The 56,805-nt window shown below is 66.8% G+C and carries 52 protein-coding genes and 1 riboswitch (2 of these 53 running past the window's edge); of the genes, 34 read left to right on the top strand and 18 right to left on the bottom strand.

The genetic code is table 11. From position 1 onward, the window contains the following. Both ACNO8X_RS27525 and ACNO8X_RS27520 read right to left on the bottom strand, forming a co-directional pair. Positions 1-1,070, bottom strand: partial view of a citrate synthase 2 gene (locus tag ACNO8X_RS27525; RefSeq protein WP_418003575.1) — the 5' portion only. 73 nt of this gene lie to the left of the window's left edge; the window shows 1,070 of its 1,143 coding nt (coding positions 1-1,070); it begins with the start codon at positions 1,068-1,070; the stop codon falls past the left edge of the window. A 55-nt stretch (positions 1,071-1,125) separates the two neighbouring features. Next, positions 1,126-1,749 carry a maleylpyruvate isomerase N-terminal domain-containing protein gene (locus ACNO8X_RS27520; RefSeq protein ID WP_418003574.1) on the bottom strand — a complete coding sequence of 208 codons (624 nt, stop codon included), beginning with the start codon at positions 1,747-1,749 and terminating at the stop codon, positions 1,126-1,128. A 40-nt stretch (positions 1,750-1,789) separates the two neighbouring features. On the opposite strand from ACNO8X_RS27520, the gene pdxH reads away from it, so the two are divergent. The 7 genes from pdxH (at position 1,790) to ACNO8X_RS27485 (ending at position 8,740) form a co-directional block, all read left to right on the top strand. Then, entirely contained in the window at positions 1,790-2,464 is a 675-nt protein-coding gene (pdxH, locus tag ACNO8X_RS27515; RefSeq protein ID WP_418003573.1) for a pyridoxamine 5'-phosphate oxidase, read from the top strand. After that, positions 2,461-3,732, top strand: coding sequence for an MFS transporter (locus ACNO8X_RS27510; RefSeq protein WP_418006057.1), 1,272 nt, complete (start codon positions 2,461-2,463; stop codon positions 3,730-3,732). Before pdxH ends, ACNO8X_RS27510 begins: the two co-directional genes overlap by 4 nt. 105 nt (positions 3,733-3,837) lie before the next feature. After that, a complete protein-coding gene (locus ACNO8X_RS27505) occupies positions 3,838-5,133 on the top strand; it encodes a citrate synthase (protein WP_043390565.1) in 1,296 nt (431 codons plus the stop codon). Between the two features lie 212 nt (positions 5,134-5,345). Next, positions 5,346-6,800, top strand: coding sequence for an MFS transporter (locus tag ACNO8X_RS27500; RefSeq protein ID WP_418003572.1), 1,455 nt, complete (start codon positions 5,346-5,348; stop codon positions 6,798-6,800). After that, positions 6,772-7,209, top strand: a complete 438-nt coding sequence (locus tag ACNO8X_RS27495; RefSeq protein ID WP_418003571.1) for a MarR family winged helix-turn-helix transcriptional regulator — start codon at positions 6,772-6,774, stop codon at positions 7,207-7,209. The genes ACNO8X_RS27500 and ACNO8X_RS27495 overlap by 29 nt, the downstream gene beginning before the upstream one ends. A 50-nt stretch (positions 7,210-7,259) precedes the next feature. Next, a complete protein-coding gene (locus ACNO8X_RS27490) occupies positions 7,260-7,625 on the top strand; it encodes an FKBP-type peptidyl-prolyl cis-trans isomerase (RefSeq protein ID WP_043390939.1) in 366 nt (121 codons plus the stop codon). A gap of 116 nt (positions 7,626-7,741) precedes the next feature. After that, positions 7,742-8,740, top strand: a complete 999-nt coding sequence (locus ACNO8X_RS27485; RefSeq protein WP_418003570.1) for an OmpA family protein — start codon at positions 7,742-7,744, stop codon at positions 8,738-8,740. Positions 8,741-8,775: 35 nt separating this feature from the next. Here ACNO8X_RS27485 and ACNO8X_RS27480 read toward each other — a convergent pair whose 3' ends face one another. Together ACNO8X_RS27480 and ACNO8X_RS27475 are read right to left on the bottom strand one after the other, a co-directional pair. Continuing rightward, entirely contained in the window at positions 8,776-10,212 is a 1,437-nt protein-coding gene (locus ACNO8X_RS27480; protein ID WP_418003569.1) for a carotenoid oxygenase family protein, read from the bottom strand. Positions 10,213-10,279: 67 nt separating this feature from the next. Beyond that, positions 10,280-11,239, bottom strand: a complete 960-nt coding sequence (locus ACNO8X_RS27475) for an oxygenase MpaB family protein (protein WP_418003568.1) — start codon at positions 11,237-11,239, stop codon at positions 10,280-10,282. A gap of 167 nt (positions 11,240-11,406) precedes the next feature. On the opposite strand from ACNO8X_RS27475, the gene ACNO8X_RS27470 reads away from it, so the two are divergent. Beyond that, entirely contained in the window at positions 11,407-12,090 is a 684-nt protein-coding gene (locus ACNO8X_RS27470) for a TetR/AcrR family transcriptional regulator (RefSeq protein WP_418003567.1), read from the top strand. Positions 12,091-12,104: 14 nt separating this feature from the next. Here the strand turns inward: ACNO8X_RS27470 and ACNO8X_RS27465 are convergent, their stop codons facing one another. Continuing rightward, complete coding sequence (locus ACNO8X_RS27465; RefSeq protein ID WP_418003566.1) at positions 12,105-13,445, bottom strand: sensor histidine kinase; 1,341 nt, start codon at positions 13,443-13,445, stop codon at positions 12,105-12,107. A 68-nt stretch (positions 13,446-13,513) separates the two neighbouring features. Continuing rightward, positions 13,514-14,224 (bottom strand): response regulator transcription factor, encoded by a 711-nt coding sequence (locus ACNO8X_RS27460; RefSeq protein WP_166651373.1) that lies wholly within the window; start codon positions 14,222-14,224, stop codon positions 13,514-13,516. Positions 14,225-14,297: 73 nt separating this feature from the next. On the opposite strand from ACNO8X_RS27460, the gene ACNO8X_RS27455 reads away from it, so the two are divergent. From ACNO8X_RS27455 to ACNO8X_RS27435, 5 genes are all read left to right on the top strand, one after another. Beyond that, positions 14,298-15,287: a phospholipase D-like domain-containing protein gene (locus tag ACNO8X_RS27455; protein ID WP_418003565.1), complete on the top strand. Its 990-nt coding sequence runs from the start codon at positions 14,298-14,300 to the stop codon at positions 15,285-15,287. Continuing rightward, positions 15,280-15,852, top strand: a complete 573-nt coding sequence (locus ACNO8X_RS27450; RefSeq protein ID WP_418003564.1) for a chromate transporter — start codon at positions 15,280-15,282, stop codon at positions 15,850-15,852. The genes ACNO8X_RS27455 and ACNO8X_RS27450 overlap by 8 nt, the downstream gene beginning before the upstream one ends. Next, a complete protein-coding gene (locus tag ACNO8X_RS27445) occupies positions 15,849-16,409 on the top strand; it encodes a chromate transporter (protein WP_418003563.1) in 561 nt (186 codons plus the stop codon). The genes ACNO8X_RS27450 and ACNO8X_RS27445 overlap by 4 nt, the downstream gene beginning before the upstream one ends. 94 nt (positions 16,410-16,503) lie before the next feature. Continuing rightward, the gene (locus tag ACNO8X_RS27440; RefSeq protein ID WP_418006056.1) at positions 16,504-18,390 is read left to right on the top strand and encodes an ABC transporter ATP-binding protein; all 1,887 of its coding nucleotides are present in this window, start codon (positions 16,504-16,506) and stop codon (positions 18,388-18,390) included. Continuing rightward, the gene (locus ACNO8X_RS27435; protein WP_418003562.1) at positions 18,387-20,204 is read left to right on the top strand and encodes an ABC transporter ATP-binding protein; all 1,818 of its coding nucleotides are present in this window, start codon (positions 18,387-18,389) and stop codon (positions 20,202-20,204) included. Before ACNO8X_RS27440 ends, ACNO8X_RS27435 begins: the two co-directional genes overlap by 4 nt. A gap of 4 nt (positions 20,205-20,208) precedes the next feature. Here the strand turns inward: ACNO8X_RS27435 and ACNO8X_RS27430 are convergent, their stop codons facing one another. Beyond that, the gene (locus ACNO8X_RS27430; RefSeq protein ID WP_418003561.1) at positions 20,209-21,048 is read right to left on the bottom strand and encodes a LuxR C-terminal-related transcriptional regulator; all 840 of its coding nucleotides are present in this window, start codon (positions 21,046-21,048) and stop codon (positions 20,209-20,211) included. Between the two features lie 58 nt (positions 21,049-21,106). On the opposite strand from ACNO8X_RS27430, the gene ACNO8X_RS27425 reads away from it, so the two are divergent. The 5 genes from ACNO8X_RS27425 to ACNO8X_RS27405 all read left to right on the top strand — a co-directional run bounded on the left by ACNO8X_RS27425 (position 21,107) and on the right by ACNO8X_RS27405 (position 28,126). Continuing rightward, the gene (locus tag ACNO8X_RS27425) at positions 21,107-22,825 is read left to right on the top strand and encodes an AMP-binding protein (RefSeq protein WP_418003560.1); all 1,719 of its coding nucleotides are present in this window, start codon (positions 21,107-21,109) and stop codon (positions 22,823-22,825) included. After that, positions 22,825-24,447 carry an AMP-binding protein gene (locus ACNO8X_RS27420; RefSeq protein WP_418003559.1) on the top strand — a complete coding sequence of 541 codons (1,623 nt, stop codon included), beginning with the start codon at positions 22,825-22,827 and terminating at the stop codon, positions 24,445-24,447. The genes ACNO8X_RS27425 and ACNO8X_RS27420 overlap by 1 nt, the downstream gene beginning before the upstream one ends. Positions 24,448-24,773: 326 nt before the next feature. Continuing rightward, positions 24,774-24,944: riboswitch (M-box (ykoK) riboswitch) on the top strand. A 303-nt stretch (positions 24,945-25,247) separates the two neighbouring features. Continuing rightward, a complete protein-coding gene (locus ACNO8X_RS27415) occupies positions 25,248-25,400 on the top strand; it encodes a hypothetical protein (protein ID WP_418006075.1) in 153 nt (50 codons plus the stop codon). An 81-nt stretch (positions 25,401-25,481) separates the two neighbouring features. Next, on the top strand, positions 25,482-27,242 hold the full coding sequence (locus tag ACNO8X_RS27410) for an NRAMP family divalent metal transporter (RefSeq protein WP_418003558.1): 1,761 nt from the start codon (positions 25,482-25,484) through the stop codon (positions 27,240-27,242). Positions 27,243-27,379: 137 nt separating this feature from the next. Continuing rightward, positions 27,380-28,126 (top strand): SDR family oxidoreductase, encoded by a 747-nt coding sequence (locus tag ACNO8X_RS27405; RefSeq protein ID WP_418003557.1) that lies wholly within the window; start codon positions 27,380-27,382, stop codon positions 28,124-28,126. Between the two features lie 6 nt (positions 28,127-28,132). Here ACNO8X_RS27405 and ACNO8X_RS27400 read toward each other — a convergent pair whose 3' ends face one another. Continuing rightward, positions 28,133-28,885, bottom strand: a complete 753-nt coding sequence (locus ACNO8X_RS27400; protein WP_418003556.1) for an IclR family transcriptional regulator — start codon at positions 28,883-28,885, stop codon at positions 28,133-28,135. After that, positions 28,882-30,339: an APC family permease gene (locus tag ACNO8X_RS27395; RefSeq protein WP_418003555.1), complete on the bottom strand. Its 1,458-nt coding sequence runs from the start codon at positions 30,337-30,339 to the stop codon at positions 28,882-28,884. The genes ACNO8X_RS27400 and ACNO8X_RS27395 overlap by 4 nt, the downstream gene beginning before the upstream one ends. Before the next feature lie 254 nt (positions 30,340-30,593). On the opposite strand from ACNO8X_RS27395, the gene ACNO8X_RS27390 reads away from it, so the two are divergent. From ACNO8X_RS27390 to ACNO8X_RS27380, 3 genes are all read left to right on the top strand, one after another. Beyond that, positions 30,594-32,093, top strand: a complete 1,500-nt coding sequence (locus tag ACNO8X_RS27390; protein WP_418003554.1) for an aldehyde dehydrogenase family protein — start codon at positions 30,594-30,596, stop codon at positions 32,091-32,093. Between the two features lie 108 nt (positions 32,094-32,201). Continuing rightward, complete coding sequence (locus ACNO8X_RS27385; protein WP_418003553.1) at positions 32,202-33,668, top strand: APC family permease; 1,467 nt, start codon at positions 32,202-32,204, stop codon at positions 33,666-33,668. After that, complete coding sequence (locus tag ACNO8X_RS27380) at positions 33,665-35,614, top strand: primary-amine oxidase (protein WP_418003552.1); 1,950 nt, start codon at positions 33,665-33,667, stop codon at positions 35,612-35,614. Before ACNO8X_RS27385 ends, ACNO8X_RS27380 begins: the two co-directional genes overlap by 4 nt. 69 nt (positions 35,615-35,683) lie before the next feature. On the opposite strand, the gene ACNO8X_RS27375 is transcribed toward ACNO8X_RS27380, so the two are convergent. Then, the gene (locus ACNO8X_RS27375) at positions 35,684-36,823 is read right to left on the bottom strand and encodes an FAD-dependent monooxygenase (RefSeq protein WP_418003551.1); all 1,140 of its coding nucleotides are present in this window, start codon (positions 36,821-36,823) and stop codon (positions 35,684-35,686) included. Positions 36,824-36,919: 96 nt separating this feature from the next. On the opposite strand from ACNO8X_RS27375, the gene ACNO8X_RS27370 reads away from it, so the two are divergent. Next, the gene (locus ACNO8X_RS27370) at positions 36,920-37,462 is read left to right on the top strand and encodes a TetR family transcriptional regulator (protein ID WP_418003550.1); all 543 of its coding nucleotides are present in this window, start codon (positions 36,920-36,922) and stop codon (positions 37,460-37,462) included. Here the strand turns inward: ACNO8X_RS27370 and ACNO8X_RS27365 are convergent, their stop codons facing one another. Both ACNO8X_RS27365 and ACNO8X_RS27360 read right to left on the bottom strand, forming a co-directional pair. Next, on the bottom strand, positions 37,463-38,959 hold the full coding sequence (locus tag ACNO8X_RS27365; RefSeq protein WP_418003549.1) for a carboxyl transferase domain-containing protein: 1,497 nt from the start codon (positions 38,957-38,959) through the stop codon (positions 37,463-37,465). 17 nt (positions 38,960-38,976) lie between these two features. Further along, entirely contained in the window at positions 38,977-39,783 is an 807-nt protein-coding gene (locus ACNO8X_RS27360) for a DUF6498-containing protein (protein WP_418003548.1), read from the bottom strand. An 89-nt stretch (positions 39,784-39,872) separates the two neighbouring features. On the opposite strand from ACNO8X_RS27360, the gene ACNO8X_RS27355 reads away from it, so the two are divergent. From ACNO8X_RS27355 to ACNO8X_RS27325, 7 genes are all read left to right on the top strand, one after another. Then, entirely contained in the window at positions 39,873-40,607 is a 735-nt protein-coding gene (locus ACNO8X_RS27355) for an enoyl-CoA hydratase (protein WP_043390606.1), read from the top strand. After that, positions 40,607-41,722: an MBL fold metallo-hydrolase gene (locus ACNO8X_RS27350; protein WP_418003547.1), complete on the top strand. Its 1,116-nt coding sequence runs from the start codon at positions 40,607-40,609 to the stop codon at positions 41,720-41,722. Before ACNO8X_RS27355 ends, ACNO8X_RS27350 begins: the two co-directional genes overlap by 1 nt. A 73-nt stretch (positions 41,723-41,795) precedes the next feature. Next, the gene (locus tag ACNO8X_RS27345) at positions 41,796-44,210 is read left to right on the top strand and encodes an HAD-IC family P-type ATPase (protein ID WP_418003546.1); all 2,415 of its coding nucleotides are present in this window, start codon (positions 41,796-41,798) and stop codon (positions 44,208-44,210) included. 48 nt (positions 44,211-44,258) lie between these two features. Beyond that, positions 44,259-44,477: an antitoxin gene (locus ACNO8X_RS27340; protein WP_418003545.1), complete on the top strand. Its 219-nt coding sequence runs from the start codon at positions 44,259-44,261 to the stop codon at positions 44,475-44,477. Between the two features lie 2 nt (positions 44,478-44,479). Then, positions 44,480-44,917 (top strand): SRPBCC family protein, encoded by a 438-nt coding sequence (locus tag ACNO8X_RS27335; protein WP_418003544.1) that lies wholly within the window; start codon positions 44,480-44,482, stop codon positions 44,915-44,917. A 212-nt stretch (positions 44,918-45,129) separates the two neighbouring features. After that, positions 45,130-45,957 carry a hypothetical protein gene (locus ACNO8X_RS27330; RefSeq protein WP_418003543.1) on the top strand — a complete coding sequence of 276 codons (828 nt, stop codon included), beginning with the start codon at positions 45,130-45,132 and terminating at the stop codon, positions 45,955-45,957. A gap of 73 nt (positions 45,958-46,030) precedes the next feature. Next, a complete protein-coding gene (locus ACNO8X_RS27325; protein ID WP_418003542.1) occupies positions 46,031-46,801 on the top strand; it encodes a VOC family protein in 771 nt (256 codons plus the stop codon). 74 nt (positions 46,802-46,875) lie between these two features. Here the strand turns inward: ACNO8X_RS27325 and ACNO8X_RS27320 are convergent, their stop codons facing one another. From ACNO8X_RS27320 to ACNO8X_RS27310, 3 genes are read right to left on the bottom strand one after another with little or no spacing between them, the layout of a single operon-like run. Further along, complete coding sequence (locus ACNO8X_RS27320) at positions 46,876-47,766, bottom strand: winged helix-turn-helix transcriptional regulator (RefSeq protein ID WP_418003541.1); 891 nt, start codon at positions 47,764-47,766, stop codon at positions 46,876-46,878. Then, positions 47,766-49,262, bottom strand: coding sequence for a carotenoid oxygenase family protein (locus ACNO8X_RS27315; protein WP_418003540.1), 1,497 nt, complete (start codon positions 49,260-49,262; stop codon positions 47,766-47,768). Before ACNO8X_RS27315 ends, ACNO8X_RS27320 begins: the two co-directional genes overlap by 1 nt. After that, entirely contained in the window at positions 49,259-50,458 is a 1,200-nt protein-coding gene (locus ACNO8X_RS27310) for an acetyl-CoA acetyltransferase (RefSeq protein WP_418003539.1), read from the bottom strand. The genes ACNO8X_RS27315 and ACNO8X_RS27310 overlap by 4 nt, the downstream gene beginning before the upstream one ends. Positions 50,459-50,499: 41 nt before the next feature. On the opposite strand from ACNO8X_RS27310, the gene ACNO8X_RS27305 reads away from it, so the two are divergent. Continuing rightward, the gene (locus tag ACNO8X_RS27305; RefSeq protein ID WP_418003538.1) at positions 50,500-50,784 is read left to right on the top strand and encodes a hypothetical protein; all 285 of its coding nucleotides are present in this window, start codon (positions 50,500-50,502) and stop codon (positions 50,782-50,784) included. Here the strand turns inward: ACNO8X_RS27305 and ACNO8X_RS27300 are convergent. Both ACNO8X_RS27300 and ACNO8X_RS27295 read right to left on the bottom strand, forming a co-directional pair. Next, a complete protein-coding gene (locus ACNO8X_RS27300; protein ID WP_418003537.1) occupies positions 50,751-52,448 on the bottom strand; it encodes an NAD-binding protein in 1,698 nt (565 codons plus the stop codon). The genes ACNO8X_RS27305 and ACNO8X_RS27300 overlap by 34 nt on opposite strands. Positions 52,449-52,452: 4 nt before the next feature. Then, a complete protein-coding gene (locus tag ACNO8X_RS27295) occupies positions 52,453-52,899 on the bottom strand; it encodes a cupin domain-containing protein (RefSeq protein WP_418003536.1) in 447 nt (148 codons plus the stop codon). Positions 52,900-52,953: 54 nt separating this feature from the next. On the opposite strand from ACNO8X_RS27295, the gene ACNO8X_RS27290 reads away from it, so the two are divergent. The 3 genes from ACNO8X_RS27290 to ACNO8X_RS27280 all read left to right on the top strand — a co-directional run bounded on the left by ACNO8X_RS27290 (position 52,954) and on the right by ACNO8X_RS27280 (position 54,611). After that, positions 52,954-53,364 carry a hypothetical protein gene (locus tag ACNO8X_RS27290; RefSeq protein ID WP_418003535.1) on the top strand — a complete coding sequence of 137 codons (411 nt, stop codon included), beginning with the start codon at positions 52,954-52,956 and terminating at the stop codon, positions 53,362-53,364. Then, positions 53,361-53,951 carry a GNAT family N-acetyltransferase gene (locus tag ACNO8X_RS27285; protein WP_260933272.1) on the top strand — a complete coding sequence of 197 codons (591 nt, stop codon included), beginning with the start codon at positions 53,361-53,363 and terminating at the stop codon, positions 53,949-53,951. The genes ACNO8X_RS27290 and ACNO8X_RS27285 overlap by 4 nt, the downstream gene beginning before the upstream one ends. 147 nt (positions 53,952-54,098) lie before the next feature. Continuing rightward, on the top strand, positions 54,099-54,611 hold the full coding sequence (locus ACNO8X_RS27280) for a CHAP domain-containing protein (RefSeq protein ID WP_418003534.1): 513 nt from the start codon (positions 54,099-54,101) through the stop codon (positions 54,609-54,611). A gap of 4 nt (positions 54,612-54,615) precedes the next feature. Here the strand turns inward: ACNO8X_RS27280 and ACNO8X_RS27275 are convergent, their stop codons facing one another. Then, positions 54,616-55,668, bottom strand: coding sequence for a class I SAM-dependent methyltransferase (locus tag ACNO8X_RS27275; protein WP_418003533.1), 1,053 nt, complete (start codon positions 55,666-55,668; stop codon positions 54,616-54,618). Positions 55,669-55,844: 176 nt separating this feature from the next. Between ACNO8X_RS27275 and ACNO8X_RS27270 the strand changes: the two genes are divergently transcribed. Continuing rightward, positions 55,845-56,805, top strand: partial view of an SLC13 family permease gene (locus tag ACNO8X_RS27270; RefSeq protein ID WP_418003532.1) — the 5' portion only. It continues 878 nt past the right edge of the window; only the first 961 of its 1,839 coding nucleotides appear in the window; its start codon is at positions 55,845-55,847; the stop codon falls past the right edge of the window.

Below are 56,805 nucleotides of genomic sequence, written 5' to 3'. Positions count from 1 at the left end.
GCAGGCCGGACCAGCTTGCCGAGTCGCTTCTGTTCCAGGATGTGGGCGCACCACCCCGCAGTGCGGCCGCAGGTGAACATGGCGGGCATCATCGCGCTGGGCACCTGGGCGAAGTCCAGGATCACCGCGGCCCAGAACTCGACGTTGGTCTCGATGGCCCGGTCGGGGCGGCGCTCGCGCAGCTCGGCCAGGGCGGCCTGCTCGAGTGCGGCAGCCACTTCGTAGCGCGGGGCGTCCAGGCGCTTGGCGGTGGCGCGCAGCACGCGGGCGCGCGGGTCCTCGGCGCGGTACACGCGGTGCCCGAAGCCCATCAGTTTCTCTTTGCGGTCCAGGATGCCCTTGACCACGGCCCGGGCGTCGCCGGTGCGCTCGGTCTCCTCGATCATCGGCAGCACCCGGGCCGGGGCGCCGCCGTGCAGCGGGCCGCTCATGGCGCCGATGGCGCCGGACAGCGACGCGGGCACGTCGGCTCCGGTGGACGCGATGACGCGCGCGGTGAAGGTGGACGCGTTCATGCCGTGCTCGGCGGCGCTCACCCAGTAGGCGTCGATGGCCTCGATGTGCCGCGGGTCCGGCTCACCCTGCCAGCGGGTCATGAAACGTGCTGTCACAGTTGAGCATTCGTCGACGACGCGCTGCGGTACGGCGGGCTTGTAGATCCCGCGGGCCGACTGCGCGACGAACGACAGCGCGGTCACCGACGTCTGCGCCAACTGGTCGCGGGCGGTGTCGTCGTCGATGTCGAGCAGCGGCTGGAAACCCCACATCGGGGCCAGCGTCGGCAGCGCGGCCTGGACGTCGACGCGAACGTCGCCCGAGTGCACGTGCAGCGGGAAGGGTTCGGCGGCCGGCAGGCCTCGGCCGAACTCGCCGTCCACCAGCAGGGCCCAGACGTCACCGAAGGTGACACGGTGGCTCACCAGGTCTTCGATGTCGACGCCGCGGTAGCGCAGCGCGCCGCCGTCCTTGTCCGGTTCGGCGATCTCGGTCGTGAAAGCGACGACGCCTTCCAGCCCGGCGACGAAGTTCTCGGGGATCTGCGGCGTCGACACTGACGTGGTTCCGGTCATGCCGAAATTGTTCCACTAGTCGATGGGCGTGGGGCTACCGGCCGGTAACTAACGGTCAGACCACGGAGAAACCGGCAGGCAGAGCACCGCGTCCGGTGAGCGCCGTCAGTACCGCTGCGGCCTGGCCGGTCAGTGCGGAGATCTGCGCCGCCAGCACCGCGGCGGCCTCCAGTGCCTGCTCGGGCGGGGCGAAGTCGATTCCGGTGGCGCGCGCGATATCCAGGCTGTGCACCGTCAATTCGAATACCCGGGTCGGCAGGTAATTGCTCAGCCGGATGCCCAGACCGCCGATCACGGCGATCAGTGGGTCGCCGGCGCCGTCGAGATCGGTCAACACCTGGTGCAGTAGTTCGGTGACCTTGGCCGAGGGGTCCGCGCCCAGAACGCGCCCGGCCTCGCGGCCGCGCTCGATGATGTCGGGGCTGCCCGCGGCATAGCCGCGCAGCAGCGCGTAGTAGTAGTGCGCCGGCCCGGTTACATCCTCCCGCTCAGCCGGGATCCGCAGGTAGCTGCTGACGGTGATCAATGACCGTGAGGTGTGCCCGACCAACGACCTCAGATCCCAGTCGCCGAGTCCGGGGCCGTCCCAGGAAGTTGCCGGGATCAGTGCCACCAGGTCCGCGAAAGCTGTTGCCGCCGAGACGAACACCGAGTAGTCGGGTGGTGTGATGGACGCCATATCCGCATTGTGTCACCGCATGGGCGTAGCGTCGCCGTCCATGACATCCGATCATATGGAGCAGTCGGCTGATCGTCTGGCGCGCATGCGGGCCGAGTACGGCTCGGCGGAGAAGGACGGCAGCGTCGACCTCGACGTCGACTGGCTGGACCGGGGCTGGCTGGCATTGTTCCGCGACTGGATGGCCGACGCCGTGCAGGCCGGGGTTTCCGAGCCCAACGCCATGGTGCTCGGCACGGTCGATGGGCACGGGCATCCGGTCACCCGCTCGGTGCTGTGCAAATCGATCGAGGAGACGGGCATCTCCTTCTACACCAACTACGACTCCGACAAGGGTGATCAGCTGGCCGCCGTGCCCTACGCCTCGGCGACGTTCCCCTGGTACCTGCTGGGCCGTCAGATCCACATCCGCGGCGCGGTGACGAAGGTCGACGCCGAGCACACCGCCGAGTACTGGTCGAAGCGGCCGCGCGGTTCGCAGCTCGGGGCGTGGGCGTCGCACCAGTCAAAATCGATTGCCTCGCGCACGGCGCTGCTGGAACAGTTACGTGATGTGACCGAGCGATTCACTGACGTACCCGAGGTGCCGGTGCCGCCGAACTGGGGCGGCTACCTGATCGCCCCGGAAGTGATCGAGTTCTGGCAGGGCCGGGAGAACCGGGTGCACAACAGGATTCGCGTCACCGGCGACCGTATCGAACGGCTCCAGCCCTGAAAGGTCTGATCGCCGACACCACGCCGCTGCGCAACCCGGACTATCGCAGGCTCTGGGGCTCCAGCGTCGTCACCGTGATCGGGGCCAACCTGACAATCTTCGCGGTGCCGGTGCAGCTCTACGCGCTGACGCAGAACTCGGCATATGTCGGGCTGGCGGGTGTGTTCAGCGTGGTGCCGCTCATCGTGTTCGGCCTGTGGGGCGGAGCCTGGGCCGACGCGATGGATCGCCGGCGGCTGCTGATCATCGCGTCGTGCGGGTTGGCGGTGGCGTCGGTGCTGCTGTGGGTGCAGGCCGCCGCCGGGTTCAACAACGTCTGGCTGGTGCTGTGCCTGCTGTCGGTGCAGCAGGCGTTCTACGCGATCAATTCGCCGACCCGCTCGGCCGCCATTCCGCGGATGCTGCCCGCCGATCAGCTGCCCGCCGCCAACTCGCTGAACATGACGGTGTTCCAGGCCGGTGCGATCATCGGCCCGCTGCTGGCGGGTGTGATGCTGCGGTGGGTGGACCTGTCGACGTTGTACTTCATCGACGCGCTCACCACGATCGCGCCGATCTGGGCCACCTTCCGGCTGTCGCCGATGCCGCCCGATCATTCGGCCGACGACGACACCTCGCGCTGGGGCTTCGCGGCCGTGCTGGACGGCTTCCGCTACTTGTCGGGGAACCGCGTGGTGCTCATGTCGTTCGTCGTCGACCTCATCGCGATGATCCTCGGCATGCCGAGGGCGCTGTTCCCGCAGATGGCCCATGAGAACTTCGGCGGGCCGGTCGCAGGTGGGACGGCGATGGCCCTGCTGTCGGCGGCCATGGCGGTCGGCGCGGTGGCCGGCGGGGTGTTTTCCGGCTGGCTGCCGCGGGTACGCAGGCAGGGTTTGGCGGTCGTGGTGTCGATCGTGGTGTGGGGTGCGGCCATGGCCGGTTTCGGGCTGGCGGTCGGTCAGGCCACGGGCCGGCCTGACGGCTTCCTCTGGATCGCCCTGGTGCTCTTGGCCGTCGGCGGGGCCGCGGACATGGTCTCGGCGGTGTTCCGGAGCACGATCCTGCAAGAAGCGGCCTCTGACGAGCTGCGCGGCCGTTTGCAGGGTGTCTTCACCGTGGTGGTCGCGGGTGGCCCGCGGATCGCCGACGCGGTGCACGGTGCGGCGGCCGCGGTGGTGGGCACGACGGTGGCAGCGACGGGCGGCGGTGTCCTGGTGGTGGTCGGCGTCGTCGTATCGGTCCTGGTGGTACCCGCGTTCGTCCGGTATCGGGTGGTGCGCAGATGATGGTTGACAACGGGTATATGCGACCCCCACAAGGCACATAGTTCTCTTAACGACTACCGTCTAGTCCCGGACGTTTCTCCTGTCGACACCGCAAAAGGGGTTCTAGTGGCCGACACCTCCAGCACTGACGACGTCGCCAACCTTCGGTATCCCGGAGGCGAGGTCGACCTCAAGATCGTGCGCGCTACCGAGGGGTCTGACGGTATCGAGCTCGGCTCGCTGCTGGCCAAGACCGGTTACACCACCTACGACGGTGGTTTCGTCAATACCTCGGCGACCAAGAGCGCCATCACCTACATCGACGGTGACGCCGGCATCCTGCGCTACCGCGGGTACCCGATCGAGCAGCTCGCCGAGAAGTCGAACTTCATCGAGGTCAGCTACCTGCTGATCTACGGGGAGCTGCCGACGGCCTCCGAGCTCGAGTCGTTCACGAACAAGATTCAGCGGCACACCCTGCTGCACGAGGACCTCAAGCGGTTCTTCGACGGCTTCCCGCGTAACGCGCACCCGATGCCGGTGCTGTCGTCGGCGGCCAACGCGCTGAGTGCCTACTACCAGGACTCGCTCGACCCGAAGGATCCCGAGCAGGTCGAGCTGTCGACCATCCGGCTGCTGGCCAAGCTGCCGACCATCGCGGCCTACGCGTACAAGAAGTCGGTCGGTCAGCCGTTCCTGTACCCGGACAACTCGCTGAACCTGGTCGAGAACTTCCTGCGCATGACCTTCGGCCTGCCGGCCGAGCCGTACCAGGTCGACCCGGAGCTGGTCCGGGCCCTGGACATGCTGTTCATCCTGCACGCCGACCACGAGCAGAACTGTTCGACATCAACAGTCCGGTTGGTGGGTTCCTCTCAGGCCAACCTGTTCACCTCGATCTCCGGTGGCATCAACGCGCTGTGGGGCCCGCTGCACGGTGGCGCCAACCAGGCGGTGCTGGAGATGCTGGAGAAGATCCGTACCGAGCACGGCGACGTCCGCGACTTCGTCAAGAAGGTGAAGAACCGCGAGGACGGCGTGAAGCTCATGGGCTTCGGTCATCGGGTCTACAAGAACTACGACCCGCGGGCGCGCATCGTCAAGGAGCAGGCCGACAAGATCCTCGGCAAGCTCGGCGGCGACGACGAACTGCTGGACATCGCGAAGTCGCTGGAGGAGATCGCCCTCACTGACGACTTCTTCGTCGAGCGCAAGCTGTACCCGAACGTCGACTACTACACCGGCGTGATCTACCGGGCCATGGGCTTCCCGACCCGCATGTTCACCGTGCTGTTCGCGCTGGGCCGGCTGCCGGGCTGGATCGCGCACTGGCGCGAGATGAGTGCCGACCCGAGCACCAAGATCGGCCGCCCGCGCCAGATCTACACCGGCTACACCGAGCGGGACTACCCCGCCCACTAGAGCCTGACCACAGACACGGCCCCTCCCGCATCTCGCGCGAGGGGCCGTGTCTGTCTTCCCGCGAGCGTGCGGGTCTGTACGGCAACACGCCGCGTTCCGCGTGCACTGGGAGCCCGCTCACGCGCGTCGAGCGGCCCCAAACTGATCACTGTCGCCAATGTCACTCCGGGCCGATGTTGCCCAAAGGATAGTTGTAGTTTCACAATAGTTGTGTGAATACAACTATCGACGCGCTCGACGGCCGGCGCAAGACGATCATCCTGATCTCCTGCTGCCTCAGTCTGCTGATCGTGTCGATGGACTCCACCATCGTCAACGTCGCCATCCCCTCGATCCGCGCCGACCTCGGCGCGAGCGCCACCCAGATGCAGTGGGTCGTCGACGTCTACACGCTGGTGCTGGCCTCGCTGCTGATGCTCTCGGGCGCCACCGGTGACCGCTTCGGCCGCCGGCGGGTGTTCCAGATCGGTCTGACGGTCTTCGCGTTCGGTTCGCTGTTGTGCAGCCTGGCGCCGACCGCCGACGCGCTGATCGGTGCTCGCCTCGTTCAGGGCATCGGTGGCTCGATGCTCAACCCTGTTGCGCTGTCGATCATTTCGCAGGTCTTCACCGGCAAGGTCGAGCGGGCGCGGGCGCTCGGTTTCTGGGGCGCGGTCGTCGGTATCTCGATGGCGCTGGGCCCGACGGTCGGCGGCCTACTGATCCACGCCATCGGCTGGCGTTCGGTGTTCTGGATCAACCTGCCGATCTGTCTGGCCGCCATCGTGCTGACCGCGGTGTTCGTCCCGGAGAGCAAGTCGGGCACCATGCGCGACGTCGATCCGGTGGGCCAGGGGCTGGCGGTGCTGTTCCTGTTCTGCCTGGTCTTCACCCTCATCGAGGGGCCGGGTATGGGTTGGACCCAGCCCCGCACGCTGATCATCGCGGCGCTGGCGGCGGTCGCCCTCATCGCCTTCCTGCGCTACGAGCGGCGGCGCCACGACCCGTTCATCGATCTGCGCTTCTTCCGCAGCATCCCGTTCGCCGGGGCCACCGTCACCGCGGTGCTCGCCCTGACCGCATGGGGTGCGTTCCTGTTCATGATGTCGTTCTACCTGCAGAACGAGCGGCACTACTCGGCCATGCACACCGGCATCATCTACCTGCCCATCGCCATTGGTGCCCTGGTGTTTTCACCGTTGTCGGGACGGATCGTCGGGCGCTACGGCGCACGCCCGTCGCTGATGGCCGCGGGCGTCTTGATGGCCTCGGCAGCGTTGATGTTGACGACGTTGACCGCGACGACGCCCATGTGGCGAGTGGTCGTCATTTTCGCGGTGTACGGCATAGGGTTCGCGATGATGAATGCGCCAGTGACCAACGCCGCGGTGAGCGGCATGCCGGTAGATCGCGCCGGTGCCGCGGCGGCCGTGACCTCCACCAGCCGGCAGGTGGGCGTGAGTATCGGTGTGGCACTGTGCGGTTCGATCGCCGGCTCTGCACTGGCCGGTAGCGGCATCGACTTCGCCACGCAGGCCCGGCCGCTGTGGTGGATGTGCGTCGGGGTGGGTGTGGCGGTCACCGTGCTCGGCTTCATCTCGACCTCGCCGCGCGCATTGCGCTCCGCCGAGCGACTGGCGCCGCTGATCGAGGGTTCCCATGAGCCGGAGCCGGCCGGTGTCCACTGATCCGTTGGCCGACGAGGTCTGGCAGGCCATGGCCGCCGTCGTCTTCGAACACCGCGACGGCTGGAAGCGCACAGTGGTAGACCAGTCCGGCCTACCGTTCAGCCGTATCCGGGTACTGCGTCGGGTGGCGATCCGGCCCATGACCGCCAAGCAACTCGCCGAGGCCACCACTATGGACGCCCCGGCTGCCACCGTGGTGATCAACGATCTCGAAGACCGCGGACTGGTTGTGCGCCAACTAGATCCGGGCAATCGGCGGTGCAAACTGGTTTCGCTCACCGAGGCGGGACAGGCCATGATCGACCGGATCAATCAGGCAGATGACCCTGCGCCGCCCATCTTTGCGACGTTGGACGCCGACGAGCTGGCCACGCTCCGCGATCTGTTGAGCCGCCTGCGCCGCCACTAGGGGCGCGGTTCCCGTCCACCCGCGATGGGTGCCCGACTACGGTGGTGTCCGTGGCAAACACCAAACCTGAGATCGAATTCCCGGACGGCCCGGCACCTGATTCGCTGGTGATCGAGGACCTCATCGTCGGCGACGGTGCCGAGGCGGTGCCCGGCGGCAACGTCACGGTGCACTACGTCGGTGTCGAGTACGACACCGGTGACGAGTTTGACAGCTCGTGGAACCGCGGCGAGACCATCGAGTTCCCCCTGCGCGGCCTGATCCAGGGCTGGCAGGACGGCATCCCCGGGATGCGCGTGGGCGGCCGGCGCAAGCTGACCATCCCGCCCGCACAGGCCTACGGCCCCGCCGGTGGTGGCCACCGGCTGTCCGGCAAGACGCTGATCTTCGTCATCGACCTCGTCGGCGCCCGCTGACCTGATCGACTTTCTGTCGGGCTTAGGGCCCGGCGGTTGTGGCGTGTCATGGCGGCAACCTGCCGTCTCCGCAGCCGTCGGGCCCTAGGCTCGAACTTGTTTTTGAGGAGGGTTGCGTGCCGGACACTGCTGACGTCACCGAGCCGTCCGGCGCCGTCCGTCGGGTGGGGACTCGCCGCGGCGTGGTTGCGCTGGTGATCGTGGTGGCCGTCGTCGCGGCGGTCGGTTGGGCGGTATTCGGCACCTCAGATGAGCACCGGACCCCGAGTTCGATCGCAGCGTCCGCTGCGGCGCCGGCTCCGGCGCAGCCCGAGCTGACCTCGGCGCCCTTCGCCCTGACGCGCGACGGCAACACCATCACCCTGACGGGCAGCCTGGCCAGTACCCGGTCGAAGTCCGAACTGGCTGCTGCGGTGAAAGCGCAGTGGCTGAACGCGACCCTGAACGACAAGACGAATGTCGTGGACGGTGCCGGGACTCCGGACATGTCGGTCATCGGCACCGTGCTCTCCACCGCCGATCAGATCCCGGATTTCGGATTGTCCATCGACGGCGCCACCATCACGTTGATGGGGACGGCGCCCAACCTCGACGTCGCAGGCGAAGTGCAGAGCGCTGCGGCCCTCGCGTTCCCCGGCGCGAAGCTGGCCAACAACATTCAGATTCCCGCACCGGGCGGGCCGGTGGCGCCATCCGTGCAGGCACCCACGTCAGCACCCGCGCCTGCGCCCGCCCCGGCCCCGACCGGCGGCTCCTGCGCGAAGGTGCAGGCGGACATCACCGAGATGCTGCGCACTCCGATCAGCTTCGTCACCGGCGGGTCGCAGATGACGTCGGAGTCCCGCAAGGTGCTGCAGCAGGTCGCGGACAAGATCAAGGGTTGCCCCAACGGCGCGGTGACCGTGGTCGGCTACACCGACAACGAAGGCAGCGACGCCGTCAACCTCAAACTGAGCGACACCCGCGCCAAAGCCGTTGCCGCCGCGCTGGTTTCGAACGGCGTCCTGGCGTCGAAGATGACCGCCCGCGGCGCCGGCTCCGCCAACCCGATTGCCGACAACAGCACCGCGGAAGGCCGGGCGAAGAACCGCCGGGTCGAGATCACAGTCGGCTGAACGCGGTTCGCCGCACAGCTGTTCGTGGGGTCAACTCATGGCGGGGTGATGCGCTCGGTAAAGCTGCCGTGAAAGCCCGGGAAATGGTGGCCGGGCAGGATGGCGATTGCGTGTGCCGCATTTTCGATGGCGGCGGCGTCGATGATGTGCAACTCGGTGCGATGCTCGGCAGCGTTGTAAGCGACGACCAGGAGCCAGCCGTCGTCCTCGTCGGCGTTGCGGGTCTTGGGGACGAAGATCGGCTCACCGGGGAAGGTATTTGCCGAAAAGGTATGCAGGCGTTGGGTGTTGGCCCGTCGGTCGATTTTCACGATGGCCCCGCTGTCCTGCTCTGCTGAGGCCAGGTAGGTGTAGCGGTGCTCGCGACCGGTGCGGCGTTCGTCGTGGGTGGGAAATTCGGTTGCGGGACTGGGATAGTCGGTAACGGTCACCGTTCCGCCGGTGGAGATGCGAAGCCTTGCGGGCCAGCCGGCGACGGGAAGGGGCTCGGCGCGGAATCGCTTGGCTGCCTGGCTGAGGAACGCGAATGACTCGTGGCGCACCAGATCGAGGACGACATCGCCGTGGTCCTCGTAGGCATTGTCGACGTGCACGTAGACCAGCGGATCGCACTCGATGATGCGGGGTTTTCCGCCTGTGCGCGGAACGAGAATGACCTTCATTCCTTGCTGCGGGCGATAGTCCGCGCTGTCTCCGAGGGTTCCCTTGCCCAGGGCGGCCAGCGCCGCGGTTACCGGGTCGACGGTGATCGGAGCCAGCGCGAACACCAGAAATTGTGGAGTGATGGCGAAGTCGTGCTGGATGTAGATGTGCTCGAGCGGGATCGTGGCGAGTTGGCTCAGCCGGCCGGCTGGGTCTACCCGGAAGCATCGAAGGCACGCGACGGTGCGGCCCTCCAGCGACGGGGCGAAGTCGAGCCCGAAATTGAACAGTTCCCCGGTGGCCGGATCGATGCGTGGATGCGGTGAAAAGCGCGAGAATGACGGGAGTTTGCCGTCGAACGTGCACGGGCCGAGTGTCGACAAGTCGTCGAGGTCAATCTGCCAGGGTCGCCCAGCGTCGCTGAGTGCGAGAAGCCGGTCGGCGTGGACGACGGCGTGGGTGTTGGCGGCATCAGCCGGCCCGCGGCCGACATTGTCGTGCAATCGCCGAGCTTGCGTGTAGACACCGCGAATGCGAGCCCCGTGGCCGCGAAGCTCCTTGCGGCGCTTGGGAGTGTCTACGTACCGCGACCGGAAACGGACCTTCCCGTCGGTGATGGTGAACTTGACCATCAAACCGTCGCCGTCAAACGGGTGTGCTCCGTTGAACCCGCCCGATTCCCAGTCGGCTGGGCCATTCCGATAGAGCGTGCCCCTCAACTCTTGTGGCACCGACCCGGTGATCGGCAGCGTCACCTCATCGGGTTGCTCCCTGGCTGCGCGGTACATGCCCAGAAGGCCGATTGCCCCGTCGTTGCTGGTGATGGTCATGGTTGAACCTCCGAAAGCGTCTGTGTGTGGTCTGGCGGTGTCGGCGATGCGACACGTCCGTGGATGTCTAGATCGGGCACTTGGCTACGGATCGATGCTTGTCGTGCGCGGTGAAGTCGGTGAGTTCCCGCTTGCGCATGGCGTTGACGATGCGCTGATGTTTGCGCGCGTGGTAAGCCAATGGTGCGTAAGCGACTCGTTCGGGCAGGGTTTTCACGATTCCCCGATAGACCCGGAACGCGGCTTGGAGTTCGAGCTCCTCGGTGCGGCTCCACGAGACGTTGAGTATTTCCCGGATATTCGCCGGGAGAGTCCCGATGAGAGTCAGCCGCAGGACTTCCGCCGGGATTGAAGCAGCGGTTTGCGCCAGCCGTTTGGTGGCCGGTCGTAACGGTCGCGGTACCTGACGCGGAACTGTCAGCGGTGGATTCTTGCTGAGATTGTGCACGATGTTGTTCGCAACGTAGGTGTTCTCGAGGACCTCATCGACCATCTTGTCGAAGTAGGGCCAGAACTCGGTTCGGCTGGCGGGAATCTGGTTCTTGGGCACCTGTGTGATCCGGGCGATTCTCAGCATGTCCTGGTAGAGCTCGTCTTCCTCGGCCTCGGTGTACTTGCGCCCCAAAATGAGCGGCGCGCTCCACACCGCGGACGGGAATGCGGTGGCGATAACCCAGGCATAGGCGCCCGGATGCAGTGCGCTGATGTGTTGGCCCTCCGGGGATGTCATCTGCAGTGGCTGATGCATCGTGCGGAGCCAGTACCCGTGTTCGATGGCGGCTTTGCCGCCGAAAGTCCATTGCTGCACCGCATCGAATGATCGGATAGCGCGACCGAGGGGATCGGTGTCGTATACCGAGAACCTATCCACGACCGAGCCGATGACTGGATGCATCGCCTGCAGTAGAAACGCCGCGCCATTGACTGGTAGCCCTGCCCATTGGCCGAAGACGGTGCCCATGTGGCCCAACGGGTCGACCAGATCGGGGATCGGTTGCAGCCAGTGCTCGGCCCGTGCACCGGCCATGTCGGCGCCAGCGTCGGCAAATATTGGAACAGCTCCACTGCTACTTCCGAGTTCAGGTGTTTCGGTCGTAGTTTCCATCGCTGCCACTGTTAAAACTCCTCATTCTGTGGGCGTATCGCGGCGTGCACGCGATCGCTGGCAAATTCTGATGCAGTCCGGCACCAGAAATGGGGCTGCGGGTAGTGTGCACCTTGCCACCTTTCGAGTCAACAGACTGCGCGCCGACCTTGCCTCCATCGCCGACCGTCCGCCCGTACCGCGGGATCGCTGCGTCGCAGCGCCGTGCTGAGCGGTGTGCGGCGTTTTTGGCGGCCGCCTATGAGTTGTTGGTCGAGTCGGGCCCCAGCGCAGTGTCGAAACGCGCGGTGTGTGCGCGTGCGCAATTGAACGATCGGTATTTCTACGAGAGCTTCGCGAACAGTGACGCCTTGCTTCTCGAGCTCGTACATGACCGCACCGAGAGTGGCATCAGCCTGGTCACTGCTGCGATGAGCGCGGCCGGGCCGGATGTCTCCGACCAACTGCGCGTCGCTGCCCGGGCTGCCGTGGATTTCGCCGTGACGGACCGGCTCAACGGCCCGCTGCTGTTGGCCTCCTACTCACACGAAGTCCTGCAGCAGGCACGCCAATTGGCCATTCACCGTCTGGCCGTCGTGACTACCCGGATGGCCGCCATGGCCAAAGGACAGTCGGCCGACGATCCGTCCCATCCCGATCCGGCCCTGTACGTATTCGCCAGCGGTGCACTGGAACTCGTTGCAGGCTGGCTGCGAGGTGAGTTCCCTATTTCCAAAGAGCAACTTGCCGAGCACGTCGCCTCCGCTCTGGCCGCGGCGACGCGGTTGCCGTAGGGCGGCCGGGGAATCTAGTGATGCCCGGGCAGGCGCAGCAGCAGCCGCGTCCCGCCGAGGGGGCTGGTCTCCAATGTCGCGGTACCGCCGTGTAATTCGGCCTGCTGGGCGACCAGGGCCAGGCCCAGTCCCGAGCCTGAATGCGACGCGGTGGAGCCCCGGCTGAACCGCCCGAACACCTTGAGTCGTTCGTCTTCGGGGATACCGCAGCCGTCGTCGTCGATGGCGATCTCAACCCCGGCCCGCGAACTGACCGCCGACAGTTGAACTTTCGACGCGCCGCCGTGCTTCACCGCGTTGGCGATCGCGTTGTCCACCGAAAGCCGCAGTCCGGCAGGCAGTCCCACGATGATGATCGTCGGCGCCGGCACCAGCGACACCTCCAGATCGGGGTACACGCGCATGGCGTCGTGCGCTGCGCGGTCCAGCAGTTCGGTGATGTCCACGGGCACATGGTCATCGACGGTGGAGAGCTCGCCCTGCGCCAGCCGCTCCAGCGCCCACAATGTGGTCTCGATGCGCGACTGGGTACGGACCACGTCGCTCAGCACTTCTTTGCGCTGCTCGTCCGGCAGATCGAGCATGGTCAGGATTTCGACGTTGGTGCGCATGGCAGTGAGTGGGGTACGCAACTCGTGCGCGGACACCGCGGCGAAGTCGCGGGCTGACGCCAGCGCGGCCTTGGTCCGGCCTTTCTCCTCCCACACGCGATCCACCAAACCCTTGACCGCGTCGGCGATGTCGACGGCTTCGGTGGCGCCGCGGACGTCGATGTCGGGTGCCTCACCCTCAGGATCGATGTCGCGGGTCTGCTGGGCCAGGCGTTTGAGCGGACGCACCGCGAACGCGGCCAGCGCCCAGCCCGCCAGGGCCGCCGCGCCAATCGCGAACGCACACAAGGCGATTACCCGGCGGTGCAGGTTGTTGGTATCGACGATCGTCGCGTCGTACGTGGCCCCGACCGCAACCAGCATCGGGTCCGGCATGTGAATCTGAACCGTCCGCACCCGATAGCGGATGCCCTTGACGTCGGTGTCGGCGTAGCCGACGGGTAGCTCGGGCAGCACGACGTTCGAGTTCGAGCTGACCTGGCCGTTCCGGCGTGCGGTGATGACGACGTTCTCGTCGTGCGGCGGCCGCGGAATCTCGTCCAGCCCGCGCGGCAGGAACGGGATCGCGAAACCGGCTGCCTCGTCGAGCCGCCGGTCCAGACGCTCCTTGCGGTCGTTGGTGATGCCGATCCACACGATGGTGCCGACGATCCCGACCACGATGGCCGCGGCAATACCGGTGGCGAACGCGACGCGCGACTGCAGCGACGGGGTTCGGCGGAAGACCCGCGCCAGCACGTTCACGCCTCTACTGCCGTCTGTTCGTCGCGCGGGCGCTCATCAGCTCACTCGGTTCTTCGCGCAGGCGCTCATCACTGCTGCCTGAGTACGAACCCCACGCCGCGGACCGTGTGCAACAGTCGCGGCGCTCCGTTGGCCTCCAGCTTGCGGCGCAGGTAGCCGATGAACACGTCGACGACGTTGGTGTCGGCGGCGAAGTCGTATCCCCACACCAGCTCCAGCAGCTGGGCGCGGGACAGCACGGCGGTCTTGTGCTCGGCCAGCACGGCCAGCAGGTCGAACTCGCGCTTGGTCAGGTCGACGTCGGCGCCGTTGACGCGGGCCCGCCGGCCCGGGATGTCGACCTCGAGCGGCCCGACCGCGATGGTCTCGGACGAGAACGTCGCCGTCGCGCCCCGTCGGCGCAGCAGCGCCTTGACCCGTGCGACCAGCTCGGCCAGGACGAACGGCTTCACCAGGTAGTCGTCGGCGCCGGCTTCCAGCCCCGCGACCCGGTCGTCGACCGAGCTGCGGGCCGACAACACACAGACCGGTACGTCGTTGTCCATGGCGCGCAGTGCGGTGACGACGCTGACGCCGTCCAGCACCGGCATGTTGATGTCGAGAATGATGGCGTCCGGCCGGAATTCGGTGGCGCTGCGCAAGGCCTCGGCACCGTCGACCGCGGTCGACACCTCGAATCCGGACAGCCGCAGTCCACGCTCCAATGAGGCCAGCACGTCCGGGTCGTCGTCGACTACGAGCAGACGGGGCGAGGCGCTTCCGCTATCCATGCGCCTCATCTTGCCCGATGGCCACCTCTTATTGACGGAGGCACGTCTGGCAGCCCCTATTCGGTGCTAGCATCCGGCGCTTATGGGGCCTGAGTCGCCGCGCGTCATCGTCCAACCCGATGACGGTGTGCAGCCGGTGCGGGAGTTCATCGCATCGGCGCAGAAATCGCTGCTGATCAAACAATTCACGTTCACCGAGCCGTCGCTCGTGGCGGCGGTGATCGAGCGGCACCTGGCGGGGGTCACGGTGCGCGTCATGCTGAACCCGGCCCGCTCCGGTGGGGACCGCGCCAATGACGAGACGTTCGAACAGTTCTCGGACGCCGGAGTGAACGTGCAGTGGTCCAATCCGTCGTTCTACGTGACGCACGAGAAGTCGATCGTGGTCGACGAGACGGCCGCGCTGGTGGCCACCTTCAACTTGTGCGAGAAGTACTTCACGCTCACCCGCGACTACGGCTTCATCACCACCGATGCCGAGCATGTCGCGCAGATCGTCGAGGTGTTCGACGCCGACTGGTCCCACACCGATTGGGCGCCGTCGCAGTATCACGGGCTGTTGTGGAGCAACTCGAATTCGCGGTACCACATGGCGAAATTCATCGACACCGCCGAACAACACCTGCGCATCCAGCACCCCAAGTACGTCGACGCCGTCATCCTCGATCACATCGCGGCGGCGGTGGGCCGCGGCGTGAACGTCCATGTGCTGTGCGGCGGTAAACACGGCATCAGCGAGTGGGACATCCTCGACACCTTCGCGTCGCTGCGGACCCTGCGCCGGTTCGGCGCCAAGGTGCGCAAGCAGAAGAATCTGCGGGTGCACGCCAAGCTGGTCATCGTCGACGACCGCGAGGCCCTGGTGGGGTCGATGAACATCGACCGCAGCGCCTTCGACCTGCGCCGTGAACTGGGTGTCATGGTCCACGACCCGGATGCGGTCGGGCAGCTGACCCAGGTGTTCGACGCAGACTGGGAGACCTCGCACCACTACGAGCCGCCGGATCCGCTCGACGCCTCGCAGCATCACGAGGACGACTTCCCGCACGACCCCGAGTTGGTCCATGAGTGAGCAGATCGACTCGACAGCACAACGGGTTTCGTTGTTCGAGTTGGTCCTGACGTTCAACCACATCGCGTTGGCGTCGTTCGGTGGCGGCCTGTCGGCCTGGTCCCGTGAGGTGCTGGTCGTGGAGAAGGGCTGGCTCGGGGATGCCGAGTTCCTTTCGGCCACAACGATGTGCCGCATCCTGCCTGGTGCCAATCAGGTCAACATGGCGGTGTTCGCCGGTACCAAGATGCGCGGCTTCCCGGGTGCCGCGGCCGCGGTATTCGGCTTGTGCGCCATGCCTTTGGTCATCGTGCTGGCGCTGTCGTTCGCCTACTTCCGGTTCAAGGAGGTGCCCGCCGTCAAGGGTGTCCTGCACGGCGCGTCGGCGGCGGCGGTGGCCCTGACCTTGACGATGGTGCTCAAGACCGGTCAGAAGTGCCTGACGGGCGTCGTGCCGGTCCTGCTGTTCGCCGGTGCCTTCGTGCTCAACGGCGTCTTGCGGTTTCCGTTGTTGGGGACGCTCGCGATCCTGGCTCCGCTCAGCCTGATCTGGGCGTGGCCCCGTGAACGTGCTGCAGCAGCATGAGCACAGCAGCCCTGTCGACCTACGTCCAGCTGATCGGGCTGTTCGGCATGCTGTCGCTGCTGTCCATCGGCGGCGGCAACGTGGTGCTGCCGGAAATGCACATCAACGCCGTCAACGGCAGGCATTGGCTGACCAACAATCAGTTCGCCGACCTGTTCTCGATCTCCCAGACCGCGCCGGGGCCGAGCATCCTCATCGTGTCGATGGTCGGCTACGGCGCCGGCCTCAAAGTGGCCGGGATTCCCGGGGCGATCATCGGCGGCGTCATCTCGATGATCGCGATGGTCGTCCCCGCCGCGATGTTCGTCTACGTCATCACGTTGATCTGGCAGAAGGCCGAGCGCTCCAAACTCCGCCGCGCCGTCGAGAAGGGTTTCGCCCCGCTGACGGTCGGCCTGATCCTGGCGGCGTCGCTGGTCATGAGCCGTGCCGCCGACCATGAATGGCGGGCGTACACCGTCACGGCGGTGTGCACCGTGATCTTCATGCTCACCAAGCTCAACCCGCTGATCGTGGTGGCTGCGGCCGGCGTGGTGGGGTATCTGGGTTTCATCTGACCGGCGCCATCTGGGCTGGTCGCCCCGCCGCGCCGCGGGATTGTCGGTGGCACATGGGAGCATTGAAGTTGTTGTGTCAGATGTAGCCCCGCCCATGCAGTCGGCTCCGGTGATCGCCCCGGTGCCGGGGCGGCAGCGTGCGTCGGCGGACCTGCTGCGCCTGTTGCCGTACCTCGGGCCGTATCGCGGCCGGTGGGCTGCCATGCTGCTCACCGCGTTCGTCGGGCTGGGTGTGACGGTGTCGATCCCGCTGGTGACAAAGGCGGTGATCGACGGCCCGGTGCGGCACCAGGATCAGCAGGGTCTGTGGGTGCTCGGTTCCGCCGCGCTGGCGCTGGGTCTCGTCGAGGCGGTCCTGTGGTTCATCCGGCGCTGGCTCGGGGCCCGCGCGACCATGGGCGTCGAGGCCGACATCCGCAAGGAGCTCTACGCGCGGCTGCAGATTCTGCCGATGTCGTTCCACCGGCAGTGGCAGTCCGGGCAATTGCTGTCCCGCGTGATGAACGACCTTGGCACCATTCGCCAATTCCTGGGATTCGGCCTGCTGTTCTTGGTGCTCAACACGATTCAGATCATCGTGGTGACGGGCATCCTGCTGGCCATGTACTGGCCGCTCGGTGTGGTGGTGCTGGTGTCGGTGCTGCCGGTGACGGTGACGATCTTCAGGTTCGAGCGGCAGTTCAGCCGGCTGTCCCGGCAGGCGCAGGATCAATCCGGCCATGTGGCAACGCATGTCGAGGAGTCGGCGCTGGGCCTGCGGGTGATCAAGTCGTTCGGCCGCGAGGACTATGTCTACGAGCGGTTCGACGAGCGGGCCATGGCCCTGTACGACGCCGAGGTCGGCAAGGTGGCGGTGTCGGCGCGGTTCTGGACGCTGCTCGAGGTCATCCCCAATCTCACGCTGATCGTGGTGCTGGGGTTCGGCGCGTACGCGGCCGGGCACGGCCTGGTGACCATGGGCACGCTGGTCGCGTTCATCACCATGATGCTGTCGCTGGTCTGGCCCATCTCGTCGCTGGGCTTTCTACTGTCGATGATGCAGGAGTCGATGACCGCGGCCAATCGCGTCGCCGAGATCTTCGACGCACCAGTGGATATCAGCGACGGACCGGTCAACACCGCGCCGCGCGGTGGGCACCTCGAATTGCGTGACGTCGGCTTCCGTTTCCCCGACGCGGCGCCTGACGACTGGGCGCTGCGCCACGTCTCGGTGACGGTGGAACCGGGCGAGACGCTGGCCCTCGTGGGCGCGACCGGATCAGGGAAATCAGTTCTGGCGGCGCTGTTCTCACGGCTGTACGACGTCACCGAAGGCGCGATCCTGCTCGACGGCCGTGATATCCGCGAGCTGTCGCTGCCTGCCCTGCGTAGCGCCGTGGCCACGGCCTTCGAGGACCCGACGCTGTTCTCCATGTCCGTCGTCGAGAACCTCACCCTCGGCCGCGGTGCCGACGATCCTGCCACCGACGACGAGATTCACGCGGCCATCGACATCGCCGCCGCTCGGTTCGTCTACGACCTGCCGTTCGGCCTGGACACCCGCATCGGTGAGCAGGGCATGAGCCTGTCCGGCGGTCAGCGCCAACGTCTTTCGCTGGCCCGCGCCATCCTGGCCGCGCCCGCGTTGCTGGTCCTCGACGACACCCTCTCGGCCCTGGACATGCACACCGAAGCCGAGGTCACCGTCGCGCTGCGACGGGTGCTGACGTCGGTGACCGGCATCGTGGTGGCGCACCGGGCGTCGACCGTGCTGCTGGCCGACCGGGTGGCACTGCTGCAGAACGGCACCATCACCCGCATCGGCACCCACACCGAATTGTTGGCGCAGGCACCCGAATACCGCTATCTGTTGTCGGCCGACGACGCGCTCGACGACGGCGCCGAATGCAGTTGCGATTGGGAGCAGGACGCCGAGCGCGATCGGCTTGAGCAGCTGTATCTGGAGCAGAGCGACGAAGCCGAAGAGGTGCGGAGGCGATGAGCACCGAGAGCTGGCGCGGCCAGACTGTTGATGCGGCCCCGGACCTGCCCATCGACGAGAACGTGTCGCGGCGCCGCGAGGCCCGTATGCTGCTGGGTTCGCTGCTGCAGCCGTACCGGGTTGCGGTCCTGCTCCTGGGTCTGGTCGTGGTGGTGGAAAACGCTGCGCGCCTGTCGGTTCCGCTGCTGGTGCAGCGCGGCATCGACCACGGCATCCCGCCGATCCTGCACGGCGGCCCGGCCCGCGAACTGCTGCAGGTCGTGGCGGCCCTGTGCGTTGTGGTGGTGCTGCAGGCCAGTTTCCGGCTGTTCTTCCTGAATCGGTCGGGCCGTATCGGGCAGAAGGTGCTGCTGGAACTGCGCCGCCGGGTGTACCGGCAGTTCCAGCGCCTCGACGTGGCTTTCCACGACCGTTACACCTCGGGCCGCGTGGTGAGCCGGTCCACCAACGACATCGAAGCCATCCAGACCATGCTGTCGACGGGTTTCGACAGCCTCATCACTGCCGTGCTCACCTTGGGCGGCACCGCCGTGCTGCTGGTGACCCTGGACGTGCGGCTCGGACTGATGTGCCTGGGCGCCTTCCCGCTTCTGGTGTTGTTGGTCGCCTGGTTCCGCCGCGAGTCGTCCAGGACGTACCGCGTCGTCCGGGAACGGGCGGCGCTGGTGATCGTCCAGTTCGTCGAAACCATGACGGGCATCAAAGCCGTGCAGGCGTACCGCCGCGAGCCGCGAAACCAGGAGATCTTCGACGACGTCGTCGACGACTACCGCGTCATCAACGAACGCACCATGACTCTGCTTGCGGTGTTCATGCCCGGGGTCAAGCTGGTCGGCAACATCACCACCGGTCTGGTGCTGCTGTACGGCGGATACCTGGTGCTGCACGGCCGGATGACCATCGGCATGCTGACGGCATTCCTGCTGTACCTGCGCATGTTCTTCGAACCGATGCAAGAGATTTCGCAGTTCTTCAACACATTCCAGTCCGCCGCCTCGGCGCTGGAGAAGCTGGCCGGGGTACTCGGTCAGCAGCCGGCGATCATGGATCCCGCCGACCCCGTCACCCTCACCGCAGTGAAGGGAGACATTGCTTTTCGTGGGGTCAGCTTCGGCTACACCACGGAGCGGCCAGTGCTGCCGGAATTGAATCTGACGGTGCCTGCGGGGCAGACCGTCGCCCTCGTCGGTGCCACCGGTGCGGGCAAGACGACGATCGCCAAACTCATCGCGCGCTTCTATGACCCGGTCACCGGCGCCGTGACCCTCGACGGCATCGATCTGCGCTCGATCGCCCAAGCTGAGCTGCGCCGGCATGTCGTGATGGTGACGCAGGAGAACTTCATGTTCGCCGGCAGCGTCGCCGACAACATCCGGTTCGGCCGTCCCGACGCCACCGACGCGGAGATTCGTGCGGCGGCGGAAGCTGTTGGCGCCGAACGGTTCATCGACAACCTGCCCGACGGCTACGACACGGACGTCGCCAATCGGGGCGGAAGGCTGTCGGCGGGCCAACGCCAGTTGGTCGCGTTCGCGCGGGCGTTCCTCGCCGACCCCAAGGTGCTGATCCTGGACGAGGCGACGTCCTCGCTGGACATCCCCACTGAGCGTCTGGTGCAGCGCGCTCTCGCCACCGTCCTCGCCGGGCGTACCGCGCTGGTGATCGCGCACCGGCTCTCCACTGTGCAATCGGCGGACCGGGTGCTGGTCCTCGATGGTGGACGTATCGTCGAGGACGGTGCGCCCGACGATCTGGTCGCGCAGAACGGGCGGTACGCCGCGCTGCACCGCGCCTGGATCGACTCGCTGGCCTGACCGGTCAGGGGATCAGTCGCAACTGCCGCGCTTTCGACACCGCCTCGTGCCGGGTGTGGGTGCCGAGTTTCGTTGCGGCACTGCGCAGGTAGCTCTTGACTGTCTCGAGCTTCAGCGAGAGCCGCTGGGCCGCTTCTGTATTGGTGCAGCCCAGCGCGATCTGCGCCAGCACGTCGAGTTCCCGGGGGCTCAGCGGACTGGCCGGCGCCGGCCCGCCGGCCAGGGCCTCGGCCAGCCGGTCGGCGAGATGACCCAGGTGCGCCGGCGCGACCTGCTCGCCACCGGCTGCCAGTCGACGCAGCTCGGCGTGCACCTCACGGATGTGTTCGGCGTTGACCACGGTGTCGGTGGACGGGGCCTGTTGCAGCCGCAGCCGGCGGTCCACCTCGTCGCGGATGGCCAGTTCGTCGGCCAGCCGCTGGGCCGACGTCATCATCAAGTCGATGGCCCGTCCGCCGAACGGTGCGGCGGAGCGGTACGCGCCGTAGAGCACGGCCCGGGTTCGGCCGTCGACGACGACTGGCACCGACAGGATCGACCGGATGCCCTCGGACAGCACCGGCGTGTCGTAGTCGTGGGTGATCGACGGCGCGCGTCGGTAGTCGGCCACCGCCAGCGGCTGGCCAGACACCATGCTGGCCCCGCCGAGACCGAGCGTCGACCGCACCACCAGGCCCCGCAGCCGGCCGGTCCGGGTGCCGTAGAACTCGGTGAGCAGCAGCGCGTCGTCGTGCACCTCGCCGCCGAACATCACCGGCACCGCGCCCTCGGTCCCGATCCGTCGCAGCTCAGCGCGCACGGCGTCGGTGTCGCGCGGACGCAGCAGGGTCGGGCCGGTGGTCACGGTCAGTACCCTCTTTCGGGGGTAGCGGGCGGGTACGTGTGACGTAGATCCTACGTTCATGGCGACAGACGCTGGGATCACGACCAACACCGAGCAATATCGCGCCGCGCGGGACCGTCTCGTGGCATCGATCGGTGACTACGCGCAGGCCGTCGACACCTTCCGCTGGCCGCGGCTGACCGGCACGTTCAACTGGGCCACCGACTGGTTCGACGTCATCGCCCGCAGTCCGGAGCGCGCCGCTCAGGTGGCGCTGTGGATCACAGAAGAGGGCGGGGATGAGCAGCGGTACACCTTCGCGGAGATGGCCGACCGGTCCGACCAGGTGGCGACGTGGCTGCGGTCGCTCGGCGTGGGCAAGGGCGACCGGGTGATCGTGATGCTGGGCAACCAGGTCGAGCTGTGGGAGTCGATGCTGGCCGTGGCGAAGCTCGGTGCGGTGGTGATGCCGACGACCGGCGCGCTGGGCCCGGCTGATCTGGCGGACCGGATCACCCGCGGCGGGGCGGGCTTCGTGATGGCGGGCGCTGCCGACGCGGAGAAGTTCGCGTCCGTCGATGGGCAGTACACCGGGATAGTCGTCGGGGATTCGGCGCCGGGCTGGCACTGCTATGCCGATGCGTATCAAGTGGTTTCGGCGGGTCCGTTCACCGCCGTCACCGAGGTGGACGATCCGCTGCTGGTGTATTTCACCTCGGGTACCACCAGCAAGCCCAAACTTGTTGAGCACTCGCAGGTTTCGTATCCGGTCGGGCATCTGTCCACGATGGCCTGGATCGGAGTGACGCCGGGCGATGTGCACCTGGCGATCAGCTCGCCGGGCTGGGCCAAGCACGCCTGGAGTTGTGTGTTCGCGCCGTGGATCGCCGAGGCGACCATCTTCGTCTACAACTACGGCCGCTTCGACGCCGCCGCACTCATGGGGCAGTTGCGTCGCGCCGGCGTCAACACCCTCTGTGCGCCGCCGACGGTGTGGCGGATGCTGATCCAAGCCGATCTCGGTGCCAAACCCGAAGGGCTGCGCGAGATTCTGGGTGCCGGGGAGCCGCTGAACCCCGATGTCATCGCGAAGGTGCAGGACGCCTGGGGCCTGACGATCCGTGACGGCTTCGGGCAGACCGAGACCACCCTGCTGGTGGGCAACACCCCGGGGCAACCCGTCAAGGCGGGTTCGATGGGGCGGCCGATGCCGGGTGTGCCGGTGTTGCTGGTCGACCCGGTGACCGGCGAGCCGGCCGACGAGGGCGAACTCTGCCTGGAGCTGAGCGCGCACCCGCTGAACCTGATGACGGGCTATCTCGGTGACCCGCAACGGAATGCGGCCGTCATGGCGGGCGGCTACTACCACACCGGTGACGTGGCCTCCCGTGACAGCGACGGCTACATCACCTACATCGGCCGCACCGACGACGTGTTCAAGTCGTCGGATTACAAAGTGTCGCCGTTCGAACTGGAGAGCGTGCTCATCGAGCATCCGGCGGTGGTGGAGGCCGCGGTGGTGCCCCAGCCCGATGACACCAGGCTCGCCGTGCCGAAGGCGTACGTCTGCCTGGCCGCGGGCTGGAGCGCCGACGAGGAAACCGCACGGTCCATCATGGAATTCGCCCGCGATCACCTGGCGCCGTATCTCAAGGTCCGCCGGGTCGAATTCGGCGATCTTCCGAAGACGATTTCCGGGAAGATCCGACGCGTGGACCTGCGCAAGCGTGAAGATCAAGCGCATGCGGCCGGCACCCCGATCGCATCGGAGTACCGCTACGAGGACCTGGTGAACTGATGCTGAGCTACGACGCGGGGCCGACCGACACCCCGATCCTGGAAGAGACCATCGGGGCCAACTTCGAGCGCACTGTTGCCGCTTACCCCGACACCCTGGCGTTGGTCGACCGCGGACAAGGCCTGCGATACACCTACGCCGAGTTGAATTCCGAAGTCGATCTGATCGCCCGGGGCTTGCTGGCTCGCGGCATCGAGAAGGGTGACCGGGTCGGCATCTGGTCACCGAACTGTGCGCAGTGGATCGTGACGCAGCTCGCGACGGCCAAGATCGGCGCCATTCTCGTCAACGTGAATCCGGCGTATCGGGTGCACGAACTGGCGTATGCGCTCAACCAATCCGGGATGCGCATGCTGATCTCGGCGACGTCGTTCAAGACGTCCGACTACGCGGCGATGATCGAGGATGTGCGTCCGCAGGTACCCAGCCTCAGTGACGTCGTCTACGTGGACAGCGCCGACTGGGATGAGTTACGTTCCGGCAGTGCGGCTGTCGGCGCCGATGCCTTGGCGGCGCGGCATGCCACGCTGTCCAACACCGATCCGATCAACATCCAATACACCTCAGGCACAACGGGATTCCCCAAGGGGGCGACGCTGTCGCACCGCAACATCCTGAACAATGGCTACTTCACCACGGAGGGCATCAACCTGCAGGCGGGGGAGCGGTTGTGCGTTCCGGTGCCGTTCTACCATTGCTTCGGCATGGTGATGGGTGTGCTGGGCTGCATGAGTCATGGTGCAGCGGTGGTGATTCCGGCCCCCGGTTTCGATCCCGCTGCCACCCTCGATGCCGTCGAAGTCGAGCAGTGCACGGGCGTCTACGGGGTGCCGACGATGTTCATCGCGATGCAGACCCACCCGTCGTTCAGCGGACGGGACCTGTCGAGCCTGCGCACCGGCATCATGGCCGGCTCGGTGTGCCCCGTCGAGGTGATGAAGCACTGCGTCGCCGACATGCACATGGCCGAGGTGGCCATCGCCTACGGCATGACCGAGACCTCGCCGGTGTCCTGCCAGACGTTGATCGATGACGACCTGGATCGCCGTACCGCGACCATCGGCCGGGCGCATCCCCACATCGAGGTGAAGGTCGTCAATCCGGAAACCGGTGAGACGGTGGAGCGCGGCGAGCCGGGCGAGTTCTGCACTCGCGGTTACTCGGTGATGCTCGGGTACTGGAACAACGACGAAAAGACCAGGGAAGCCATCGATTCCGAAGGCTGGATGCACACCGGCGATCTCGCGGTGATGCGCGAAGACGGCTACTGCGCGGTGGTCGGCCGGATCAAGGACATGGTGATCCGTGGTGGCGAGAACGTGTATCCGCGCGAGATCGAGGAATTCCTGTACACCCACCCGGACATCGAGGACGCCCAGGTGATCGGCGTACCCGACGCCCGCTACGGCGAAGAGATCTGCGCATGGCTGCGGATGCGCCCGGGGGCGGAGCCGCTGGACGCCGTGGCAATCCGGGAATTCACAGCAGATCGACTGGCACACTTCAAGATTCCACGCTACGTGCACATCGTCGACGAGTTCCCGATGACGATCACCGGCAAGGTCCGCAAGGTCGACATGCGCGCCGAGAGCGTCCGCATCTTCGGTCTCGAACAGCCCTGAATTGGAGCCGTTGGCTCTGCGCATACGCACACTGGCTCTCGAACTTTTGGGACGTAGGCGCAAGGTCAACGCAGAAATCGTCCTCCCTCCTGCGCGCCTTCGGCCCCGAGCTGTCACAAATCCGGACACTGTCAGCCGATGGTGACAGCCTCAGATCGCAAGTGTTGCAACAGAGTCCGTGATTCGCAGCCACGACTTCGACTCCGCCACGAATGTGCGCGTGGATCGTGATTCTCGGTGGAATCGCGATCTGCACGCACCCTCGGGGTCGCCGGCGTCACAGCCCCAAGTTGACGGGTCCGCGCACCGGGGTTACCTTTGGTTGGTCAGCACCTCGCTAGGCGAGGCTCCTGAACGAACAGAAGCCACTGATCCGACGACGTCGAGAGACGCCCAGGGTCAGGACAGGTCTCCCCGGATTAAGGGGTTACCCAAAGTGGCTATCCGCTCGCGGATTACGTCGTTCAGTGCCGAAGCTCTGACGAGAGGGGTGTAAGTGGCACCGAGTTTTATCGGGTTCTTGATGCCGAGTTCGGATGCTGCGTCCTCCCCTGCGTGTTGTCATAGATATGCGTGACACAACTGCCCCGACCGGGGCCTGGCAGCGAGGAGGTGAGGGGCGAATGAAACCTGGCGATGGTCCGAGTTCCAGTCCGGAGCGAAAACCCAACGTGAACAACTTCATTCAAGCTCTCCCGCAGCCCTGCCGACTCGTCATCGGGATGGTCGTCTGACCGACGGCGCCTGATCGACGCGCGCTGTTGTCGGCCCGCGGGACTGATCCCGACAGGAGCCCTGTCATGACCGTATTTCGTATCACCTCAGTCCGTCGTATCGCCCGGATGGTGCACACCCGCACGCACCTGACTCCGCAGGAACGGCACAACCTTCAGATGTCGCAGACGCCGCTCGCGGTGATCTCGGCCTCCCTTGGGGCACACCCCGACCTCTGACCGTTCGGCCGCACGGTCCGCCCACCGATTTGGTGGGCGGACCCGTGCTGTGCTGCCATTCTCCCCGAGAGGAATCTCGCCATGGCCCTCTTCGCTCGTACGCCGCGACCCGCCGGTGGAACGTCAGTGACACAACATGATTCACCGAGCACCGCGGTGCTCGACACCGCGCACGTCGGCGATATCGTCGGCGCGCTCGGCACCATCCGCACCGACGAGACCACGACGGGTCGCAGTCGCTGGCAGCGACTGAAGATGCTGCTGGTGGTGATGGGGCCCGGCCTCATCGTCATGGTCGGCGACAACGATGCCGGCGGTGTCGCCACCTACGCGCAGGCCGGCCAGAACTACGGCATGGCGCTGATGTGGACGCTGGCACTGCTGATCCCGGTGCTGTACGTCAACCAGGAGATGGTGGTCCGGCTCGGTGCGGTCGCCGGCGTGGGACACGCGCGGCTGATCTTCGCCCGGTTCGGCAAGTTCTGGGGTGCGTTCAGTGTCGGTGACCTGTTCATCGTGAACGCGCTGACGATCGTCACCGAATTCGTCGGTGTGTCAATGGCGTTGAACTACTTCGGGCTGCCCAAGTCGATCTCGGTGCCGCTCGCGGCGGTGCTGCTGTTCGCCGTGGTGGCCGGTGGTTCGTTCCGCCGTTGGGAGCGTTTCATTTTCGCGCTGATCGCCATCAACATCGTGATCTTCCCGTTGGCGTTCATCGTGCACCCGTCGGCAGCGGACACCGCGCGTGGTCTCGTCCCGTCGTTCCCCGGCGGCCTGAACTCGACGCTGTTGCTGCTGATCGTCGCGATCGTCGGCACCACCGTCGCGCCGTGGCAGCTGTTTTTCCAGCAGTCCAACATCGTCGACAAGCGGCTGACCCCCAAGTGGATTCGCTACGAGCGGGTCGACCTGTGGATCGGCATCGTCGTGGTGATGGTGGGCGCGGTCGCGATCATGGCTGCCGCCGCGTTCGGGCTCGGTGGCACCGCCGCAGCCGGGAACTTCACCGACGCGGGCGACGTGGCAACGCAATTGGGCCAGCACGTGTCTCACACCGCGGGCGCGCTCTTCGCCATCCTGCTGCTCGACGCCTCGCTCATCGGGGCCAACGCTGTTGGACTGGCCACCACCTACGCACTCGGCGACACCTTGGGCAAGCGGCACTCGTTGCACTGGAAGGTCAGTGAGGCGCCCGCCTTCTACCTGGGCTACGCCGCGCTGCTCGCGGTGGCGGCGGCGGTGTCGTTCAGCCCGGATCACGTACTGGGGCTGCTGACTCAGGGTGTCCAGGCGCTGGCCGGGGTGCTGCTGCCGTCGGCGACGGTGTTCCTGGTGCTGCTGTGCAACGACAGGGCCGTGCTGGGGCCGTGGGTCAACACGATGCGGCAGAACATCATGGCCGGCGTGATCGTCTGGGCGTTGGTGCTGCTGTCCTTGGCGCTGACAGCCGCGACGTTCTTCCCGAATCTGACTGCCGCACAACTTGAGTGGGGCTTCGGTGCCGGTGCGGCCGTCGGCGTGCTCGGTGGGGTGGCCATCGCCGGTGCGGGGCTGCGGTCGCGGCGCACGCAACGGAAGCAGGCCGCCGCGGCGGTCGCCGCTGAACTGGGTGGCCTGGACCCCGAGCAGGTGGAGGATCTGGACGAGCAGCCCGACGATCGTGGAGTCCGGAAGGCGCTGCGGAACCAGGAGCGGGACAGCTTCCGCACGCCCGCCCTGGACACCCTGGATCGTCCGGCCTGGTCGCCGCTGCGGGTGGCCGGCATGGTGGCATTGCGCGGCTACCTGCTGGTGGCGGTGGTGCTCGTCGGGGTGAAGGTCGCCGAGGCGATCACCGGCTAGACCCGGTTAGGTGGGGCACGGTGGCCGTGCTGCCGTGCCCCGCGTCGCGTCGATTTCGCAATCTCGGCCCGCTGTGCGACGTAGGCTGGGTGTCCGACTCCCAAGTCGGCGGGGCGACGACGAAAGGTGTTGGCACAGTGAAGGTGACAGTAATGGGGGCCAGTGGCCTCATCGGAACGCTACTGGTTGACCTCTTGACTCGGGAGGGCGAGGACGTGGTCGCGGCGTCACGGCGTTCCGGTGCCGACGTCTGCAGCGGCGCGGGCCTCGCCAAGGCGCTCGCGGGCGCCGACGCCCTAGTCGACGTCACCAACTCGCCGTCCTTCGAGGACAGCGAAGTGATGGACTTCTTCGTCGCATCGACCACCAATCTGGTGGCCGCGGCACGGGCGGCCGGGGTGGGCCACTATGTCGCACTGTCGATCGTGGGAGTCGACGAGTTGCCGGACAGCGGCTACCTGCGCGCCAAGGTCGCCCAGGAGCGGATCATCGCGTCGTCGGGGCTGCCCTACACGATCGTGCGGGCCACGCAGTTCCGCGAGTTCGCGCAGGCGATCGTCGAGTCGATGGTTGTCGAGGCCGCAACGGACGAGGGCGACGAGCACGATGTGCGGGTGCCGGATGCGCTGATTCAGCCGATCGCGGCCGACGAAGTGGCGGCCTTCCTCGCCGAGGTCGCGATAGAGCCACCGCGTAACCACGTGGTCAACATCGGTGGGCCCGAGAAGATCCCGTTCTCCCGGCTGGCTCGCGAGGTACTGGCCATCCATCACGACGATCAGCGGGTGGTGGTCGATCCGCGGGCGAAGTACTTCGGTACGACGCTGAAGAAGGACAGCCTGGTCACCGGGGACGGCGCGATGATCGCCTCGATTCCTTTCTGATCGGCGTCATGCCAGCAGGGGTGCCAATTGGGTTGCGTAGTCCTGTAATACCGGAATCTGGCGGTGCAGTAGCTGATCCTGTTCGGCCCGGCCGGACATCGCCACCGCGGCCACCAAGGTCGCAGTGGTGGACCGGACCGGTACCGCAACACACGCGAAGTCGGGCCGCAGCTCACCGGTCTGGGCCGCGCACCCACGCTCGCGGACCTCGGTGAGTTGTTCGGCCAGAGCCGATTTCGACGTGACGGTGCGGTCGGTCAGCGCGGCCGGCGCGGGTCCGAGCAGCGCGTCGGCATCGCGCTTCTCCGCGAGCAACAGCTTGCCGACCGCACTGGCATGCAGGTTCCGGTTCAGCACCGACTCGTCTGCCGGTGGCGGGTACTCGCCGTCGGCGTCGGCGAGGCGCACCGAGGTGTTGGTGAAGTAGAACAGGTGTACCCCGAAGCGCACCGACAGCCGCAGCTCGGCCAGCGTCTCGCGGGCCTTGGTGCACACGGCGGGGGAGACGGCGGCGTCGATCAGCAGGCCCATCCGCGGGCCCAGTGCGAACCCCGACAAGTCCGGCAGGCGCACGATATAGCCATCGGCGACAAGGAGATTCAGCAGCCGGTAGGTGGTGGCGGACGGCATGGACAGGTGCTCGGCGATGTCCTTGGCGGTGACGCCGGTGCCGGCCAGCGCGACCGCCTCGAGCACCTGCAGCGCGCTCTGTACGGCTTTGGGCTGACGGCCCGACAGCGCGCCGTCGGCGGGGCTCATCGGCGCACCTCCCACGGGTTGTAGTCGGCGAACACGTCGCCGGCGATGGTCTCGTCGAACACCCCGACCCGTTCGGCCAGATCGGGCACCCGACGGCGGCGCACCAGGAATGCCGCCAGACCCGCTGCCAGCAGAACGGAGTAGACCGCGGTGGCGATCCACACCGGCGACGCCACCGTCAGCGCGGCCCAGATGATGATCGCGACCATGGTGGCGGCGGTGGCCAGTCCGACGATCAGCGGGACGGTGGTGAGCTCGCCGATCCGGCGCAGAAATGCCGGAGTGGCAAGGCACACCAGCAGATACGCCACGATGTAGCCGTGCGCCGACACCGCCAGCAGCCCGACGAGGACGTCGCGGCTGGACTCCGCGGCGAACAGGTAGCCGACCGGCACGGCGACGATCACCGGCACCGCGACGCTGAGTGCGACGTGCGGCGTGCGGTACCGCCGGTGGGCGTGGCCCATCGTGTCCGGCAGTAGGCCTTCGCGTCCCATCGCGAACAGCGTCCGCGACAACGCGGTGGTGGAACCGATCACGCACGCGATCCAGGACGCGGTGATACCGATCTCCATGGCGACGGACAGCGCACCGGCCAGGGTGTCGGCCGAGTCCGGCAGGGAGAGCACGATGGGCGTCGACCCGGTTCGGGTCTCGATACTGCCGGTGGCCTGCAGGACGGCGGCGAAGGTGTACAGCGCACCCAGGGCCAGCGGCGTCCAGCGGATGGCCCGCGTCACGGTGACGAACGGGCGCTGGGCCTCGCGAGCCACGGTACTGGCGCTCTCGAACCCGACGTACGAGGTGATGGCGAGCAGGATGGCGAAGCCCAGGGCTGAATGTGGCGCATCGGCAACCGTTTTCGATGATGCGGCGCTGCCGGTGACGGCTCCGCCGAAAGCGATCATCAGGACTACGCCGGCCACCACGATCGCGAACAATTCGACGGCCAGCGAGATGCGCGCCGACAGTCTGATGCCCCGCACCATGAGAATCAGCGCGGCGCCGCCGACCAGTACGGTCAGGCCGGCGATGACGGGCTTGCCGGTCGGTACCCCCACCCGGCCCAGTAGCGCCGCCATGTAACTGGCCGCGCCGAGCGCGCTGGCCATCGCCGCCGCTGCGTAGCCGATGACCAGCGACCAGCCGGCCGCGATGCCGGGCACCGGGCCGAGGCCCTTGACGGTGTAGCTGTACAGCCCGCTGACCGCGACCATCCGGGTGGAGAACTGGGTGATGCAGTAGCCGACCGCGGTCATCATGAGGGCGGTCAGGATGAACACCGCGATCGTGAGGTGCCCGGCCGCCGGTAGGACCAGCGCCGGCAGGGTGACCATCACCGCCGACGGGGCCACCGCCGAGACCGACTGCCCGAGAACCTGGGTGAACGTCAGCTGTGCGCGCTGAAGCCCGGCGACCGGCGAGCGGCTCCGGATGGTGCGGGTGGGGCCCATTTGTCGGAAGGTAGCCGATCGCCGCCGACCCCGACAGCGTTGTCGGGTAAACATCCAAAATCTTCAAATGAGAATCTGCGTCGGGACCGACGTCGGGGGAGCCCACTCGTAGCCCCCAAATCGGCCCGAGCTGCGATTATCAACCGGTCCGAATGAGAATGGTGAAGCCATTTCAAATGAGAATCCGAATACCGTAAATACCCATTCGGAATTAGTGGTGACGCGCACCACATCGAAGCGTAAACATGATTTCCATGACAGCCACGCTCAGCGCCGATCTGGACCCGCGGACCGCCGATTTCATTTCCCGTCCGCTGCAGATGTACGTCGACGGTCAGTGGGTCGAGTCGGTCTCCGGCCGGCGGTTCGACACCGTGGACCCCGCGACCGAGCAGGTCATCACGACGGTCCCGCACAGCGGCCCCGAGGACGTCGAGCGCGCGGTGCGGGCGGCCCGGCGAGCGTTCGAGGACGGCCCGTGGCCGACGATGACGCCGGCGCAGCGGCAGCGGATGATCTGGCGGATCGCCGAGGGCATCACCGCCCGGGCCGACCAGTTCGCGGAGTTGGAGAGCGTCGACAACGGCAAGTCCGTCGCCGTCGCCAAAGCCGTCGACGTGACCTGGGCTGCGGAAATCTTCTACTACTACGCGGGCTGGGCCACCAAGATCGAGGGCCGCACCGTCCCGGTGTCGGTCCCGTGGGCTCCGGGCGGCAAGTTCCACGCCTTCACGCTGCGTGAGCCCGTCGGCGTCTGCGCCCAGATCACCCCGTGGAACTTCCCGCTGGTCATGGCCGCGTTCAAAGTCGCACCGGCCCTGGCCTGCGGGAACACCGTCATCCTCAAGCCTGCCGAGCAGACCCCGCTGACCGCGCTGCTGCTCGCGGAGGTGATCGCCGAGGCCGGGGTCCCGGCCGGGGTGTTCAACCTGCTGACCGGCTTCGGCGACGTCGGCGCTGCCCTGTCCGCGCACAACGGCGTCGACAAGGTCGCCTTCACCGGATCGACCGAGGTCGGCAAGAAGATCGTCAACGCCGCCTCCGGCAACCTCAAGAAGGTCTCGCTGGAACTGGGTGGCAAGAGCCCGCAGGTGGTCTTCGCCGACGCCGATCTCGAGGCCGCGATTCCCGGCGTGGCCGGCGGATTCCTGTTCAACCACGGCCAGACCTGCACCGCGGGCACCCGACTGCTGGTCGAGGACACCATCTTCGACGAGTTCACCCAGGGTGTCGCCGAGCACGCCGCCGGTCTGCGGATCGGGCCCGGCCTGGACCCCACCAACGACATCGGGCCGCTGGTCTCGCGTGAGCAGCTCACCAAGGTCACCGGCTATCTCGACGACGGCATCGCGCAGGGTGCGCGCGCCCTGGCCGGCGGTGGCCGCCATGGTGACACCGGCTTCTACGTGCAGCCCACGCTGCTGGTCGACGTGAACCGCGACTTCAACGTCTACCAGGAAGAGATCTTCGGGCCGGTGGCCGTGGCGGTGCCGTTCAACCGCGACCGCGGGGTGCGGGAAGCGGCCAACGACACGCCCTACGGCCTGGCGGCCAGCGTGTGGACCCGAGACGTGTCGACCGCACACCGGGTGGCGCAGCAGATCAAGGCCGGCACCGTGTGGGTCAACTGCCACAACGCGTTCGACACTGCCCTGCCATTCGGGGGGTACAAACAGTCGGGCTGGGGTCGTGAACTCGGCGAGGGCGCCATCGCCGAATACACCCAGACGAAAGCCATCAACGTCGCGCTGTGAATTCGCCGGTCAAATGAGAATTCGCTGAACCGGTAATTCTCATTTGAACTCACCGAAGCCTTACCGCACCGCAACCAATTCACATTCAATTCCAGCGAAGGTGCTGTCATGACAACTGACGCAGTTCTCGATGCCGGTCGAAGCACCGGCGCTCAGCCGAACCGATTGACGGGCCGGCTCGGCCCCGTGGCGATCGTGTTCATGGTCGTCGCCGCTGCCGCGCCGCTGACCGTCGTCGCCGGCACCTTCCCGATCGGTATCTCCGCCGGCAACGGGGCGGCCTACCCGGCGTCGTACGTGGTGTGCACCGCGGTCCTGCTGCTGTTCGCGGTCGGCTTCACCGCCATGGCCCGGCACATCACGGGCGCCGGCGCGTTCTATACCTACATCGCGCACGGCTTCGGCCGGCATGCCGGACTCGGCGCCGCGTTCCTGGCGCTGCTGTCCTACACCGCCGTTCAGGTCGGTGTGTACGGCTACATCGGCGCGTCCATCAACGAGCTCGTCACTGCCCACGGCGGACCGTCGGTGCCCTGGTACCTCTATGCCCTGGTGATGATGGCGGTCACCGGGTTCCTCGGCTACCGGCACATCGAATTGTCGGGCAAGGTGCTGGGCGTCCTGCTGGTGTGCGAGGTCGGCATCGTCCTGGTGATCAACGCCGCCGTCATCGGACATGGCGGTGCCCAAGGACTTTCGGCGGCGGTGCTGCACCCCGACAACTTCTTCTCCGGCGCCCCGGGCATCGCGCTGATCTTCGCTCTGGCCGGCTACATCGGTTTCGAGGCCACCGCCGTGTTCCGCGACGAGGCCCGCGATCCGGTGCGCACCATCCCGCGGGCGACGTATGCCGCACTGCTGCTGATCGGTGGCTTCTACGCGCTGAGCAGTTGGGCGCTGGTCAGCGCCTGGGGTGACTCCGGTGCGGTGGACGAGGCGACGAAGAACCCCGCGACCATGCTCACCGAGACCGCGACCCACTACGTCGGCACGGTGGCCGGTGACCTGGTCCAGATCTTCTTGATCACCAGCCTTTTCGCGGCGCTGCTGTCCTTCCACAATGTGCTGGCCCGCTACATCTTCTCCCTCGGCAACACCCGGGCACTGCCCGAGCGGTGCGGCCGGTCGCACCCGCGCCACGATTCCCCGCACATCGCCTCGTTCGCCCAGACGCTCTCGGCGCTGGTGCTGGTCGCGGCGTCGGTCCTCGCCGGGCTGGAGCCGGTGACGCAGGTGTTCACCTGGTTCGTCGGCGCCGCCTCGGTGGGCATCGTGGTGCTGATGACGCTGACGTCCGCGGCCGTCGTCGTCTTCTTCCGCCGGACCCGCCTCGATACGCGGCCGTGGCACACCGTCGTCGCGCCGAGCCTCGGATTCGTCGGGCTCGCGGCGCTGTCGGTGATGACCGCGGTGAACCTGCCGCTGCTGGTCGGCGGCTCCGGCACGATGGCCGCCATCCTCGGTGTCCTGCTGGTCGGCGCCTTCGTCGGCGGCATCGTGGTCGCGCTGATGCGGCCACGTGCCGGAGCTCAACAGAACGAAAACCCTGATATCGCAAAGGAGATCGCACGATGACCGCCACCCTGGACAAGCCTGGCACCCAGTCCGACACCACCACCCCCGATCACCCGCTCACCCCGCTGAGTGCCGACGAAATCCGCGAGGTACGTCGCATCGTCGGCGCACATGGCCTGCTCGGCGAGAGCGTCCGCTTCGTCTACGCCGCGCTGGAGGAACCTCACAAGGACGTGGTGCTGGCGTTCCAGCCCGGCGATCCGATCGAGCGACGGGCCCGAATCATGTTGCTGGACCGGGCAATCGGCAAGGGTACCGACGCGATCGTGTCGATCACCGACAACGCGGTGGTCTACGAGCACACCGTCGACCCCGTCACCGAAGGGCAGGTGCCGATCCTCGACGAGGAATTCGGCGACATCGAGGCGATGCTGCTGGCCTGCGACGAGTGGGTCGCCGCGATCCGCAAGCGTGGCCTGGACCCCGAGAAGGTGCGCGCAGTTCCGTTGTCGGCCGGCGCTTTCGGTCATGCGGACGAGGTCGGCAAGCGCGTCGTGCGGGTGCTCGGCTTCTACCAGTACGACGACGCCGACCTGCCCTGGGGACATCCCATCGACGGGCTGCTGGCCACCATCGACGTGACGGCCAAGCACGTCCTGTCGGTCAACGATCATGACGACCTGCCGGTGCCGAGCGAGCGCTCCGAGTGGGACGCCGAGCCGCACGCGACGCCCACCCGCACCGATCTCAAGCCCATCGAGATCACCCAGCCCGAAGGCCCCAGCTTCACCGTCGACGGCAACAAGATCACCTGGGCCGACTGGTCTTTCCGGTTCGGCTTCGACATCCGCGAAGGCCTGACCCTGCACCAGCTGTCGATCAAGGACGGGGAGAACGAGCGGCCCCTGATCTACCGGGCATCGGTCGCCGAGATGGTGGTGCCGTACGCCCACCCGTCGCCGTCCCGCTACTGGATCAACTACTTCGACCAGGGCGAGTACATGTTCGGGCGCTACACCAATTCCCTTGAACTGGGCTGTGATTGCCTCGGCGAGATCAAGTACTTCGACGTCACCATCGCCGACGAGAATTGCGAGCCGCGGCTGATCAAGAACGCGATCTGCCTGCACGAGGAGGACTATGGCGTGCTGTGGAAGCACGTCGACATCTTCAACGGCATGGCCGAGGTCCGCCGGCAGCGCCGCCTGGTCATCTCCTTCTTCCTGACCATCGGCAACTACGACTACGGCTTCTTCTGGTACCTGTACCTCGACGGCACGGTGCAGTTGGAGGTCAAGGCGACCGGCGTCGTGTTCGCCTCCGCCTACCGCGCGCCGGACCCGTTCGCCTCGGAGCTCGCTCCCGGCCTGGGCGCCCCGTTCCACCAGCACCTGTTCTCGGCGCGCCTGGACATGTCCGTCGACGGGCACGCAAACACCGTCGAGGAGGTCGACGCTGTTGCCGCCCCGATGGGCCCGGATAACCCGTGGGGCAACGGATTTGTGCAGCAGAAGACTAAGCTGACCCATGAGCTGGAGGCCATGCGCATGGCCGACAACCTGAAGGCGCGGGTCTGGCACATCACCAACCCCAACAAGCAGAACCGGCTGGGGCAGAACGTCGGCTACGCGCTCTATCCCGAAGGGCAGCCCACCCTGCTGGCCGACCCGTCGAGCTCGGTCGCCAAGCGCGCGGCATTCACCACCAAGCACCTGTGGGTGACGAAATACGATCCGGAGCAGCGGTATCCGGCGGGCCACATCGTCAACCAGCACCCGGGCGGGGACGGGCTGCCGCAGTTCGTCGCGCAGGACCGCAACATCGAGAACGAGGACGTCGTGCTGTGGCACACCTTCGGGCTGACGCACTTCCCGCGGCCCGAGGACTGGCCGATGATGCCGGTCGACTACGCGGGGTTCACCCTCAAGCCGGTCAGCTTCTTCGACCGCAATCCGGCGCTGAATGTGCCTGCGGGGAAGAAGAAGTCGCACTGCTGCAACGGCTGAGCGGAAGATAGGCCGCCGGGCCTGGTCACCCCCGAAGACCAGGCCCGGCTTTCCGTTTTCCGGACGGGCTCAGCGGTTGGACAGCCCGGACAGCCGCCACGCCAGCTGATTGCGCACGGCGGGGATCCGGCCGACCAGCCCGATCGCCAGGTTCCGGATGGGACGGACCGGCGCGGGCAAGGTGGCCAGCCGGGTCAGTCGGTCGGTGAGCGTCACGACTTGTTGGGCCAGCGGGCGCCTGGTGGCGCTGTATTCGTCGAGCACCTCATCGCGCCCCGTCGCCAAAACCGTTGCCAGGGAATCGCTCAACGCGATGGCATCCTGAATGCCCAGATTCATGCCCTGGCCACCGGCGGGGCTGTGTACGTGCGCGGCGTCCCCGGCGAGCAGCACCCGCCCGGCGCGGTAACTGTCGGCGACCCGGTGATGGACCCGGAACCGCGATCCCCATTCGACGTCGGTCACCGTCACCCGGCCCGGCCCGAAGGCTCGGGTGTCGAGCAGTTCCTGGACGAAAGCGGCGGACGGCTCTTCGGGCGCCGCGTCGACGGGCGCGACGATCCGGTAGGTGCCACCGGACAGGGGAGCGACGACCGTGAGTCCGGTGGCCGCCCAGAAGAGGATCACCTCGTCCGCGGTGACGTCACCGGTCAGGCGGACGTCGGCCAGGGCGAACGACTGCCCGTACTGTCCGCCGCTGAACCCGATCCCGGCCTGCTCCCGGACTACGCTGTGCATGCCGTCGGCGCCAACGAGATACCGCGCGCGGATCGTCTCGCCGTCATCGAACTGCGCGGTGACGCCGTCGGCGTCCTGGGTGACGCCGGTCAGGGTCTTGGGCCGGATGACCTTGCCGCCGAGTTCGGCCAGCCGGTCCAGCAGTACCCGCTCGGTGGTGCACTGCGGCACCATCAGGCTGTAGGGATAGCGCGTCGGCAGTGCGCTGAAGTCGACCGGAATCAGGGTCTTGTGGCCATCGCGGATCGTGAACCGCGGCGCCTGAATGCCCAGCTCAACCAGGCGTTCAGACACTTTCAGCTCCTCGAGCACCTCCAGTGTGCGGGCATTGACCACTGCCGCGCGCGAGGTGTTGGCGCCCTCCGTCAGACGGTCGACGACGACGGTGTCGACGTCGCGGGCCTGTAGTGCGGCGGCGAGGGCCAGTCCGGTGGGGCCGGCTCCGACGATCAGCACATCGGTGTCAGTCATCTGCGTCTCCTTCGACGTATGTCAACAGTTGTTGGCATACCCATCGTGGCGCGCCGCGATGCCAAAGTCAACAGTTGTTGGCATACACTTGTTGGCATGCGTAGATCGTCGGAACAGACCAAAGCGGTGATCCTGGCCGCGGCCCGGGAGCGGTTCGCGACGACCGGCTATCAGGCAGCGACGATCAGAGCCATTGCCGCGGACGCGCACATCGATCCGTCGATGGTGATGCGGTACTTCGGCAACAAGGACCAATTGTTCGCCGCCGCAGCTGAATTCGACCTGCGCTTCCCCGACCTGTCGGACATCCCCAGGGCTGAACTCGGTGCCGCGCTGGTGGCACATTTCCTGGACCGCTGGACCCAGGACGACGGGCTGATCGTGCTGCTGCGGTCGTCGACCACGAATGCCGAAGCGGCGCAACGTATGCAGGCCATCTTCGCCGAGCAATTGGGGCCGGCGATCGCCCGGCTGAACCCCACTGACCCCGCGCGGTGTGCCGGGTTGATCGCCACGCAGGTGCTCGGCATGGCGATGTGCCGGTTCGTCCTGAAGCTGCCGCCCATCGTCGCGATGAGCGACGGCGACCTCGTCCACTGGCTCGCGCCGACGCTGCAGCGCTACCTCGACGAGGCGTGATCAGCTGTCGGGAACGCCGATCCGCCGGTACCGCTGCAGCCGAACCCCGAGCCGCTGCGCGGCGGGCACGGTGTGCAACGCGTGCAGCTCGGCGGCGATGGCGGAGGACATCCGTTCGGTGAACCCGACCGGGTCGTCGGCGGCGTCGGGATTCTCGGGCACGATCACGTCGACGATCCCGGCCTTCAGCAGATCCAGGGACCGAACACCTTGGGCGGCAGCAAGTTCCGGGGCATGGTCGACGTCGCGGTAGACGATGGCGCTGGCGCCTTCCGGCGGCAACGGCGCCAGCCAGCCGTGCTGCGCGGCGAGTACCCGGTCCGCCGGGACCATCGCCAGCGCCGGCCCGCCGCTGCCTTGCCCCAGCAGCACCGAGACCGTCGGGGTGTCGAGCGTGACGAGTTCGGCAAGGCACAGCGCGATCTCCCCGGCCAGCCCGTCTTCTTCGGCCTGCTGCGACAGCGCGGGTCCGGCGGTGTCGATCACCAGCACCAGCGGCAGCTGCAAGCCGGCCGCGAGCGCCATGCCGCGGCGCGCCTCCCGTAGCGCGCGCGGCCCGACCAGGCCACCGATCACCCGGCGCTGACCGACCACCACCGCGGGTTGCCCGCCGAACCGGGCCAGCGCCAGCAGCGTCGTCCTCGATTCGCCGCGCCCGGTCCCGGACAGCAGCACCCGGTCCGTCGCCCCGTGCGCCAGCAGGTAGTCGACGCCCGGCCGGTCCACGCGCCGCGACGCCTCCACCGAATCCCACGCCGGGGCCTCGGTGATTTCGGCGTGATTCGTATCGCCGACCGTCACGGAGCACGCCGAAATCGGGTCGGGCGGGTCGGTGACCACCGTCAGCACCCGATCCACGACGCCGCGCAGCTTGCCCAGCGGCACCACGCTGTCGATCACGCCATGCGCGAACAGGTGCTCGGCGGTCTGCACGCCTTCGGGAAACGGCTCTCCGTACAGGTGCTCGTAGACGCGCGGCCCGAGGAAGCCGATCAGGGCGCCCGGTTCGGCGGCGGTCAGGTGCCCGAGTGACCCCCAGGAGGCGAACACCCCGCCGGTCGTCGGGTGCCGGAGATACACCAGGTAGGGCAGGTGCGCCTTCTTGTGCAGCTCGACGGCCGCGGCGATCTTCACCATCTGCAGGAACGCGACGGTGCCCTCCTGCATGCGCGTCCCGCCCGACGACGGCGACGCGATCAGCGGCAAGCCGAGCGCAGTCGCACGCTGCACGGAAGCGGTGATCCGCTCGGCCGCGGCCACTCCGATCGAGCCCGCCAGAAAGTCGAATTCGCAGGCCAGCACAGCCACGCGTCGACCGGAGACGGTGCCCTCGCCGGTCAGGACGGACTCGTCGAGCCCGGTGCGCAGCGTCGCATCGGCCAGCTCGGCGCGGTACGCGTCGGTGACGGCCACCTCCAGCGGCGGTCCGTCCCAGCTGCGGAACGACCCGGCGTCGAGGATGGCGTCGAAGAACTGTCGTGCCCCGGTCCGGCTCACTCGGTCAGGCTAATCGGCTACCGACCGGCCCCGGTCCACACTTCGTCGTTTCGCGTCCGGCGCCTGACCTCGGCGGCCTGATCCTTGACCCACATGTCTTCGAACCGCTCTCCCTCGGGTTCGCGGCGGATGCGATTCAGCAGCCGGCTCAGCCACTTCGGCGGGGTGGCGGGCTCGTACTGCGGCAGTCCGCTGGCCAGCGAGTACAGGGTCTTCAGCACGACGAACACCCCGAACATCCGGGCGGGTGAGTTGCTCACCGCGGCGGCGAAGATGCCGAAGATCAGCGCGAGATGCACCACCCCGACCCGACCGAAGCTCCGGTTGGCGGTCTGCTCGAGCAGACCGAACGACCAGCGGCGCAGGTACGGCACATCCACGAGGAAATCGATCACGATGATGACCAGCATCTGCCCGCAGCCGATGCCCGCGCTGCGCCAGTCCAGACCCACCAGCTCGGCGTTTCCGTTGTGCGTGAGGATCAGCAGGAGCACCGCGATGAAGACGCCGTGCGCCGCGCAGAACACCGCGTTGATGAAGAAGAACCCTTTGATGAAGGAACCGGGCTTGCCTTGGGGACCTTTCGACTGCGGCGCTTCGTACCGGAAATGGCCGCGCCGCGGGTTCCACCGCTGCTGCAGGACACCGCGCGCGTAGATGAACAGCAGTCCGACGACGGTCTCGAACCAGTAGACGATCAGCGTCGTCGCCGCTGACCACTCCTGTGAGAACCAGCCCACCGCCGGGATCGCGTTGGCCGCGACCAGCGTCAACATGTGAGCGATGCGATTCGCCCGGGGCTGGTCGGACGGGGTAGGCGGCACGGGGCAATCGTTGCACCCGAACACGTGCGTTACTCCGCAACACGGCTCGTGCCTCGCCGCTTGATCGTCGTACCGCCTAGGCTGGCCGAATGATCGGAGTGACCCGGGACGGCAATGTCCTGACCCTGGAAATGCAGCGCCCCGAGCGGCGCAACGCGCTGAACGCCGCACTTGTCGACGGCGTGCGCGAAGAAATCGAGAAGGCCTCGCCGGCCGATACCCGCGCGATCGTGCTCACCGGGCAGGGCACCGTGTTCAGCGCGGGCGCCGATCTGTCCGACGCCGAGGGCGTGGCCAGGGAGCTGCCGGACAAGGCGCTGGCCCTGAACCTGGCCATCGACGCCAGCCCGATCCCGGTCATCGCGGCGCTCAACGGCCCGGCCATCGGCGCCGGCGTCATCCTGGCCATGATCTGCGATCTGCGCGTGGCCGTTCCAGGGACCTACTTCCAATTCCCCATCGCCAAATACGGTCTGGCACTGGACAACTGGAGCATTCGCCGGCTGACGTCGCTGGTCGGACACGGCCGTGCCCGCGCCATGCTGATCGCCGCCGAGCGCCTCGACTTCGACACCGCGGTGCAGACCGGCATGATCAACCGTGTCGGCTCGCTGACCGACGCGCAGGCCTGGGCTGCCGAGATCGCCGGCCACGCGCCGCTGTCCGTGGCGCACTCCAAGCGCGTGCTCAACGACGACGGTGCCTACGACACCGTCCGCGGCGAGCACACCCGCATGTTCAACAAGGCCTGGGCCAGCCCGGATGTGATCGAGGCCCAGGTGGCCCGGTTCGAGAAGCGGGCGCCGAGGTTCCAGGGCGCCTGATGCTGCGACGGGCACTGCGACTGATGTGGGGAACGGCGGCGCTGGTAGCCGGTGGCTGGGTGGTGCGGGCGCTCAACGGCGCGCCCGCCGCACTAGGCGCCGGCCCCGTGGACATCAACGCGGTGGCGGCCCGTTCGCCCAACTATCACGACGGGGTGTTCGTCAACCTGGAGCCCGGGTCGGAAACGGGGCTGACCAGGGAACAGCAGGCCGGCCTGCTGCGCGATCTGGTCGTCGGCAGCCCCGAGCAGAAGCCTGCGGTGCCCGTGCCCCTGGTGGTGCCCGATCCGGGGCTGCCTGCGGGGGATTTGGCGGTCACCTGGTTCGGGCATTCCTCGGCTCTGATCGAGATCGACGGCTACCGCGTGCTGGCCGATCCCGTGTGGAGCCGACGGTGCTCGCCGTCGCGGACGGTCGGTCCGCAGCGGCTGCATGAGGTGCCCGCGCCGCTGGAGGCGCTGCCGGCGATCGACGCGGTGATCATCAGCCACGATCACTACGACCACCTCGACATCGATACCGTCACTCAGCTGGCGAGCATGCAGCGGGCCAAGTTCTTCGTGCCGCTGGGCATCGGCGCGCACCTGCGCTGGTGGGGCATCCCGGCTGAGCGCATCGTCGAACTCGACTGGAACGAGAGCGCCCGGCTCGGCGAGCTGACGCTGGTGTGCACGCCGGCCCGGCATTTCTCGGGCCGCTTCCTGACCCGCAACACCACCCTGTGGGCGTCGTGGGCGTTGATCGGCCCGCAGCACCGGGCGTTCTTCGGCGGCGACACCGGTTACACCAAGAGCTTCGGCGACATCGGCGCCGACTACGGGCCATTCGACCTGACCCTCATGCCCATCGGCGCGTACCACCCGGGCTGGCCGGACATCCACATGAACCCGGAGTTCGCGGTGCGCGCCCACCGCGACGTCACCGACAGTGGCCTGCTGGTGCCGATCCACTGGGCGACGTTCCGGCTGGCCCCGCACCCGTGGTCCGAGCCGGTCGAACGCATGATCGTCGCGGCGCGCGACGAATCGGTGGATGTCGCCGTGCCGATGCCGGGGCAACGGTTGGAGCCGGCGCGGCTGCCGGGGCTGGATGAGTGGTGGCGGCCGTCTCAATAGCGATTTGTGCACGATTTTCCGCGCCGGTCGCGGATTTTCGTGCACAAATCACGACTTCGTGGGGGAATGAAGCGTGACTGTCGACGATCCGGAACGCAGCGTCACGACGGATCTCACCGGCCTGTCGGACGCTGACGTCGCACAACGAGTCGCCGCCGGCCACACCAACGACGTCCCGACGCGGGCGGCCCGCAGTGTCTCGGAGATCATCCGCGCCAACGTCTTCACCCGGATCAACGCGATCCTCGGCACGCTGCTGGTGATCGTGCTGGCAACGGGCTCGGTGATCAACGGGTTGTTCGGGCTGCTGATCGTCGCCAACAGCGCCATCGGCATCATTCAGGAGTTGCGGGCCAAGCAGACCCTGGACCGGCTGGCCATCGTCGGTCAGGCAAAACCGTTGGTGCGCAGGCAGTCCGGCACGCAGGAACGGCCGGCGGGCGAGGTGGTGCTCGACGACATCATCGAACTCGGCCCCGGCGATCAGATCGTGGTCGACGGACTCGTACTGGAAGCCGCCAGCCTCGAGGTCGACGAGTCGCTGCTCACCGGTGAGGCCGACGCCATCGACAAGAACCCGGGTGACTCCGTCATGTCGGGCAGCTTCGTTGTCGCCGGTAGCGGTTCCTACCGCGCCACCAAAGTCGGTCGTGCGGCTTACGCGGCCCAATTGGCCGACGAGGCAAGCAAATTCACCCTGGTCAAGTCCGAGCTACGCAGTGGTATCAACACCATCCTGCGGTTCATCACCTATCTGCTGTGGCCCGCCGGCGCGCTGATCATCTACACCCAGCTGTTCACCGTCACCGGCGTCGGCTGGCGGGAGTCGGTGCTGCGGACCGTCGGCGCCCTGGTGCCGATGGTGCCCGAAGGTCTGGTGCTGATGACGTCGCTGGCATTCGCTGTTGGCGTGGTCCGGCTGGGCCGGCGCCAGTGCCTGGTGCAGGAACTGCCGGCCATCGAGGGCCTGGCCCGTGTCGACGTGGTGTGCGCCGACAAGACCGGGACGCTGACCGAAAACGGTATGCGCGTCAGTGATCTCAGCACGTTCACGACGGATGACGCCGCGTCCGTGCTGGCCCAGATGGCTGCCGACGACGTCCGGCCCAACGCCAGCATGGCCGCGATCGCCGAGGCGTACAAACTGCCGCCGGGCTGGACCCAGACCGCGAACGCGCCGTTCAAATCGGCGACCAAGTGGAGCGGGGTGTCCTACGGCGAGCACGGCAACTGGGTGCTCGGTGCGCCCGACGTCCTGCTTGCTGCCGGTTCACCGGAAGCCGAACAGGCCGAACAGATTGGCGCACAAGGCCTGCGGGTGCTGCTGCTCGGTGCCTCGGACCGCCCCGTCGACGCACCTGACGCACCTGGCGAAGTGACCCCTGCGGCGCTGGTGACCCTGGAGCAGCGCGTCCGCCCCGATGCGGGTGCGACGTTGGAGTACTTTGCGCAGCAACATGTCTCGGTCAAGGTGATCTCCGGCGACAACGCGGTGTCGGTGGGCGCGGTGGCCGGTTCGCTCGGGTTGCACGGTGAGACGCTCGATGCCCGTCACCTCCCGGACGAACCCGAGCAGCTGGCCGAAACCGTCAGCGAATACACCACTTTCGGCCGCGTCCGGCCCGACCAGAAACGCGCCATGGTGCATGCTCTACAGTCCCGCGGTCACACCGTCGCGATGACGGGTGACGGCGTCAACGACGTGCTGGCCCTCAAGGACGCCGACATCGGCGTCGCGATGGGGTCGGGCAGCTCGGCGACCCGCGCCGTCGCGCAGATCGTCTTGCTGGACAACAAGTTCGCCACCCTGCCGTATGTGGTGGGGGAGGGCCGCCGGGTGATCGGCAACATCGAGCGGGTCTCGAACCTGTTCCTGACCAAGACGGTCTACTCGGTGCTGCTGGCGGTCCTCGTGGGTCTGGCCGGCCTGTCCGCCAGGTTCTTCGGCACCGAGCCGGTGCTGTATCCGTTCCAGCCCATCCACGTCACCATCGCGGCCTGGTTCACCATCGGCATTCCGGCTTTCGTGCTGTCGCTGGCGCCGAACAATGAACGGGCACACCACGGCTTCGTGCGCCGGGTGATGACGGCCGCGTTGCCATCGGGCCTGGTGGTCGGTGCCGCGACATTCGCCTCGTACCTGATGGCCTATCACGGGAAGTACGCCGATGCGGTCGAGCAGAACCAGGCGTCCACCGCCGCGCTGATCACGCTGCTGGTGTCCGCGGTCTGGGTGCTGGCGGTGGTGGCCCGGCCGTATCAGTGGTGGCGCGTGGCGCTGGTCGCCGCGTCGGCGTTGGCGTACGTGGTGATTTTTTCGATTCCCTGGGCGCAGCAACAGTTCATGCTCGATCCGTCGAACCTGGCGCTGACCTCGGCCGCGGTCGGAATTGGCCTGGTGGGCGCGGGCGCGATCGAGGTGCTGTGGTGGCTGCAGGGCCGCTGGCTGGGCGAGCCGCGTCGGTTGTGGCGAACCGAAGAGCAATGAACAATGAGCACGTTCACTGGACAATCCGGCAATAGATAGGGTGAAACCATGGGATTTCTGGACAAGGTGAAGGACCTGGCGGCACAGAACGCCGACAAGGTCGAGGCGGCCATCGAGAAGGTCGGCGACATCGTCGACGAGAAGACCGAGGGCAAGTTCAAGGGCGTCGTCGACGGCGCCCAGGAGGCCGCGAAGAAGGCCGTTGCGGGCGAGCAGCCGGCTGAGGCCGCTGCCGAGCCGCCTGCCGAGGGGACCCAACAGCAGTAGTCATGGCAAAGCTCGCAAGTTCTATCGAAGTACCGCTGTCTCCCGACAAGGCCTGGGAGGCAGCGTCAGACCTGTCCCGGTACGACGACTGGCTTTCCATTCACCGGATGTGGCGCAGCGCGTTGCCCGAGACGTTGGGGAAGGGCACCGAGATCTCGTCAGTCGTCGAGGTCAAGGGCATGCTCAACCGGGTCGACTGGACCATCGTGCATTACAACCCGCCAGGGTCACTGACCCTCAACGGTGTCGGCAAGGGTGGTGTCCGGGTCAAATTGATGGCCAAGATCACGCCGTCCGGCGACGGTTCGAACGTGGCGTTCGACATCCACCTCGGTGGCCCGGCTTTGTTCGGTCCTATCGGCATGGTGGTGGCGGCCGCGCTGCGATCCGATGTCCACCGGTCGCTGGACAAGTTCAAGGAGCTGTTCGCGTCGGCCTGACCAAACCACGACACAACCTGGAGAAGATGGCGAGCGTTCTCGGAATGCTCGCCATCTTTTTGCTGTCGAGCGGGCATTGTCATCCAAACGGGCGAATTTCCCCAAGTTAGCTGGCCATTGTTCCATGAAGGCTATTCGGTGGGTTCGAAGCTGTGATATACCACTGCTTCGGCGGTAAAATATGCATGCCCTGACCCGAAAATGAGGAACCTGTGACCTATCCACCTGCCAAGCGCATCATGGTTCGTAAGTTTGCCTCAGGGGTACGTGGTAACCGTTTTGCGAGGACGTTGCCGGTCGTCGTGATCGCACTGCTGGCAAGTCCGATGGTCGCTGCGCCGGCGCATGCCGACCCGGTGGCGACGGTCAAGGCGAGAACTCAGCGGATGAGCGAGCCGAATCTGGGCTCACACCAGGACGGTTGGTACAACGCGGGTGACCGGGTGACTCTGATGTGCTCCCAGCGCGGACAGCAGGTGAAGGGTTTCTTCAGCTTCAACATTCCCGGCGGGTGGGATAACTTGTGGTACAAGACTTCTGACGGCCACTTCGTCGCTGACGTCGATATCGAAACCGGCACTCTCAACGATGTGACCGGGGATTGCGGCAACGGTGGCGGTCCGGCGAATCCGCCCCCGCCCGCAGCGTCGTCGAACGCCGACGCTGCCCTCGCCTGGGCCAACAGCAAAATCGGGTCGGACGAGTACGACCAGTTGTGCGGCCAATTCGTCGCCAACGCCTATGGCCAATCCGCTCTGGGTGCCCCGACCGCTCTGGCCTTCCACGACCGGTTAGCCGGCCAGTCGAAGATCCACATGGACGGTGCACCTCCGGCCGGTGCGCTGGTCTTCTCCCGAAGCTCCATGGACGGGAACCGTGGCCATGTCGACCTGGCACGCGGAGACGGGACGTTCATTTCGGGCGGTGTGGATCCGCGATACAAGTTCATCGCTGGGGGTTACCACACCGTGCAGGTGCTGCCGAACTGGAATCCGTCCCCCGGAGCCACCTATCTGGGGTGGGCGTACGCGCCCTGGTGATGTCGCGATGAGTTTTCGGCGGGGTGGTGGTCTGTACTGATGACCACCCCGTTACTCGTCTAGGAGAACAATCATGGCTACTCGTACGGCAACCCCGCTGGGCGCTCCGGTCTGGATCGACCTGGCCACCTCGGATGTGGCTGGCGCCCAGGCGTTTTACCGCACTGTGTTGGGGTGGGACTACGAAAGCCCGGGACCCGATTACGGCGGCTACATCAATGCCCGGCGCGACGGCCGCTACGTCGGCGGCATGATGGCCAGCGATCCGGCGTGGAACGCCCCCGACGCCTGGACCGTGTACCTGCACACCGCGGACATCCACGCCACCATCGACGCCGCGGTCGCGGCCGGCGCCACCAACTGCATCCCGGCCATGGAGGTGCCCGAGAAGGGCTGGATGGCCATGCTCACCGATCCGACGGGCGCCTTCTTCGGCCTGTGGCAGCCGACGGGGCACCAGGGTTTCGAGGCGTACGAGGAAGCCGGCGCCCCGGTGTGGTTCCAGCTGACCACGACCGATTTCGCCAAGGCCACCGAGTTCTACACCACCGTGTTCGGTTGGCAGCTGCAGGTCGAGGCCGACAGCCCGGAATTCCGGTACAGCAACGCCGTCTTCGACGGCGTGCCACTGATCGGAGTGATGGACGGCACGGTGATTCCGGGCTTTGACCGTTCCACGTGGAACTGTTTCCTCGGCAGCGACGACGTCGACAAGACCATCGAAATCATCACTGCGAACGGCGGCTCCGTGGTGCGCGCCGCCGAGGACACCCCGTACGGGCGACTGGCCGCGGTCACCGACCCGACGGGCGCCGCATTCAACCTGGCGTCGATCCAGGTCTGACCGCCCAACCTGAGCTTGTGGTCGATCATTCCGCGGATTTTCGACCACAAGCTCAGCTTCGGCGCCGAACATCCCTACGTCGGCTGCTGCCCGATCTCGGACCCGCGTACCGACTCCTGGCATTGGTCACATTCCAGTTGGGCGTGGAACTCGTTCGCGCATCGCGTGTGGGTGACGATCACCGCCGGGCCTTCCGGCGTGGCGAACCAGCGCTGCGCCCAGTCGAGCGCGGTGACGATGATGGGGAGCACCGCCCGGCCCTTCTCGGTCAGCCGGTACCGGCCGTCGCTGACCGTCAATACGTCGTTGCCAACCAGGATTTGGAGCCGGTCGGCCAGCGATCCTGGTGGGGCACCGAGCTGGTCGGCGAAATCGGTGAACCGGATGGTCCCCACGAACGCGGCGACCATCACCGCGAACGACCACCGGTTGCCGAGGATGCTCATGGTCTGCGGGAACAGCTCGGCCTGTCCGCCCCGGTCGCCGTGGGAGCGCCGCCGGGTCGCCGACACCGGCATGGACCGGGGCCACGACCCACTCGGACCCCATTGCGCAACAAGGCTTTTCTCATCGGTGAGGCTTCCGCAGGCGCGGCAGGTCAGCGCGGGGGAGAAGGTCCGCCCGCACAGTCCGTGCCGCAGGGCGGGAAGATCGTGCTCGGGCACCCACCGTCGCTCCCAATCCCAGATCGAGACCAGCACGGGCCACAAGGACCGGCCACGTCCCGTGAGCCGATACTCGTATCGGGGCGGGTTCGACTGATATTCAACACGATTCAGCAGTTCGGCGTCGGTCATCATGCTGAGTCGCCGGGTGAGCACCGCATGGGAGATCGGCAGCCGGTCAGCGAACTCCGCATAGCGGGTGGCGCCGAGCAAGGCCTGCTGTGCGATCAACAGGGTCCATTCGTCGCCGAGCAGGCCGAGCATCCGCCCCACGGCATTGACATCCGGGCCGGGCCCCATCAGTCGCGCCAGCGCCGCAGTTCCGAGCCGGCAGCCCAGGTCGAATGGGTGCCGCTCGATACTCGTTCCGGCAGTTGGAGTTTGCACACCGGCCCGTCGGCCACCCGGGCCGCGTCGAAGACCAGGCAATAGGATTCATCGGCATTCATGTCGGCGGTGATGGTGATCAGATAGCCGTCGTCCTCGCCGGTACTGCCGACGCGGGGTGCCATTGCCGTCTCGCTGCCGAACACCCCGTCGTCGAAGGCGTATCGCTGTTCCGATCCGGTGTGCAGGTCGTGTCGGACCAGGCCGTCGAACAGGAACCAGCCGGGTCTCCCGGTCGCGGCGTAGGCGTAGCGGTAATCGCGGCCGGCGTTGGCGGAGTTGATCATCCCGAATTCGGTGATGCTGTCGGACAACTGCTCTTCACGAGTTTGCCCGGTGACGAGGTTGAATCGCCAGCGGTGCAGTCGGGTCTGCATTCCGTCCAGGGACAGACCACGAAAGATGCGCTGCCACTTGGGGTCCATGCCGTTCTCGACCCCGTCACTCGGTGCGGGCTCACCTTGGAAGAACCCGTCGAGCACAATCTCGTCACCGTCCTCGTAGGCATTGGTGAAGTGCAGGACGTAGGTGCTGTCCGCTTCGAACCAGCGCACGTCGTCTGCGGTGCCGCGGCGGGGCAGGACCGCGAACCGCGACGGGAGATCGCGGTGCAGGCGTGGAATGTGCGCGTTGTGCTTGAGCAGTTCGGCATCCCAGAACAACGGAAAGTCGTTGAGGATCACATAGTTTTCGGTGAATGCCATGTCGTGGGGCAGCCGCGGCCCGGGCAGTTCGACGTCGACGTAGTGCACCAGCGCGTTGTTCTCGTCGACAACCCCGTAGTGCAGGTACGGCGCCTGCTTGCCGTAGTTGAAGAACAGCAATTCGCCGGTGCGGTCATCGGACTTCGGGTGCGCGGACACCCCGAGGTCGGTGGGGAAGCCCCCGCGCCAGTCCTCCTTGCCCAGGGTGTCGCCCGTGTAGGGGTCGATGCGGTACAGGTCGCCACACTGATAGAAACTGGTCAGCGCCACGCCGCGGTGCACCGTCACGTCGGTGCTCGAGGCATCCTTCATGAAAGTTCGGGCGCCCCAACCATGTTCACGTTGGGCCAGTTCGACCGGTTCGGCGATTCCCGGCCACAGCGGGCCACCTGCATCGATCTCGGCGAGCAAACCGTCGGTCCGGACGAACCGGTTGCGGTAGAAGGCTTTTCCATCCCGGAAGCCGACGATGTGCAGCATGCCGTCGCCGTCGAACGGATGGTAGAACTTGAACGCGGGGTGCAGCGGGTTCTCGGTGTTGCGCAGGTACACCCCGTCCAGGTCGGCGGGAATCTCGCCGTCGACGGCGGGCAGATCGTCGGCGTCCCACTCCGTGGTCTGCGGGCGCCACGCGCCGGTCCGGTACGGGTGGTCGTCATCCTCGGGCAGCGTGGACAGGTACTTGGCGACGACGTCGGTGTTCATGAGACCTCCTGGGCGGACCCGATGACAAAGCTGACCGTGGTGGCGGTGCTGCCGCCGAAGTTCAAGGTGCCGAAGGTTTTTGCACCTTCGACCTGGTAGGCGCCGGCAGTGCCGCTGACTTGTTTGGCGCCGTCGAGCAGCATCCGGACTCCGGAGACGCCGACCGGATGTCCTCCGCCGATCAGGCCGCCGCTGGGATTGACCGGCAGGCGTCCGCCGATCTCGATCTCGCCGTTCTCGATGGCTTTCCACGATTCGCCGGGGCCGGTCAGTCCCAGGTGGTCGATCGCCAGATACTCACTGGGCGTGAAGCAGTCGTGCACCTCGACACCGTCGAGATCGTCGATGCTGACCCGCGCCCGTTCGAATGCGTCGAGCGCGGCCCGGCGCACGTGGGGCAGGACGTACGGGTCATCGGCGGAGCGGGTGAGCTTCTGCTGCAACCCCAGGCCGACGGTGCGATGCCCCCAGCCTTCGATACGGGCGATGGGCCGGGCCGTGGGGTGGTTGCGCCGGTAGACGTCGTTCACCAGGACGACCGCGGCACCGCCGTCGGTCATCTGGCTGCAGTCCAACCGCCGGATGCGGCCCTCGACAGGGGGATTGGACCGCGGATCGACGGACCAGGACCGGGTTTGGGCGTTCGGGTTGGCCTTGGCGTTGGCGTAGTTCAGGGCGGAGATGGCGTCGAGATGGATGTCATCGAGGCCGTAGCGCCGGTCGTACTCGTCGGCCACGAGGCTGAACATGTGCGGCCACATGAACTGTGCGCCGGCACCCTCGTGGCCGGCCCATGCCGCGGCGCCGAGATGCTGCGCGGCGGTGTCTCCGGGCACCGTTTTCTCCAGTTCGACGCCGAGGACGAGCGCGCTGTCATAGGCGCCGGAACGCAGATCGGCGATCGCCGCGAGGGTCGCCACGCCGCCGGATGCGCACGCCGCCTCATGCCGAGTGGCCGGGGTTTCCCAGAACCCCTCGTCGACGGTGGCCGGCATCGCGCCCAGGTGACCTTGTGCGGCGAACATCTCGCCGAAGGCGTTCGCGACGTGCACAACGCCGATATCCGCGGCCCGCACCTTGGCCGCGGTCAGGGTTTCGCGGACCACCTCAGCGGTCAGGTCGGCGAAGTCCAGGCCCTCCCGGTGCAGGTTGCGGGCGAAATCACTCTGGTAGCCGCCGAGGATCCACACGTCCATTCCGGCGACGTTACTACAACTAAGAGAGTGACCGAAGAAAAGTGTCCCGATTCCCGGAGTTCGGTGCTCCTACCGATATGAACATCCATTGGCGGCACCAGCGCCCCGCAGCGACGACGTACGAGATCGTCGACCAGCTCCACGACCGTCACGCCGTCGGCGTCACCGCAGACCGCGTCGCGGCGACGGTGGCGGGCTGGCTCGCCGAACTGGATGTGCAGAGCCCGTTGACCGAGGAACTCGCCCACGCGACGCTGCGCGGCGACTGGCCCGCCACGCACACCATCTGCGATCAGCTGTCCATCGACTTGATGGTCGCGGCCTGACCGGTCAGCAGCGTGTCGATGAGTTCGCGGTACGGGCCGACCAGGTACGCGGTATCTCCCGCGCGGAGCTGGGTGTCGCGCCGCGGCCTCCGATGCGTGGTCCCCGCCCGGGTGATGGCGATGACCCGGATTTGCGTGGGTACCTCCGCCATCCGCATGCCGTCGAGTGCGCTGCCCGCGTCGACGTGGACGCCGCCCACGGTGAACGACTGCTGTCCCACCGTGAATGTGCCGAGCACCTGTAATCCCATCGCCGCGCCGACGAACCACGGCGCCGCCAGCTCGACCGTCGACCGGACGTTGGCGAAGCCGAACCGCTGGGCCACCGCAGCCCCGAGCGTGCGGTCGTAGATCCGCAGCACCAGTGGGACGTCGGGCCGGTCGATTTCCGGCAGCACCCGGGGACTGAGCATCTCGCGCAGCACGATGCCGGTCTCGATGTTGACCATGTCATCCTGGGTCAGCACCGCGACGGCGCGGGCCCGGTCGAGCCGGGCCAGCTCCAGCGTCTGCCGCAGGGTGGCGTCACCGAAGATCACCGGGACGTCCAATTGCGCGGCCTGTGTGAGGAACCGGTTGGACTCGTCGCGTTCGATGACGGCGACGTCGTAGCCGGCTGCGGTCAGATCGCTGACCACTCGGATGCCGAACGATCCGAGGCCCACTACGACGATGTGGTTGCGCAGATGCTGCACCCGCCGGCGCCCGGATGAATTGCCGAGACGACGGGACAGCAGCGCGTCGGCGACGAACGCGACCAGGATCGCGGTGGTGGTGACGCCGGCGAACATGAGCCCAATGCCCCACAGCCGCAACCAGGTTGGCTGGTGGATGAAGCTGAAGTCGCCGTAGCCGACGGTCGCGATGGTCTCGGTGGAGAAGTACAGCGCATCGATCCAGCTCATGCCGGCCGGGTTGTGATACGCGAAGCGCAGCAGCACCGTCGAGCCGAGCAGTAGGGACGCCGACGTGCCGAGGGCCCACCAGAAGATGGGGTTGATGTCGTCGCGCATGACGCGCAGCGCGTCGATCAGGCGGCGCGGCCATGGGCGGTGGGTTCGGCTGGTCAACGGGCGCGGCACGGTGATGCCGGCATCGGCGAGTTCGTCGGCGGTGCCGATCATGGCGGTCCAGTCGCCGGCGTGCACCTCGAAATCTCTACCGGGACAAGGTGTCACTTCGCCGGGTGACGCCGAGTTCTCGCCGCGGACGACGGCGACGGGCGCCAGGTCGCCGAACATCTCCCGCAACGTGGCGTCGCGCGGGGCGTCGGTGCCGGAGATGACGTAGTCCACGCCGGCCACCGAGATGGTGTGGGTGGTGCGGGCCAGGCAGGCCTCGACGACCGACGGCGCGGCGAGGTCGGCGACGTCGAGCACTGCGCCGGGGCCGTTGTCCTGCGCGACTGCGGCGCGCAGGACGCTGTTGGCCAGTCGCGTCACCACCCGGACAGTGGGATTGAGTTGGCGTGCCAGCAGGGCGATTTCGAGGTTGACGGCGTCGTCGTCACCGACGCAGACGATGGCGGCGGCGCTGGTGACGATGGCGGCCTTCAGGCCGGCGGGCTCGTGGATCGTCACGACGGTGGCGCCTGCTGCTTGCAGCCCCTCGGTGATGCGGTTGGCCAGCGCGTCGGTGCCGCAGACGATGACGTGTCCCTGCATGTGCTCAGTGGCCTGTCGGTGCCAGCGCGAAGTCGGCGAAGTCGAAGCCGGGCACCACGACACAGCTCACCAGAGTGGGTTCATCGTCACGGGGCATCGCCCGCTGCCAGTGTCCCGGCGGGACCAGAGCCTGCGGCTGTTCACCCGCCGCCACGTCGGCGCCGAGCAGCACGGTGTCCGCGGTGCCCCGGTCGGGCCCGACCTCCAGCAGCAGTGGGCTGCCACGGTGGAACAGCCACAGTTCGGCGCTGTGCACGGTGTGCCAGGCCGACTGCTGGCCCGGCATCAGCAGGAACAGGATCGCGGTCCCGGCGCTGCGCGGACCCGAGTACTCCACGGGCAGCGCGGACTGCGGGACGGTCAGGTCGCTGCGCCAGGTCTCGCGGTACCAGCCGCCTTCCGGATGCGGCGACAGGTCGAGCTGCCGCGCCCAGTCGGGGAGATCGGTCATGGCAGTTGAGGCTACGGCTGATCAGCTGTGTCGGCAGGTCGATACGCTCATGCCATGGAACGGTTGCGGCCCGCCTGGATCGTTGCGCTGTGCGCGGCGGTGCTCATGGTCAGTGCCTGGTTGCCGTGGCTGTCGAGCCCGGCCGGCCACGCGAATGCCATCGGCGGCAAGGTCGGGCACATCACCGTTCCGCCACCGGGTTTCGGCGTCGGGCAGCTGATGGTGCTGCTGTCGTCATGCCTGCTGGTGGCGGCCGCGATGGCCGCGCGCAAGCTGTCCCCGCGTGCCGCTTCCATTGTGGCCCTGGTGCTTTCGGCCGGGCTGACGGCGCTCGGCGTCTGGTACCACGTGCTGTACGTGCACAGCCCGGTGGTTGCGTCGTACGGGCTCTATGTGGGTTTGACGGCGGCCGCGCTGGCCATCGTGCTTTCGGTGCTGGCTTCCGTCGTCGCCTGGCGTGCCTGATGGGATTCGTCGAGCCGGTCGTGCTGACGGGACAGCAGTGGGTCTCGCTGGAGCCACTGACCGAGGATCACGTGCCGGAGATCGCCGAAGCCGCCGCCGATGGGGACCCGGGCCGCCTGTGGTTCACGTCCGCGCCGTCCCCGGCGACGGCGGGGCAGTGGGTACAGGCCCGGTTGGCGGCACAGCGCCCCGATACCGGGCTGACGTTCGTCGTGCGTTCGCTCGACGGCCGGCTCATCGGGTCGTCCAGCTACCTGAATGTGGACGGTCCCAACCGGCGTCTGGAGATCGGCGCGACCTGGTATGTGGAGTCGGTTCGCCGGACCGGGGTGAACACCGAAGCCAAGCTGCTGCTGCTCGGGCACGCTTTTGAAGCGCTCGACTGTATAGCAGTGGAGTTCAGAACTCACTTCTTCAACTCGGCGAGTCGCGCGGCAATTGAGCGGCTCGGAGCCAAGCTCGACGGGGTGCTGCGGTCGCATCAGTTGCTCAGTGACGGCTCGCGACGTGACACGGTGGTGTACTCGATCCTCGACATCGAATGGCCCGCAGTGCGCAATAACCTGCAATTCCGCCTGAACAGGTAACACGGCCCACGCCGGTGATCAGCATCTCTTGAGCAAAACTTGACAGTTTGCCAAGCTATGTTTTTGAATTCGTGTCTAATCGTGACCGAATTGTGATTTGATCCAAGCATCGGTTCGTTCGCTTGATCGGGGGGACGGATGTACGCAATGAGCTTCAAGTCGTATGCGGGTGGCATGCTCGTGGCCGCTTTGATCGCCGGCGTGGGGGTGGTGTCGGCGCCGCTGAGCAACGCTGACTCGGCGGTGTACGTCGGTCCCACGGGCTACGGCCAACCCGTCTCCAGCCCCGGCCGGACCATGGGTGCGGTCCAGGCCTCGAACTCCGGTTGGCCGGGTCAGTGCACCTGGGGGGCGCTGCAGAAGGCCTTCGAGAACGTCGGCTACTACCCGGACATCCACGGCAACGCCAGGGTCTGGGCGGACTCCGCGCGCTCGCGTGGCTGGACGGTCGTCGACGAACCACAAGCCCGCTCCATCGCGGTGTATCCCGCCGAACTGCCGGGCGTCAGCGAGTACGGCCATGTGGCGTGGGTGAATTCGGTATCCGGCCGGTGGATCAACATCACCGAGATGAACAACGAGTCGCACGGCGGGCCGTTCGCCTGGTGGACCCGCGACACCCAGCACGTCCCGGGGATGAGCTACATCCTGATTCCCTGATCGCTCAGGGGCGTGCCTCGAAGACGAGGTTGAACGGTGTCTCGGTGGCACGCCGGAATTGGGTGAATCCGCTCTGGTCGACGATGACGTCCCGCAATCTGGCCTCGCCGGCCTGCGCGCCGAGTGCGGGACCGTTGCGGGCCAGCGAGACCGGCACACAGATCTGCGATGACGCGCCGTACATCATGCGGCCCACGGGATTCATGTTGTCCTGCACGTGATCATTGGCGAATGGCTCGACGATCATCGCAATGCCGTCGCTCTTGAGGGCGGCCCGGGTGTGCTGCATCGCGCCGACCGGATCGCCCATGTCGTGCAGGCAATCGAAGAATGCGATCAGGTCGAAATCCATGTCCGCATATCCCGTCGCGTCGGCGACCTCGAACAGTGCGTTCGTCACGCCGGCTTCCTCGGCGTGTTCGGCGGCGACGTGTATCGACTCGGGGTGGTAGTCGTAGCCGATGAACGTGGAGTTCGGGTAGGTCTGCGCCATCAGGATCGTGCTGACCCCGTGGCCGCAGCCGACGTCGGCCACCTTGCCCCCGGACCTGAGGCGCTCGACCGCGCCGTCGAGGGCCGGCAGCCAGGAGCTGACGAGTTCGGCGTTGTAGCCGGCGCGGAAGAACCGCTCGGTACCGGCGAACAGGCACGGATGGTGCTCACCCCACTCGAGGCCGCCGCCCGACTTGAAGTTCTCGGTGGTGCGGTCGAGGACGTGGAACACCGCCTCGATGATGTTGTAGGCGCCGGGGATGTCGACCGGTCCGTTCGGGTCGGCCAGGCAGGAGGCTTGTTCCGGGCTCATCGACCACGTGGCGCTGTCCGCATCGAATTGGACGTAGCCGCCGGCTGCCTGGTTGGACAGCCACTCGCGGACGTAGCGCTCCACCGTGCCGGTTTTCTCGGCCAGCTGGGTGGAGGTGAGCGGCCCGGCCGCCAGGGCTTTGTACAGCCCGAGGCGGTCGCCGATGAGGACCAGGCTGGCGCTCATCGCGGCGCCCATGTCGCCGATCGCCATGCCGAGAAATTCGTTGAGTTTGGCTTCGTCCACGGTCATGTCTGACCCTCCGATATTTGGTTGTCAGTTTGACTGTACGACCGCGGAAATTCCTGAACAATGCGTAGATTTCCGACGGTTGGATAGGTGCTGCCGCAATCGGTGCGCCGGCGGCATCCGTGTCAGATTCGGGGCATCTCCGACCGCTCCGCGGCATCGAATGTTATTGATCAGGGGTGACTCACCAAATGTGGATGGTCGTCGGCATCCTGGCCGGGGCGGTCGGCCTGTTCGTGTGGGGCCGTCCGCGCGCCGACATCGTCGGCGTGCTCGTGGTCGTCGCATTGATGAGCAGTGGAGTGCTCACCCCGACCGAGGCGCTGGCGGGCTTCGGCTCTCCGGTGGTGATTCTGTTGGCCGGGATATTCATCGTGAGTGCGGGCCTGGTCAACACGGGAATCACGCAGCGGCTGGGCGAATTCGTCGTCAAGGTCGGTGGCCGCAGTGAAACGCGGCTTGTCGCGTTGGTCATGGTGCTCTCTGCCGGCATCGGCTCGGTCATGAATTCATCGGCGATCGTCTCGATGCTCATTCCCGTGGTCCTCACGGTCACCGCGGCAACGGGTTTGAACCGCAAACGCATGCTGATGCCGTTGTGCGTGGCCGTCATGATCAGCGGCATGATGACGTCGATCGCGTCATCGCCGAACATCATCATCGAGGGCATCCTCAGCCAGCGCGGCATCACGCCGACGCTCGGCTTCTTCGGCTTCACGCCGTTCGGTGTCGTCACGCTCGCGGTGAGCGTCGTGTTCATGCTCGTGGTCGGCCGTAATCTGTTGAGCCGCAAAAGGACCGGTGATGCTGATGCCCAGGAGCTTTCCACCTTCGACGTCATCGAGTCCTATGGTTTGAAACCCCGCTGGCACCTGCTGCATCTTTCGGCTGACTCGTCCTTGGTCGGACAATCGGTTGCGGCGCAACGACAACCGCTGCGCGACCGCTACGGCCTGGAACTTCTCGGCTTCGAGAAACACGGCCGTGGCGCTGCGCGGTACCTGTCGGCGCGGCCTGAAACCGTGTTCGAGGCAGGTGATCTCGTCTTCACTCTGGTCGACGAACAGCAGACCGCCGCGCTATCCGCCGACCTTCGTTGCCTGGTGACCGGTCCCCGCGCCGAAGATGAGCGCCGCGAGG

It is taken from the genome of Mycobacterium sp. PDNC021 (assembly GCF_048282635.1).
In the GTDB taxonomy this organism is placed as follows: domain Bacteria; phylum Actinomycetota; class Actinomycetes; order Mycobacteriales; family Mycobacteriaceae; genus Mycobacterium; species Mycobacterium llatzerense.
The sequence above is the reverse complement of the archived record's forward strand: the minus strand, read 5'-3'. Positions and strand labels throughout refer to the sequence as shown.

What these genes read in the sequence shown, in the direction of transcription:
- ACNO8X_RS27400 (WP_418003556.1), bottom strand. Translation starts at nt 28,885, where the DNA reads ATGAGCCCCGCCGACGGCGCGCTGTCGGGCCGTCAGCCCAAAGCCGTA.
- ACNO8X_RS27290 (WP_418003535.1), top strand. Translation starts at nt 52,954, where the DNA reads ATGGAACGGTTGCGGCCCGCCTGGATCGTTGCGCTGTGCGCGGCGGTG.
- ACNO8X_RS27280 (WP_418003534.1), top strand. Translation starts at nt 54,099, where the DNA reads ATGAGCTTCAAGTCGTATGCGGGTGGCATGCTCGTGGCCGCTTTGATC.
- ACNO8X_RS27380 (WP_418003552.1), top strand. Translation starts at nt 33,665, where the DNA reads ATGACCGCCACCCTGGACAAGCCTGGCACCCAGTCCGACACCACCACC.
- ACNO8X_RS27340 (WP_418003545.1), top strand. Translation starts at nt 44,259, where the DNA reads ATGGGATTTCTGGACAAGGTGAAGGACCTGGCGGCACAGAACGCCGAC.
- ACNO8X_RS27440 (WP_418006056.1), top strand. Translation starts at nt 16,504, where the DNA reads ATGCAGTCGGCTCCGGTGATCGCCCCGGTGCCGGGGCGGCAGCGTGCG.
- ACNO8X_RS27460 (WP_166651373.1), bottom strand. Translation starts at nt 14,224, where the DNA reads ATGAGGCGCATGGATAGCGGAAGCGCCTCGCCCCGTCTGCTCGTAGTC.
- ACNO8X_RS27410 (WP_418003558.1), top strand. Translation starts at nt 25,482, where the DNA reads ATGGCCCTCTTCGCTCGTACGCCGCGACCCGCCGGTGGAACGTCAGTG.
- ACNO8X_RS27425 (WP_418003560.1), top strand. Translation starts at nt 21,107, where the DNA reads ATGGCGACAGACGCTGGGATCACGACCAACACCGAGCAATATCGCGCC.
- ACNO8X_RS27320 (WP_418003541.1), bottom strand. Translation starts at nt 47,766, where the DNA reads ATGGGGCCCGGCCCGGATGTCAATGCCGTGGGGCGGATGCTCGGCCTG.
- ACNO8X_RS27315 (WP_418003540.1), bottom strand. Translation starts at nt 49,262, where the DNA reads ATGAACACCGACGTCGTCGCCAAGTACCTGTCCACGCTGCCCGAGGAT.
- ACNO8X_RS27370 (WP_418003550.1), top strand. Translation starts at nt 36,920, where the DNA reads ATGCGTAGATCGTCGGAACAGACCAAAGCGGTGATCCTGGCCGCGGCC.
- ACNO8X_RS27335 (WP_418003544.1), top strand. Translation starts at nt 44,480, where the DNA reads ATGGCAAAGCTCGCAAGTTCTATCGAAGTACCGCTGTCTCCCGACAAG.
- ACNO8X_RS27475 (WP_418003568.1), bottom strand. Translation starts at nt 11,239, where the DNA reads ATGGCCGGTGCACGGGCCGAGCACTGGCTGCAACCGATCCCCGATCTG.
- ACNO8X_RS27300 (WP_418003537.1), bottom strand. Translation starts at nt 52,448, where the DNA reads ATGCAGGGACACGTCATCGTCTGCGGCACCGACGCGCTGGCCAACCGC.
- ACNO8X_RS27435 (WP_418003562.1), top strand. Translation starts at nt 18,387, where the DNA reads ATGAGCACCGAGAGCTGGCGCGGCCAGACTGTTGATGCGGCCCCGGAC.
- ACNO8X_RS27495 (WP_418003571.1), top strand. Translation starts at nt 6,772, where the DNA reads ATGAGCCGGAGCCGGCCGGTGTCCACTGATCCGTTGGCCGACGAGGTC.
- ACNO8X_RS27395 (WP_418003555.1), bottom strand. Translation starts at nt 30,339, where the DNA reads ATGGGCCCCACCCGCACCATCCGGAGCCGCTCGCCGGTCGCCGGGCTT.
- ACNO8X_RS27295 (WP_418003536.1), bottom strand. Translation starts at nt 52,899, where the DNA reads ATGACCGATCTCCCCGACTGGGCGCGGCAGCTCGACCTGTCGCCGCAT.
- ACNO8X_RS27450 (WP_418003564.1), top strand. Translation starts at nt 15,280, where the DNA reads ATGAGTGAGCAGATCGACTCGACAGCACAACGGGTTTCGTTGTTCGAG.
- ACNO8X_RS27375 (WP_418003551.1), bottom strand. Translation starts at nt 36,823, where the DNA reads ATGACTGACACCGATGTGCTGATCGTCGGAGCCGGCCCCACCGGACTG.
- ACNO8X_RS27420 (WP_418003559.1), top strand. Translation starts at nt 22,825, where the DNA reads ATGCTGAGCTACGACGCGGGGCCGACCGACACCCCGATCCTGGAAGAG.
- ACNO8X_RS27480 (WP_418003569.1), bottom strand. Translation starts at nt 10,212, where the DNA reads ATGACCATCACCAGCAACGACGGGGCAATCGGCCTTCTGGGCATGTAC.
- pdxH (WP_418003573.1), top strand. Translation starts at nt 1,790, where the DNA reads ATGACATCCGATCATATGGAGCAGTCGGCTGATCGTCTGGCGCGCATG.
- ACNO8X_RS27355 (WP_043390606.1), top strand. Translation starts at nt 39,873, where the DNA reads ATGATCGGAGTGACCCGGGACGGCAATGTCCTGACCCTGGAAATGCAG.
- ACNO8X_RS27325 (WP_418003542.1), top strand. Translation starts at nt 46,031, where the DNA reads ATGGCTACTCGTACGGCAACCCCGCTGGGCGCTCCGGTCTGGATCGAC.
- ACNO8X_RS27445 (WP_418003563.1), top strand. Translation starts at nt 15,849, where the DNA reads ATGAGCACAGCAGCCCTGTCGACCTACGTCCAGCTGATCGGGCTGTTC.
- ACNO8X_RS27275 (WP_418003533.1), bottom strand. Translation starts at nt 55,668, where the DNA reads ATGACCGTGGACGAAGCCAAACTCAACGAATTTCTCGGCATGGCGATC.
- ACNO8X_RS27415 (WP_418006075.1), top strand. Translation starts at nt 25,248, where the DNA reads ATGACCGTATTTCGTATCACCTCAGTCCGTCGTATCGCCCGGATGGTG.
- ACNO8X_RS27310 (WP_418003539.1), bottom strand. Translation starts at nt 50,458, where the DNA reads ATGGACGTGTGGATCCTCGGCGGCTACCAGAGTGATTTCGCCCGCAAC.
- ACNO8X_RS27520 (WP_418003574.1), bottom strand. Translation starts at nt 1,749, where the DNA reads ATGGCGTCCATCACACCACCCGACTACTCGGTGTTCGTCTCGGCGGCA.
- ACNO8X_RS27470 (WP_418003567.1), top strand. Translation starts at nt 11,407, where the DNA reads ATGGGGCTGCGGGTAGTGTGCACCTTGCCACCTTTCGAGTCAACAGAC.
- ACNO8X_RS27350 (WP_418003547.1), top strand. Translation starts at nt 40,607, where the DNA reads ATGCTGCGACGGGCACTGCGACTGATGTGGGGAACGGCGGCGCTGGTA.
- ACNO8X_RS27390 (WP_418003554.1), top strand. Translation starts at nt 30,594, where the DNA reads ATGACAGCCACGCTCAGCGCCGATCTGGACCCGCGGACCGCCGATTTC.
- ACNO8X_RS27455 (WP_418003565.1), top strand. Translation starts at nt 14,298, where the DNA reads ATGGGGCCTGAGTCGCCGCGCGTCATCGTCCAACCCGATGACGGTGTG.
- ACNO8X_RS27385 (WP_418003553.1), top strand. Translation starts at nt 32,202, where the DNA reads ATGACAACTGACGCAGTTCTCGATGCCGGTCGAAGCACCGGCGCTCAG.